We start from the raw sequence: 54,737 nt of genomic DNA, 5'->3' as shown, positions 1-54,737 counted from the left end.
GGACGGCCGGCTATTGCAGCGCGCATGCGCTGAAGGTATGGGCGCTGCCGCCGGAGCTCGGCATCCTCGTCGGCATCGCCGGTGCCTTCGTGCTCTCGCTCATCACGGGCTATATCTCGATCCGCCGCCAGGGCATCTACTTCTCGATGATCACGCTGGCACTGTCGCAGCTTTTGTACTTCATCTACCTCCAGGCCCCGTTCACCCATGGCGAGGACGGCATCCAGGGCATTCCGCAAGGGCACATGTTCGGCGTGTTCGATCTGTCCAAGCCGACCGTGCTCTACTACGTCGTGCTGGTCGGCTTCCTTGCCGGCTTCCTGCTGATCTTCCGCATCATCAACTCACCGTTCGGCGAAGTCCTCAAGGCGATCCGTGAGAACGAGCCGCGGGCGATCTCGCTGGGTTACCGGACCGATCAGTACAAGTTCCTGGCTTTCGTCCTGTCGGGCACGCTCGCGGGCTTTGCCGGATCGCTGAAAGTGTTCGTGGCGCAGAACGCCTCGCTCACCGACGTGCACTGGTCGATGTCGGGCGAAGTCGTGCTGATGACGCTGGTCGGCGGTCTCGGCACCGTGTTCGGCCCCGTGGTCGGCGCCTTCGTGATCATCGCCATGCAGCAATATCTGGCGGGGTTTGGCCAATGGGTGACTGTGATCCAGGGCTCGATCTTCGTGATCTGCGTGCTCACGTTCCGCCGCGGGGTCATCGGCGAAATCGCGCATTACTTCCGGCGTTCGCTCTAAACAATTGATATCGCAACAATTTATCTGGTGCGTGAAAGCGGTGGATGACCCGGCTCCGCGGGCGTGAGATGACACGCACGCGGATCGAAAATGGTCTATGACAGTTTTGTGACGGCCGGTTCGGCCGGGCCATTTCCAACCGGTAGTCTCTTCCCATGATGCGATGGTTTCGCGCTTTCCTGCCCAAGGAAGAACGCTTCTTCGACCTGTTCGACCGCCACGCCCAGACCGTGATCCACGGCTCGATCGCGCTCCAGAGCATGCTCAACGGGGGCGAGGAGACGCCGGTCTTTTGCCAGCGCGTCAACCAGTTCGAGAACGATGCCGACAACATCACCCGTGAGGTGCTGACGGCGGTGCGCCGCACCTTCATCACTCCGTTCGATCGCGGCGACATCAAGAACCTGATCACCTCGATGGACGATGCCATCGACCAGATGCAGCAGACCGCCAAGGCCGTGATGCTGTTCGAAGTCCGTACCTTCGAGCCACCGATGCGCGAGATCGGCGGGCTCTTGATCGAATGCGCCAATCTGGTCGGCCGCGCGCTGCCGTTGATGCAGCAGATCGGCAAGAACGTGGCGATGCTGACCGCAATCACGGAAGAGCTGGGCAAGCTCGAAGGCCGGGTCGACGATCTCCACGACATCGGGATGAAGGAGCTGTTCCTCAAGCACCGCGACGGGAGCGCGATGGACTTCATCGTCGGTGTCGAGATCTACGACCACCTCGAGAAGGTGGCCGACCGTTTCGACGACGTCGCGAACGAGATCAACAGCATCGTCATCGAGCAAGTTTAGGCAGGGCGCCGTGGATGCTGCGTTGGGTCTTCCCCTCCTGGTCGGACTGATCGCCGTCGCGCTGCTGTTCGATTTCCTGAACGGCCTGCACGACGCCGCCAATTCGATCGCGACCATCGTCTCGACCCGCGTGCTGCGGCCGCAATTCGCGGTGTTCTGGGCCGCGTTCTTCAATTTCGTCGCCTTCATGGTGTTCGGTCTGCACGTTGCCCAAACCATCGGCACCGGCATCATCGATCCCGCGATCGTCGATGCCCAGGTGATCTTCGCGGCCCTCGTCGGCGCCATCGTCTGGAACCTCGTGACCTGGGGGCTCGGCATCCCGTCCTCGTCGTCGCATGCATTGATCGGTGGCCTGTTCGGCGGTGGCGTGGCCAAGGCGGGGATCTCCGCGGCGGTCTGGAGCGGATTATCCAAAACGGTGATCGCCATCGTGCTGTCTCCACTCGTCGGCTTCCTGCTCGCGATGGTGCTGGTCGCGATCGTCTCCTGGGCCTCGGTCCGGTCCACCCCTTTCGCTGTGGACCGCGCTTTCCGCATCCTGCAATTCGCCTCCGCCTCGCTCTATTCGCTCGGCCATGGCGGCAACGACGCGCAGAAGACCATGGGCATCATCGCCGTGCTGCTCTACTCGCAGGGCCATCTCGGCAGCGAATTCTCGGTGCCGTTCTGGGTGGTGCTGTCCTGCCAGGCCGCGATGGCGATGGGCACGCTGATGGGCGGCTGGCGCATCGTCCGCACCATGGGATTGCGAATTACAAAGCTGACGCCAATGCAGGGTTTTTGCGCCGAGACCGGCGGCGCCGCCACCCTGTTCATGGCGACCTACCTCGGGGTTCCGGTGTCGACCACCCACACCATCACCGGCGCCATCGTCGGCGTCGGCGCCGCCCGCCGTCTCTCGGCGGTGCGCTGGAACGTCGCCAGCTCGATCGTCTACGCCTGGGTGATCACCATGCCGGCCTCGGCCATCGTCGCTGCGCTGACCTGGTGGGCGGTCAAGATTTTCCTCAAGTAACGAGTTTCAGCCCGACAATGCCGGCGACGATCAGTCCGATGCTGGCTAGGCGAAACGCGGTGGCGGGCTCGCCGAACAGGATGATCCCGAGCGTCGCCGTGCCCACCGCACCGATCCCGGTCCACACCGCGTAGGCGGTTCCAATCGGCAGTGATTTGAGGGCCAACCCAAGCAGCAGGATGCTGCCGGCCATCGCGGCGAGGGTCAGGACGGAAGGGATCAGCCTGGTAAAGCCCTCGGTGTATTTGAGCCCGATCGCCCAGCCTACCTCCAGAAGGCCAGCGACGAACAGGATGCTCCAGGCCATGACGACCCTCCATATCAAGGCAGGGTCGTCCCCGCGGCTGATGTGCTGAAAGAGGGGAAAGGTCGTCCTTCCCCAGGTCGATATGGGGCTGGCCGGAAGGCTCTGCAATCACCACATGAGGCTTGATCGGGCCGATTTTCCCTGTCAAACGCTCCCGCAATGTCCGACATCGCCACACCTGCCGAATCGACGGCCCGTTCCCCGCTTGCCGCTGAAGTGTCGCGGCGGCGCACCTTTGCGATCATCTCGCATCCGGACGCCGGCAAGACCACGCTGACCGAGAAGCTGCTGCTGTTCGGCGGCGCCATCAATCTCGCCGGCCAGGTCAAGGCCAAGGGCGAGCGGCGCAACACGCGTTCGGACTGGATGAAGATCGAGCGCGAGCGCGGCATCTCGGTTGTGACCTCGGTCATGACCTTCGAATTCGAAGGCCTGGTGTTCAACCTGCTGGACACGCCGGGCCACGAGGACTTTTCGGAAGATACCTACCGCACGCTGACGGCGGTCGATTCCGCCGTGATGGTGATCGACGCCGCCAAGGGCATCGAGGCACGCACCCGGAAGCTGTTCGAGGTCTGCCGCCTGCGCGACATTCCGATCATCACCTTCATCAACAAGATGGACCGCGAGAGCCGTGACGTGTTCGAGCTGCTCGACGAGATCGAGAAGACGCTTGCGCTCGACACCACGCCGATGACCTGGCCGGTTGGCCGCGGCCGCGACTTCCTCGGCACCTATGACGTCGTCAATGGCGGCGTGCGCCTGCTCGAAGGCGGTGGCGCCAAGACCGGCGCGGCGCAGCAGATCGAGATCGCCGAGCTTGGCAAGCTCAACGCCAATCTCGACGTCTCCGCGGTGAAGGACGAGCTCGAGCTCGTGACCGAGGCATCAAAACCGTTCGAGCTCGCCGCGTTTCGCGAGGGCCATCTGACGCCGGTTTATTTCGGCAGCGCGCTGCGCAATTTCGGCGTCGGCGACCTGCTGGAAGGCCTCGGCAAGTTCGCGCCCGAGCCGCGCGCGCAGGACAGCGACCAGCGCAGGGTCGAGGCGACCGATCCGCGCATGAGTGCTTTCGTGTTCAAGATCCAGGCCAATATGGATCCGAACCATCGCGACCGCATCGCGTTTGCGCGCCTCTGCTCCGGCAAGCTCAGCCGGGGCATGAAGGCCAAGCTGGTGCGCACCGGGAAGAGCATGCCGTTGTCGAGCCCGCAATTCTTCTTCGCGCAGGACCGCTCGGTCGCGGACGAGGCCTATGCCGGCGACGTCGTCGGCATTCCCAACCACGGCACGCTGCGCATCGGCGACACCTTGACCGAGGGCGAGGATTTCAACTTCGTCGGCGTGCCGAGCTTTGCGCCGGAAATCGTCCGCCGCGTGCGTCTCACCGACGCGATGAAGGCGAAGAAGCTGAAGGAAGCGCTTCAGCAGATGTCGGAAGAGGGCGTGGTGCAGGTGTTTCGCCCGCGCGACGGCGCGCCCGCGCTGGTCGGCGTGGTCGGTGCGCTCCAGCTCGACGTGCTGAAGGCGCGGCTGGAGGCGGAATATTCACTGCCCGTCGAATTCGAGGTCAGCGAGTTCCAGCTTGCGCGCTGGGTCTCATCGGATGACCGCAAGAAGCTCGATACCTTCATCGCCGCCAACACCTCCAGCATCGCCGACGATGTCGACGGCGACCCCGTGTATCTGGCGCGGAACGAGTTCTATCTGGGCTACACCAGGGAACGCGCCGAGGGCATCGAGTTCACCAACGTCAAGGACGTCAAGAAGAGGGGGTAGGGCGCCCCCGTCCCGCGGCCGAACGCGAGCATGTGAACGAAAGCGGGCTTGACGCCCTCTTGGGCGATGCCACGTTTCAGCCATGTGGCGCGGCATCCTCGTTTTTCTCCTGCTGGCAATATCGACGGTTGCGGCCGATGCGCAGCGTCGCCAGATCAACCCGATCCCGTTTGCGCACGAGCCGTGCAGTGTGCTCGACAATCGTCCCTGCACGCCGTCCTATTGCAGTCCGCTCGAACCCGGCCCCTGCATTCCCGAGATCGACTATCCCTACGGGCAGAACCTCCAGCTCACGATCGAAAGTGTGCCGCAGGACTCCGACCGCGCCAAATACCGCAAGCCCGATCACGACCTCGATACGATCGGCGATCTCTTCGCCGAGCTGCGCACCTGCTGGTCGCCGCCATCGGACAATGCGCGCGCGGGCATGCAGATGGCCGTGCGTTTCAGCTTCAACAAGGCGGGCCGCCTGATCGGCCCGCCGCGGCTGACCTTTGCGACTGCGGGCGTCCCCGCGGGTATCCGCACGACCTATCTGAATGCCATCAACGCGTCGCTGAACGCCTGCCTGCCGCTGAAATTCACCAGCAATCTCGGGGGCGCTCTGGCCGGACGGCCAATCGCGATCCGCTACGTCGACAACCGCAATCTCGCCAACTGATTTGCCAACGAGACCAGCCCGGCGGCGTTGGCCTCTATGGGAGGTCTAACGCCTCGCGTACAGCCGCAGTTGATCGGCCGTCTCTCGTTCGCGAGCCGCCGTACTCAGTTCAGCAGCTTCCATTTGTCCAATTTGAGCACGATGGTGGCCTCGAGGTCTTCGATCCTATTGAATTCCTCATAAGTGACCCCGTTGAGATCCGATGGCAGTCTCAGCGGTTTCTTCAGCAGGATGGCGACGCGCTCGAAGGCGCGGAATTTGGCGAACAGCAACCCCATCTCGAAGATGACATTCTCACGTGCGCGTGCCCCGTAAGGCTCGTTGGCTCTGGCCAAGCGTCCTTCGTCGTCGGGCGTGGCGAGGATGAAGCCTGCCCTGCATGTTCGGATCAACTCTTCCAGGCCCGACAAGATCGTCGTTGCGTTCTTGTCTTCCCGCAACAGCACCTTGGGGGTGACCTTGTTCTGCCGCAAGATCGACTCCAGCGCCTTTCGGCTAGTGTCGTCCCGTCCGTGCACGATGAAGACGTTGCGCTCGAGCTGAAGCTCCGGGTGCGGCGTGTGCAAAGCCAACGCCAGAATATCGGTGTAGGCCTCCAGGACGCGCAGATCGTCGGGAGAGAACACCTTGCCCGTAACGTTGTTATGAAAGCAGGCGACGCCAAATGGGCTGCGGCCCTGTCCTAATTTGATTGGAAAGCAGACCATGTTCTGGATGGGACTGTCGCCGGAGAATTCCCCGCCGAGAGCGCGCGAAAAGACCGTCGGCGTACCCGTGCGGAAGCAATTTCCGGCGATGGTTCCGAAGTAACCCAGCGTGGCCGGAAAGCTGGCCCGCGCTTGAGGATCCAGCAGTTGCTTGTCGAACAGGAAGTCGCCCTCGTTGAAGAGCACCAGCCTGTTCATCTTGGGGTGGTCGATCAGGACCGATCCCGCATCGGCCGCCGGGCTGATCGCGATCGCGGTTTGCAAAAACTCGACAATGATCGCTTCCTGCGAACGGCCGTGGGAAGCGCGAAGGAAATCCAATATTCTGGCGTCAAAACTGATTTTGCCGGTCATAACTAACCGTCCAATCCATCTGCAATGTTTCGATCATATTCCGTCGGGGGCCGAATTCAACAAGAAGTTGTCTTGGGCGAATTTGACCCGTAGCTTCGACCCATTCAATGCAGGATGCCCCGGGGGCCGCGTGAACCGATGGACGCCAGGATCAGCTATTTCCTATTTCTGCTCACGCTCCATTCGGCGCTGTTGGTCACAAGCACGATCGCAGGCTCGAAACTGTTCGCGTTGCCTTTCGGCCTGGACGCCAGTGCGACGGTCTTCAGCTATCTTCTGACGTTCATCATTCTCGATACGATCGCCGAATTGTTCGGCAAGGAGTATTCCAGGCGGGTCATCAATCTCGGCCTGCTTAGCATGGCCCTGTCGGCCGCCTATTTCGAGTTTGCCGCGTATCTGCCGGCGGCGGCAGGCTGGCACCACCAGCAGGATTTCGAGGCGGTCGTTAGCTCTTCCGTTCGCATCTGGATCGGCGGCTGGCTGGCTTACATGATCAGTCAGCACTTCGACCTGTCGTTCTTTCTCCTGTTGCGCGAGACGACATTCGGCAGGAAGTCCGTGGTGCTGTCTGCCTGGCTCAGCCTGATGTTGGCCCAGCTGTTGGACACCGCCATCTTCGTGTCGGTCGCGTTCTATGGTACCGGCGTTGTCCTGCCGACAATCGTCGGTCAGTATCTGATCAAGCTCATTTTCTCGACCGTTGCCGCGCCTCTGGTGAAGCTGAGCATCTCGTTTGGACGAGGCTGGATCGATGCGCGCAGCGGAAAGGTGGCCGAGCAGGACTAGGGCCGTCCTCTTGCCGGGATGGCGGCGCTCCGCGTGATGCATTGCGCTTCTCGGGGCGAAGATGCTACCTGAAGACGTGCGGCTTTGCGAAAGAGGGACGTCGTGGGTTTGCTGGTGATGATCCTGGGGCTGGCGCTGTTTTTCGCAGCCCATCTTTTCACGACGAAACGAGACGCGCGCGCGGAGGCGATCGCGAGGCTGGGCGAGGGTACCTACAAGATCGTCTATTCGCTCGCCTCGCTCGCGGGGCTCGCGTTGATCATCTGGGGTTTTGCGCATTACCGTGCGACCGGCTGGATCGACGTCTGGTACCCGCCGAAGGCGCTGAAGCACATCACGCTCGCGCTGATGCTGCCCGCGGTCATCCTGGTGGTCGCGTCCTATCTGCGTGGCCGCATCTACGCGACGCTGAAGCATCCGATGCTGGCCGGTATCAAGCTGTGGGCTGCGGCGCATCTTTTGGCCAATGGCGATCTCGGCTCCATCATCCTGTTCGGCTCGTTCCTGGCCTGGGCAGTGTATGATCGCATTACGCTGAAGCGTCGCACCGATGGCGGCGGGCCGCCGATCCCGGTGGGCGGCGTCAGCAACGATCTGATCGCGGTTGCGGTCGGAATCGTCGCTTATCTGGCGCTCGCCTTTGCATTCCATCCGGTCGTGATCGGCGTTCCCGTAGTGGGGGTCTAGCCGGTCAGCACAAGACGGAACCCTGATGCCCGTGCGCGGAAGGTAACAAGAGCAACAAGCTTTAAGGCGTTCCGATGAACTGGTCGCAATCTCAGATCCCGCCGATGCGGCTCGAGGCGCGCTTTGGCGATCGGGTGGTGCCCGCCTTTAGCGACCGGCCGGCGAGCTTGTGGGCGATGATTGCCGACGCGTGCGCCGGCAATGCCGACGGCGAAGCCTTGATCTGCGGGGATGTCCGCCTGAGCTGGCGGCAGGCTGCGGAGCAGGCCGCGCGGATCGCGGCAGGCTTTCGCAAGCTAGGCCTGCGGCGTGGCGATCGCGTCGCGATCCTGCTCGGCAACCGGATCGAATTTCCGCTGCTGCTGTTTGCCGCCGCGCATGAGGGGCTGGTCACGGTGCTGCTCGGCACGCGCCAGCAGAAGCCGGAAATCGCCTATGTTCTGAGCGACTGCGGCGCCAAGATCCTGATCCATGAAGCGGGGCTGGCCGAGCGTTTGCCTGATGCGCGCGACATTCCAGACGTGATCCACCACATCGCGATCGATGCCGACCCGCAGCGGTCGCGTTTCGCGATGCTCGCAGACAACGCGCCGGCGCCGGCGCCGGTCGATGTCGGCGAGGAAGAAACCGCGATGATCCTCTACACCTCGGGCACGACGGGCAAGCCGAAGGGCGCGATGCTGGCTCATTGCAACATCGTGCACTCCTCGATGGTCTTCGTGTCCTGCCTGCAATTGACGGCGGCGGACCGCTCGATCGCGGCTGTGCCGCTCGGCCATGTCACCGGCGTCGTCGCCAACATCACGACGATGATTCGCTGCGGCGGCGCGCTGATCATCATGCCGGAGTTCAAGGCCGCCGATTATCTCAAGCTCGCCGCCCGCGAGCGCGTCACCTACACGGTAATGGTGCCGGCGATGTACAATCTCTGCCTGCTCCAGCCCGATTTCGACGGCTACGATCTGTCGAGCTGGCGCATCGGCGGCTTCGGCGGCGCGCCGATGCCGGTCGCAACCATCGAGAAGCTCAAGGCGACAATTCCCGGCCTGCAGCTGATGAACTGCTACGGCGCGACCGAGACGACGTCGCCGTCGACGATCATGCCGGGCGAGTTGACGGCAAGCCATATCGACAGCGTCGGCCTGCCGTGTCCGGGTGCGCGTATCGTGGCGATGGGGGCGGACGGGCGCGAGCTGCCGCATGGCGAGATCGGCGAGCTCTGGATCCAGAGCGCATCCGTCATCAAGGGCTACTGGAACAATGCGACGGCGACGTCAGAGAGCTTCACCAGCGGATTCTGGCATTCCGGCGATCTCGGCTCGGTCGATGGGGAGGGGTTTGTCCGCGTCTTCGACCGGCAGAAGGACATGATCAATCGCGGCGGCCTGAAGATCTATTCGGCCGAGGTCGAATCCGTGCTGGCCGGCCACCCCGCGGTGGTGGAGAGCGCTATCATCGCCAAATCATGCCCCGTTCTCGGCGAGCGCGTCCACGCCGTGGTGGTGACGCGCGCGCCCGTGGCGGGCGAGGTCCTGCGCGCCTGGTGCGCCGAGCGGCTGTCGGACTACAAGGTCCCTGAAACCATGGTGATCACGGCCGAGCCGCTGCCGCGCAATGCCAATGGCAAGGTGCTGAAGCGGCAGTTGCGGGAACTCCTAGGAGCCTGAGCCGGGCCGGCGGGCATTCCTGGGCGTTCCCGGGTGGTTAACGCCTTGATCGGGCTCGCTTTGCCTTGCCACCGCCATATCGATAGGGTATCGCCGCCGCGACGCGGGGACGGGTTTTTGACGCGGACGATCTGGCGCGCATTCCTGACCGGGTATGGGGTTATCTTAAGTGTCTGAATTATTTGACGAAGTCGACGAGGAAGTACGTCGCGAACAGCTCAAGAAGCTGTGGGACAAGTATTCGATCTATTTCATCGCGCTGATGGTGCTGATCGTGGCCGCCGTCGGCGGTTGGCGCGGCTACCAGTATCTGGAGGCCAAGAAGGCCGCCGAGGCCGGCGCGGCGTTCGAGAAGGCTGTCGAGCTGTCCGAGCAGGACAAGCACGCGGAGGCCGAGGCGGCCTTCACCGAGCTCGCCACCAAGGCTCCGTCGGGCTATCGCACCCTGGCGCGACTGCGTGCGGCGGCCGAGGCGGCGGCCCGCGATCCCAAGGCGGCCGCCAAGCTGTATGACGACATTGCCGACGACCGCGGCGTGGGCGGCGAGTGGCAGGATCTGGCGAAGATCCGAGCGGCCGGCCTCCTGCTCGACAGCGCCGGCTATGCCGACATGCAGCAGCGGCTGGAAGCTTCCGCCGCACCCAAATCGACCTTCCGTCACAGCGCCCGCGAGATGCTGGCGCTGTCGGCGTGGCGCAACAACGACATGACTGCGGCCCGCAAATGGCTCGACGCGATCGCCGAGGACGGCGAAACGCCGCCGGGCTTGCGCTCACGCGCCGAGGCGCTGCAAGCCCTGCTGCCGCCCGTCGCCAAAAGCTGACCACGCGCCGACGGCCCCGAGAGCTGAGACGAGATAAATCGATATGCGCCGCACGCCCCGCTTGATCGCAGCCGCCGTCCTGATCGCCTTCACGGGCGTCCTGGGCGGTTGCTCGAGCTTCGATCCGACCGACATGCTCGATTTCCTCGATACCAAGAAGAAGCTGCCCGGCGACCGCAAGCCGGTGTTTCCGGAGGGCGTACCGGGGCTCGAGCAGGGCGTCCCGAAGGATTTGTACAAGGGCGCGCAGCAACAGTCCGATCCGAACGTGCCCGCCGTTGCGGCCTTGCCCGCGGAGCCTGCGCCCGAGCCGGCCAAGCCGGCGAAGGGTGCCAAGGCGAAAAAGACCAGGCAGCCGGCCGCCGCCGCAGTCGCACCGGCCGAAGCGCCGGCTGGCGAAGTCGATGGCGAGGCTCAGCCGGAGGCCGCGCCGCCCGCGGCCGCTCCGCCGCCCAAGCAGAAGATCGTGCGCAAGCGCACCACCGCGCCGCCGCCCGATCAGCCCGTCCAGCAGGCGCAACCGAGCCAGACCACCCAGCAGCAATCGCAGGGCGCCTTCCCGGCGCCGCTGCCGAGCGGCAGCTTCTCGCGCTGAAGCATGATCCGGAAAAGTGCGAAGCGTTTTCCGAAAAGATCATGCTTAAACAACAACCTAAAGCGCGGTGAGGATGCATTCCAGCCTCATCGCGCTTTAATCGTTTCATTTCATTGACAGGCGCGGCCCCGGCAGCGCACGAATGACCAATGTCCTTCACAATCGCCATCATCGGCCGGCCCAATGTCGGCAAATCGACGCTGTTCAACCGCCTGGTTGGACAGAAGCTCGCGCTCGTCGATGACCTGCCGGGCGTCACCCGCGACCGTCGCGAGGGCGAGGCGAGGCTCGGCGATCTGGAATTCACGATCATCGATACCGCCGGCCTCGACGAGGGCGCCAAGGGCTCGCTGACCGCGCGCATGCAGGAGCAGACGGAGGCCGCGATCGCACAGGCCGACGCGCTGTTCTTCGTGATCGATGCCCGCATCGGCCTCACGCCGACGGATCGCGCCTTCGCCGATTTCGCCCGCAAGGCCAACAAGCCGGTGCTGCTGGTCGCCAACAAGAGCGAGGGCAAGCACGGCGATGCCGGTGCGATGGAGGCCTTCGCGCTCGGCCTCGGCGATCCCATCCAGATCTCGGCGGAGCACGGCGAGGGCATGGGCGAGCTTTACGATGCGCTAGCCAAGCTGATGCCGGAGCCCGTCGACGAAGAGGAAGACGACGAGGACGACGCGCCGCTCTCGGAGGAAGAGGCCGCGACGCGCCCGATCCGGGTCGCCATCGTCGGGCGGCCCAATGCCGGCAAGTCGACACTGATCAACCATCTGCTCGGCGAGGAGCGCCTGCTGACAAGCCCGGAGGCCGGCACCACGCGCGATTCCATCGCGGTCGAGATCAACTGGAAGGGCCGCGAGTTTCGCGTGTTCGATACCGCGGGCCTGCGCCGGCGCTCGCGCATCGAGGAGAAGCTGGAAAAGCTCTCGGTCGCCGATGCGCTCCGCGCGGTGCGCTTTGCCGAAGTCGTCGTGATGACGATGGATGCGCAGAACCGCTTCGAGGAGCAGGATTTGCGCATCGCCGACCTGATCGAGCGCGAAGGCCGCGCGATGGTGCTCGCCGTCAACAAATGGGATCTGATGGAGAGCAAGGGGGGCGGCGCCATCTCCGGCCTTCGTCGTGATGCCGACCATCTGCTGCCGCAGGTCAAGGGCGTGCCGATCATCGCCATCTCCGGCTTGATGGGCGAGGGCATCGATCGCCTGATGCAGGCGATCCAGGACGCCTACGCGCTCTGGAACAGGCGCGTATCGACCGCGGCCTTGAACCGCTGGTTCGAGGAGGCGGTCCAGGCCAATCCTCCGCCGGCGGTGTCCGGTCGGCGGCTCAAGCTCAACTACATCACCCAGACGAAGGCGCGTCCGCCGAGCTTCGTGCTGTTCTGCTCGCGCGCGGACGCGGTGCCGCAGTCATATTTGCGCTATCTCACCAATTCGCTGCGTGAGGCCTTCGAGCTGCCGGGCACGCCGGTGCGCATCACCTTGCGCGAGAAGGCCAATCCGTTCGCCCACAAGCGCAAGCGGCCGTCGTGAGCGGCGACGCCGGCGGGGCGATGGCGCAAAGCGCAGCGCCGGTCCGGCGCGGCGCGGTCGCTTTCATCTTCGTGACCATCCTGCTCGACATGCTCGCGCTCGGCGTGATCATGCCGATCCTGCCGAAGCTGATCGAGAGCTTCGTCGACAACGACACCGCGCACGCGGCCCGCATCTTCGGCCTGTTCGGCACTGCCTGGGCGCTGATGCAGTTCGTGTTCTCGCCGGTGCTCGGCGCCCTGTCGGATCGCTTCGGACGGCGGCCGGTGGTGCTGCTGTCGAATTTCGGGCTCGCGGCCGACTATGTTCTGATGGCGCTGGCGCCCTCGCTGGTCTGGCTGTTCATCGGCCGCGTGATCTCCGGCATCACCTCGGCCAGCATCTCGACCGCCTTTGCCTATATCGCCGATATCACGCCGCCGGAACGGCGTGCTGCAGTCTTCGGCAGGATTGGAGCTGCCTTCGGCGCCGGCTTCATTCTGGGCCCGGCGCTCGGCGGCCTGCTCGGCGATATCGATCCGCGCCTGCCGTTCTGGGCCTCGGCTGCCCTGAGCTTTGCCAATGCGCTGTACGGGCTCTTCGTCCTGCCGGAATCGCTGGCGCTTGAGAAGCGTGCGCCGTTCCGCTGGGCGAGCGCCAATCCGATCGGAGCGCTGCACCTGCTCCGTTCCAACGCGGCGCTGGCCGCGTTGTCGGTCGTCAATTTCATCGCCCAGGTCGCGCATGTCGTGCTGCCGTCGACTTTCGTGCTCTATGCGACCTATCGCTATGGCTGGGATTCCAAGACGGTCGGCCTGACGCTGGCCATGGTCGGCATCTGCGCCATGGTGGTGCAGGGGCTCGCAATCGGCCCGATCGTGCGTGTGCTCGGGGAGCGGAACGCGCTGGTGCTCGGCCTGTGTTGTGGCGCGATCGGCTTCGTCATCTTCGGCGCGGCGCCGACCGGACCGCTGTTCTGGATCGGCATTCCCGTGATGTCGCTGTGGGGCATCTCGGGCGCCGCCATGCAGTCGCTGATGACGCGGCTGGTTGCGCCCGATCAGCAGGGCCAATTGCAGGGGGCCACCGCGAGCGTGCAGAGCGTGTCGCAGCTCGTCGGCCCGTTCCTGTTCACGCTGACGTTTTCGTATTTCATCGGCACCAGCGCGCCGTGGCATCTGCCCGGCGCGCCGTTCCTGCTCGCGGCGCTGTTGATGGCGGCGTGCGTTGCGATTGCGATGCGAACGCTGGCGACCACGAAGACGGTTGCTTAGGGTGGGCAAAGGCGCTCTTGCGCCGAGCCCACCATCTCTCTACGACCTGAAGAAATGGTGGGCACGCTTCGCGTTGCCCACCATCCGGCAGCTATGCCCTTACTTCTTCACCAGCGGGCACTCGCTGTCCTTGAGCGGCTTGGCCGCATCTTCCGCCGGAATGGTCGCGAGCAGCTTGTAATAGTCCCACGGTCCCTTCGATTCTTCCGGCTTCTTCACCTCGAAAAGAAAGGCAGGAATGATACGGCGGCCGTCCTCGCGCAGCGGGCCCTTGCCGAACAGCGGATCGTCGGTCGGAAGCTCCTTCATCTTGGCGACGACCTTGGCACCGTCGTGCGGATTGCCGCCGAGGGCGTCCATCGCCTTCAGAAGATGCAGCACGGAGGCGTAATTGCCGGCCTGCGTCATCGAGGGCATCGCCTTGTTGGCGACCTTGGCCTGGAAGCGCTTCGAGAAGGCGCGCGTGCCCTCGTTGAGGTCCCAGTAGAAGGATTCGGTGAAGGTGAGGCCGTGCGCGGTCTTCAGGCCGAGCGAGTGGACGTCGTTGATGAACAGCAACAGCGCGGCGAGCTTCTGGCCGCCCTCGACGATGCCGAACTCGGCCGCCTGCTTGATCGAGTTGGTGGTGTCGCCGCCGGCATTGGCAAGACCGATGATCTTCGCCTTCGAGTTCTGCGCCTGGAGCAGGAAGGAGGAGAAGTCCGACGTGTTGAGCGGATGCTTGACGCCACCGAGCACCTTGCCGCCATTCGCTGTGACGACCGCACTGGTGTCACGCTCGAGCGCGGCGCCGAAGGCGTAGTCGGCGGTCAGGAAGAACCAGCTGTCGCCGCCGGCCTTGGTCAGCGCCTTGCCGGTGCCGTTGGCGAGCATGTAGGTGTCGTAGGTGTAGGAGATGGTGTTGGCGTTGCAGGCCTTGCCGGTGAGGTCGGCGCTGGCGCCGCCGTTGTTGAGCAGGACCGCGTTCTTCTCCTTGACGACGTTGCTGACGGCGAGCGCCACGCCGGAATTCGGCGTATCGGCGATCACGTCGACCTTCTGGGTGTCGATCCACTGCCGGGCGATGTTGACGCCGACGTCAGGCTTGTTCTGGTGGTCGCCGCTGATGACCTCGATCTTCCAGCCCTTGGCGCGGAGACCGGAGTCCTCCACCGCCATGTTGATGGCCGCCACGGCGCCGGGGCCGCCGATGTCGGCGTAGAGACTGGACATGTCGTTGAGCACGCCGATCGTGACGGTCTTGTCCTGGGCGTAGGCGGATGTGGCAAAACCGAAAGCGGCGCAGGCCAGAAAGGCCGCGGAGCGGCGTGAGAACGTCGTCGTCATGAAAGAATTCCTCCATTGTCAAATATGCGGACGGCTCTCTTGCGAAGCCCTGTTCCGGCTGATGGCTCTACCGTGTCCGACGGTCGTCGGCAATGCGCCTAAAGCCGGATGACGCTGCGTCCTGGCGTCATCCGTCGGTTAACTTTTGGGCAAAATGCGTTGAGACGCTATTTGAGCGCGTCGGATGTGAGTTTGAATTTCTGGATCCGCTTTCCGGTGTCGACCTCGGCGGTATAGACGTTACCCTTGGCGTCGATCGCCATGGCATGAACCCAGTGAAATTGCCCGGCATTGCGGCCGTTGTGGCCGAAGCTGCCGACCACGCTGCCGTCGTCGCGCCGGATGACCCTGATCTCGTTGTTCTCGCCATCTGCGCTGAGCAGCCAGGTCTGCTTCGGATCGGGCCAGATCGCGATGTCCCACACCGCGCCGTTGCCGAGCGTGTTCTTCTCGAAGAAGAACTCCTTCACGAAGGTGCCGTCCTTCCTGAACACCTGGATGCGGTTGTTGATGCGGTCGCAGACGTAGACGAGACCGTCATTGGCGAGCTTCACGCAGTGGACCGGATTGCCGAACTGCTGCGCAACCGGGGCCTTGGGATCGTAAGGCGCCTGCTTGGCGTCATCGGGCTTGTTGCCGTAGGCGCCCCAGTGCCGCTTGTAGGCGAGCGTGGTTGCGTCGAACACGATGACGCGGCGGTTGCCGTAGCCGTCGGCGACGTAGATTTCGTTGGCGTCCTTGTCGATCGCGGTTTCGGCGGGCTTGCCGAGCTGGGTCGTGTCGTTGCTGCCGAGGCTCGGCGCGATCTTGCCGATCTGGGCGACGAACTTGCCGTCGAGCGTGAACTTCAGGATGGCGTTGTCATTGTCGGCGTTGCCGCCGACCCAGACGAAGCCGCGTTCGTCGACCTCGATGCCGTGCTCGCGGCCGACCCATTCATAGCCTTGGCCCGGACCGCCCCATGAGCGCAGCAGGTTCCCGTCGGCATCGAATTCGAGCACGGGCGGCGCCGACACGCAGCACTTCGAGCGCGGCGGGTTGAGGCTCGCGCCTTTCTCGTCGTCAGTGAGCGAGCGCGGGCGATGGATCACCCAGATATGGCCCTGCCAGTCGACGGTGATGCCGCCGACCTGGCCGAGGATCCAGTTGTTCGGCAGCTGTTTTGGCCAGGAGGCATCGACCGCGAATGTCGGCACGTCGCCGGCGGTCGCCACCTGCGGAAGCACAAGCGCGACGGCCGCGATCAGGATGGAGAAGGCGTGAGAGACATTTGCGAGCGCACGCGTAAAGCCTGCGCGATTCCGCCACGGCGCCATGGCGACCTCCCTTTTTTGGCTTGCGGCTTGCTGCCGCTTGAGCGCGGGCAGTCAATCGCGGGGAGGCCTTCAAGTCAATCAGGCCGGCGAGCGGAAGCTCATCAGGCTGCGCGTCTTGTAGTCGTAGAACTTGCCGGTCTCGGTCCAGCCGGGGGTGCACATCGGCACGATGAATTCGGCGACCTGCTCGGCTGTGTCGAGTGTCGCCGGATCCTCGCCCGGCATCAGGGTCGCGCGCATGCGGGTGCGGACCGGGCCCGGGTTGAACAGGTTGACGCGCAGCTTCGTGTTCGCGGTCTCCTGCGCCCAGGCGCGGGCCAGCGTTTCCAGCGCGGCCTTCGAGGCGGCGTACGGGCTGACATAGGCCGTCGCCTTGTTGGCGGCGCCGGAGGTGATGAACACGGCGCGGCCGGCGTCGGACTGCTTGAGCAGCGGCTCCATGCAGCGGATCAGCTGGAAGTTCGCGGAAACGTTGACCGCCATCACGTCGGTGAAGGCCTTCAGCTCGATATGGCCGATCGGCGAGGAGGGGCCGAGCACGCCGGCATTGCCGACGAGGATGTCGAGCTTGCCGTAGCGCTCGTGCAGGCCGGCGCCGAGCCGCGCGATGCCGTCGGAATCGGTGAGGTTGAGCGGCACCAGCGTGGTGCTGCCGCCGTCCTTCCGGATCTCGTCGTCGAGTTCCTCGAGCCCGCCCTGCGTGCGCGCGACCGCAACGATATGCGCGCCGGACTTTGCCAGGGCCTTGGCGGTGGCAAAACCGATGCCGCGCGAGGCGCCGGTGACGAGAGCGATGCGGTCAGCGAGGGGCTTTGTCATGGCGGGGTTTTACAGGCGTGGATGGCCGGGACAAGCCCGGCCACGACGGAATTTTGCCATGGGCTTCAGCTACCGCCGCCCTACTGAATGTTATTGCTGAATGTTATTGCTATTGGGTCCGTTTCCCGAGCTATCGGGCGTCACCTTCATGCCCGGCCTGTAAGCGAAGACGATGAAGCCGACCAACAGCCCTCCGCAGAGAATGGCGATGGTCAGCTGCATCGTCGCGGCCTTGCGTCAGCTCGCCTCCGCCAGCAGCGACAATTGCCGCGGCTGCTGCTCGGTCTGGGTCTGGTCGGTGAGGTGGGTCGGATACGCCCCGGTGAAGCAGTGATCCGAGAATTTCGGATTGGCGGGGTCGCGGCCGGGCTCGCCCATGGCGCGGTACATGCCGTCGATCGACAGGAAGGCCAGCGAGTCGGCGCCGATGATCTCGCGCATTTCCTCCAGCGAGTGCGTCGCTGCAAGAAGACCGCCGCGATCGGGCAGGTCGATGCCGTAATAGTCGGGATAGAGGATCGGAGGCGAGGCGAGGCGGAAATGCACTTCCTTGGCGCCGGCATCGCGCATCATGCGCACGATCTTCTTCGAGGTCGTGCCGCGCACCAGCGAATCGTCGATCAGGATGATGCGCTTGCCTTCGATCGCGGCGCGGTTGGCCGAGTGCTTCATGCGCACGCCCGATTCGCGGATCGCCTGCGTCGGCTGGATGAAGGTGCGGCCGACATAATGGTTGCGGATGATGCCGAGTTCGAACGGCACGCCGGAATGCTGGCTGTAGCCGACCGCGGCGGGCACGCCGGAATCCGGCACCGGGACCACGACGTCGACCGGCACATGGCTCTCGATGGCGAGCTGCGCGCCGAAGGCCTTGCGCACCTCGTAGACCGAGCGGCCGTGGACGATGGAATCTGGTCGGGAGAAGTAGATGTATTCGAAGATGCAGGGCCGCGGCGCGATCGGCGGGAATGGCTTGTGGATGTCCTGGCCGTTCTCGTCGAACACGATGACTTCGCCGGCCTCGATGTCGCGGATGAAGCGCGCGCCGATGATGTCGAGCGCGCAGGTCTCCGAGGTCAGGATCGGGCAGCCGTCGAGCTCGCCGAGCACCAGGGGGCGGATGCCGCGCGGATCGCGCGCGCCGACCAGCTTCTTGTTGGTCAGCGAGACCAGCGCATAGGCGCCCTCGATCTCGCGCAGCGCGTCGATATAGCGCTCGATGAAGCGGCTGCGCCTGGAGCGCGCGACCAGATGCAGGATCACCTCGGTGTCGGTGGTCGACTGCATCATCGCGCCGTTCCTCACCAGCTCGCGGCGCAGCGTCAGGCCGTTGGTGAGGTTCCCGTTGTGGGCGACTGCAAGGCCGCCAGCATTCAGCTCGGCGAACAGCGGCTGCACGTTGCGCAGGATGGTGGCGCCGGTGGTGGAGTAGCGGACATGGCCGACCGCCATGTTGCCGGGCAGGCGGTCGATCACCTCGCGGCGGGAGAAGGTGTCGCCGACGAGGCCGAGGCGGCGTTCGGAATGAAAGCGGCTGCCGTCATAGGAGACGATGCCGGCGGCTTCCTGACCGCGATGCTGAAGGGCATGGAGGCCAAGCGCCGTGATGGCGGCGGCGTCGGGGTGGCCGTAGATGCCGAATACGCCGCACTCTTCGCGCAGCGTATCCCCTTCCAGATCATCCTGCAGCTCTAGCGCGGCCGGGCCGTGGTCACGTTGGGCGTCCTGGTCAGGGTGTCGCATCTCGTCCACGCCTCTCTTTGGGCCTAAATCAACGCGCTGCAGGTTTCTCGATCAGCTTTTTCAGGCTGTCACGAGCCGGTTTGCTGTATCCGTCGCCACTGCCCGAAGGCTGCTGCTCGGTATCAGCTTGATCATCATCTGGTTTGTTTTTCTTGAATCTCTTCAAGATGGTGTTCTCGGGGTCGTCAGGCAAGAGGGCCATCAGCCAATCGCCGGTTCCCTGCAGCACCACGCGGGATTTCGCCCCGGTGACCCAGTCCGGGCGCTGCTTGTCCGGCACCAGCCAGGTGAAGAACAGAAAGGCGACCACGACGATCAAAAGCCCGCGAGCCAGCCCGAACAGGAAGCCGAGGGTGCGGTCGAGCGCGCCGATGCGCGAATCGAGGATCATGTCGGAGATCCGGACCGTGATCACGGAGACCACGACCAGGGTGCCAACGAACACGCCGGCGACGACGACGACGCTCGCGACGGTATCGTTGTTGAAATAGGTCTTTGCAGTCGGCAGCAGCTTCGAGAACGAATAAAGGGTTACGATTGCCGCCGTGCCCCAGGCCGCGATCGACAGGATTTCGCGCATGAAGCCGCGGACCATGGCGAGCAGGCCCGAAATCAGCATCACACCGAGCAGGATCAGGTCGAGGAGTGTTACAGGCATCGGCTGGTCTGGTCCGCTCGTACGTCGAAGGTGCTCAGCGAATCGGTGCTTGGCCGCCGCCCTAAGTGAGGGCCAGACGACGTTCCCGGCAAGGCCGCAACCACGCAATCCCATGCTGCTTTTGTGACGGCTGTATAGCTGTGGGGGCGGGGGACGTCACCTCCACCTAACCCTCTCCACGGCGGAATCTTGCCGGTGTGGCATTTTTCTCTGCCGGTGCGCTCTGCTCGCCCCGGCGGGAGCCGCGGGCGGCGATTTCGGCGACCAATGTCGTCAGGCTGTTGATCGCGTTCAGCGACAGTCCGGCATCGCCGCCGGCTTCGCCCCGGGCCGATTCGGGCAGCACGGCGCGCTGGAAGCCGAGTTTTGCCGCTTCCTTGAGCCGGGCAGGGGTCTGCGCCACCGGGCGCACCACGCCGGACAGCGAGATTTCGCCGAAATAGACCGCATCGCTGGGTAACTGCGCGTTAACCAGGGACGACACCAGCGCCGCCGCGGCGGCAAGGTCAGCCGCCGGCTCGTGGATGCGCAGGCCGCCCGCGACGTTCAGATAGACGTCGTGGCCGGACAGCTTGACCCCGCAATGGGCCTCCAGCACCGCCAGCACCATCGACAGCCGGCTCGGATCCCAGCCGACCACGGCCCGGCGCGGGGTGCCGAGCGAGGTGGGAGCCACCAGCGCCTGCAATTCGACCAGGACGGGCCTTGTGCCCTCGATGCCCGCGAAGACTGCGGTACCGGGCGTGCCGAGATCGCGCTCGGACAGGAACAGCTCCGAAGGGTTGGTGACCTCTCGAAGCCCGAGGCCCGTCATCTCGAACACGCCGATCTCGTCGGTCGGCCCGAAACGATTCTTCACGGCCCGCAGGATGCGGAATTGCTGCGAGCCTTCGCCCTCGAACGACAGCACGGCATCGACCATGTGCTCGACCACGCGAGGGCCAGCGATCTGGCCGTCCTTGGTGACATGGCCGACCAGGATGATGGCAGCACCCGTCTTCTTGGCGAAACGGATCAGCGCCTGCGCCGAGGCGCGCACCTGCGTCACCGTGCCGGGCGCCGATTCCACCGTGTCGGTCCACATCGTCTGGATCGAATCGATCACGATCAGCCGGGGCACCGCGCCTTCCGACAGCGTCGAGACGATGTCCTCGACCGACGTCTCCGCTGCGAGCTGCACCGGCGCATCCGACAACCCGAGCCGCTCGGCGCGCAGCCGAACCTGCGCGACCGCCTCTTCGCCGGAAATGTAGACGACGCGATGCCCGGCGCGCGCGAGCAGGCTGGTGGCCTGCGTCAGCAGCGTCGACTTGCCGATGCCGGGATCGCCGCCGACGAGTAGCACGGAGCCGCGGACGAAGCCGCCGCCGGTGACGCGGTCGAGCTCGGTCATGCCCGAGGACAGGCGAGGAGCGTCCTGGGTTTTTCCCGACAGGCTCTCCAGCGCGAATGTCCGTCCCTTGCGCTTGGAGCGGATTGAGACCGGGACGCTTCCGGTCGTGTCCTCCTCGGCCAGCGTATTCCACTCGCCGCAGGACTCGCACTTGCCCTGCCAGCGGTTATAGGCCGCGCCGCAGTTCTGGCAGACGAAGGAAAGCGTGTTCTTGGCCATGGGGACCGCGAGCCTTGGGGACAGCGAGTCGAGGGTTTCAGGTTTGCTGATAGCACGGAATGACGGGCCGAGAGAGCGAGCCGGGCCGCAGCCCGAATATCGCAATTCAGCTCGCCCGATACACCCTTTGTTAGCTCTAAGCCGCCGCAACCGGCCGGACTTTGCCAAATCTTAGCGGACGCGGGTCCAGTTTCGGAACCAATACGGGATGGCGAAGCGAATGACGGGACTCTTGCGGATATTGCTCGCTGTGGGCATGGCCTGCGGCATTCTTGTGCCGCCTGATGGCGCTGTTGCGGCCGATGCCAAGCGTCTCAACATCGTCTTCGTGAACCCGGGCAAGACCGGTGAAGTTTATTGGGACATGGTCGCGCAGACCATGCAGGCCGCCGGCCGCAAGCTCGACGCGCATGTCGAGGTGCTGAACAGCGAGCGCAATTACCGCACCATGCAGGAGCTCGGGCTCGGCGTGGTCGCACGTGGCGACAAGCCCGACTTTCTCATTCTCTCGAACGAGGAATCCGCCGCCGTCCCGATCCTGGAGGCGGCCGAGGCCGCCGGGGTCAGGACGCTGCTGCTCTCCAACACGCTGATCGGTGACGACGCGGCGCGTCTTGGACCGCCGCGCCAAAAGCTCAGGACCTGGCTCGGCGACATCACGACTGATCTCCAGACCGCGGGCGCGCGGATGGCCAATGCCCTGATCGGCGCGGCGCGCGCCGAGAAATGGCAGAGCCCGGACGGCAAGATCCACATTCTCGGCATCGGCGGGGACGAGATCACGCCGGCCTCGATCGCCCGCAATGCCGGTCTCCAGCTTGCGGTAGCGGCCGCACCCGACGTGGTGGTGGACCGGATGCTGTTCGCCAACTGGACGCAGTCGGAGGCCGAGCAGGTCACCACGAATTACCTGAGCTGGGCCGCGCGCAAGCAGATCCGGCCTGCCGGCATCTGGGCCGGAAACGATCCGATGGCGCTCGGCGCGCTCCGTGCGGTCACTGCTGCCGGCCTCACGCCCGGCGGGGACATCCAATTGGTCGGCCTCAACTGGTCGGAGGACGCGCTGCGCGAGATCAAGGCAGGCCGTCTGCTGCTGACCGATGGCGGGCACTTCCTGCTCGGCGGCTGGTCGATCGTCCTGCTGCGCGATTATGCCGACGGCTGCGATTTTGCGGCAACATCGCCTCGCGTCGAGGTCAAGACGTCTGCGATCACGCGCGACAACCTCGCGGCGGTCGGCGACCTGATCAAGACGCGCGCCTTCGACCGGATCGATTTCACGCGTTTCAGGGCAAGGGCAGGCCGCTGCGGTCAGTACGACTTCTCCATCGATGCGCTCATCTCGTCGCTGACGCCTCTGGAAGGCACGGCTGACTGATGCAAAACCGTGATGACATGACCGATCGGGATGGCAAGCAGGCGGCGCGGCCCCGCTTGCGCTCGGTCGTCCGCGCGATGATCTGGGCCACGGTACCCGTGCTGCTGCTGGTGCAATTGCTCGCCTCCGCCGGCGTCGAAGCTTCGAGCTTCTGGTCGCAGATCAGGCAGCTCGACGCCCGCATCGCCCGCGTCGCCGAGAGCCGGGCCGAACTGATCGCCGAACCGCTCTGGAAGATGCGTTACGACCAGGTCACGGGCGTGCTCAACGAGATCATGCACGACGAGACCATCGCCGCGGCGGCCGTCTACGACGATACCGGTACGGCGATTGCCCGCGTGGTGGCGCGTCCGGCAGGGCAGGCGGTCGCGGAGGTCTCGCGTCCGATCAACTACAGCAACGGCAATATGTCGGTTCAGGCCGGCCGCATCGCGATCGCCTATTCGTACGCGACGCTCTATTCGGACACGGGCAGCCGGCTGGCGCTGCTGCTGGTCGTCGGCCTGCTCGCAACATTCGCGACCCTGATCGCAATGCGGATCTCCGCCAACATCTTCATCGGCAAGCCGCTGGCGGCGATGATGTCGGCGATCCAGCGCAGCAAGCAGGACGGCCGCGCCTATCCGGCGGAGGTCAGATCCTCCAACGAGTTCGGTCAGCTCGCACATGCCTTCAACGCCATGCAGCACACGACGTCGGGCGCGCTCGACCGGCTCGGGCACATGGCCGCGCACGATCCGCTCACGGGGCTGCCCAATCGCCGCTCCCTGTCCGAGCACCTGATGACCCTGAGCAACGATGCCGGCTCGCCGGACTCCCTGATCGCGTTCTGCTTCATCGATCTGGACGACTTCAAGGGCATCAACGACACCTTCGGCCATGATGCCGGCGACAAGTTCCTGGTGCATATCTCCGAACGCCTTCGTGATGCGGTCGAGCCGCAAGACTGGGTGGCCCGGCTCGGCGGCGATGAATTCGTCGTCATCCGTCCCGAGGTCAGCAATGAAGCGACCGCACAGAGGTTTGCGCGCCAATTGCTGGATGCGATTTCCGAGCCGATCCGGCTCCACGACAAGCAGGTCGTGCCGCGCGCCAGCATCGGCCTTGCCGTGCGCCGTGCCGGCGATCCCGAGCTTTCGCACCTGCCGGCGCTCGCCGACATCGCGCTCTACCATGCCAAGAGCAAGGCGCCCGGCACGGTCGCCGTGCTCGACGAAACGCTCCAGCGCGACTATCGCCGCCGCCGGGATCTCGAACTCGCCATCCCGACGGGCTTCGCCGAGGGGCAGTTCGAGGTCTGGTATCAGAGCCAGGTCGATCTCGTAAGCCACGACGTCGTCGGCCTGGAAGCGCTGATCCGTTGGCGCCATCCGGAACATGGAGTGATCGGCCCCGGCGAATTCTTGCCGCTGATCGAGCGCAGTGGCAACAATGCGCAGCTGACACGCTACGTGCTGACCGATGCCTGCCGCGCGCTGAAGCGGCTGGCCGCCGCCGGCAGGCCGCAGATGCGGATCGCGATCAACCTGCCGCCGTCCGAGCTCGCCGACCATTCGCTTGCCGCCGAGCTGCGCGCGACCTGCGCGCGCTTCGATGTTGCGGCATCATTGCTGGAGCTCGAGATCACCGAGGGATCTCTGATCAACAACATCGCCAGCGCGTCCGAGACGCTGCACCGCCTGCGGCGCCTGGGGGCGACCATCGCGCTCGACGATTTCGGCACGGGCTACAGCTCGCTCGCCCATCTCAGGCGGTTTCCGCTCGACAAGGTCAAGATCGACAAGGCGTTCATCAGCGAGATACCTGACAGCGCCGAAGACAAGGCGATCGTTGGCGTCATCGCGTCGCTCGCCGGCACGCTGGGGCTCACCCTGGTGGCCGAAGGCATCGAGCGCGCCGAGCAGGCCGAGGCCATGCGCGAGATGGGTGTGATGCTCGGGCAGGGTTTTCTCTATCATCGGCCGCAGCCGCTGGAAGCCGTGCTGGAATGGCTCAAGGAACAGCCGGCACGCGAGAGCCGCGTCCTCGCGGATAGCCCGCCGATCGCGCCCGAATTTGCCGCCTGAGCGCAGCGCGGCTACGGCTGCGCCGCGTTCCAGAGCATGGAGAGACCAGCCGCGATCATGATCGCGTCCATCACCAGGCGGAAGATTTCGGGCTTGAGCTGCAGGACGAAACGCTTGGCAATGAAGGCGCCGGCCATCAATGAAGATCCCGCGACCAGGCCTTTGAGGAACACGTCGCCGGTCAGCGCGCCGAAGCGTTCGAAGGTCACGGATTTCGCGAAGTAGAGGCCGAGCGAAGAAGCCGCCTCGGTGGCGAGGAAGGCGCCCCTGGACAGGCCATAGAACAAGAACAGCGGGACGCTGAGCGGGCCGGTCGAGACGACGATGCCGGTGAGATATCCGATGACGGCCCCGCCGATCGCCAGGTGCCAGAGGTTGGCCTTGAGATCGTGCCGGGCCAGCCAGTGCCGCACCGGCACCATCGCGATCAGGAAGACGCCGATGGCGAGATCGACGGCGTGTGCGGGCAGCGCTAGCAGCGTGCGCGCGCCGAGCACTGCAGCCGGAATTCCCGTGACCGAATAGGCCGCGCAGGCGCGCCAGTCGACTTCGCGCCACCAGGCCAAGATCCGCGAAAAATTCGCCATCACAGCGGCCACTGCCATGATCGGGACGGCCTCCTTCGGCCCATAGGCATAGACCAGCACCGGCATCAGCATGATCGACGATCCCGTGCCGACGATGCCGGAGATGGTACCGGCGATGAGGCCGACGCTGAGGACGAAGAGAAAGGCCAAGGCGGTCTCCACGAATCGGGAGAGTTTAGCCGCGGACCGTCACGGCGGCGATCCGTCCCAGGCCATGGAACCTATTGCACTCCGCATCGGCATGCCGGTCTGGGCGCCGGGCTTGAGACACTTCAATGCAGCGGCCTCGCAGCTTATCCCGAGTGCGCGTTGCAGCGAGGCGCCCTCATGCAGCATGGCTGCAAACGCGCCGGCAAAAGTGTCGCCGGCGCCGGTGGTGTCAACGGGTGTGATGCGCGGAGCAGGTGCTCTGATGCGGACACCGTCGGCGGTGACTGCCAGCGCGCCTTGCGCACCCGCAGTGACGATGCAGGTGAGGTCGCCGGTTCTCGCGAGATCCGCGGCTGCGGCCCCGTAGTCCGACGCGACGAGGCCGATTGCTGCCGCGGCGTCGAGCGCCTCGTGCTCGTTGACGAGAAGATAGTCGGTCACGGTGAGAAGCTCCGTGACCATCTGCCCCGTCATCTTCTCCGGGACGGGTGCGAGGTTCCAGACGACGGTGCCGGAGGCCGACGTCATCCGGCGCGCGGCCTCGAGCGCCTCCGCAAACGGCACTTCCATCTGAAGCACCAGCACGGTGTCCGGGCCAAAGAGCGAGCCGGGCAGGTCAAGGGCGCCCGCGGCCAAGTTGGCTCCGCTCGCCACCGTGATCGCATTCTCGCTGGCCTGATCGACCGTGATGAAGGCGCAGCCGGTCGGCTCATCCGATCTGATGACGAGACTGGTATCGACACAGTTTGCCGCGAGGTTGTCGATCGCGCGGTCGCCAAATCCGTCCTGGCCGACGCGGCCTGCCATCTGGACCTGTCCTGCTCCTGCGATCCGTGCCGCGGCCACGGCCTGGTTGGCGCCCTTGCCGCCGAAATGCGTCTGGTAGGACGGCGCCAGCACGGTGCGGCCGGGGCCGGGAATGACCGGAACCTGCGCGACCAAATCGATGTTGAGTGACCCGAACACCAGGATCATGGCAGGCGGGACCGCCAACCTTGCTCGTCCATGACACGAAGCTTTTCAACGCGGCGGCGGAAATCCTCGTCGGTGGAGAATTCGGCGGAGAGATAAGACGAGACGAGATCCACGGCGAGCCAGGCTCCGACGATCTGCGCGCCGATGCACATGACGTTGACGTCGTCGTGCTCGACGCTTTGATGGGCCGAATGAACGTCGTGGCAGACCGCGGCGCGAATGCCCCTCATCTTGTTGGCGGCGATTGAGGCGCCGACGCCGGTGCCGCATACCATGATGCCGCGTGCGGCTTCGCCCGAGGTCACCTTCTGCGCAACGGCGCGTGCGATGTCGGGGAAGTCCACCGGCTTGTCGTCATGGGAGCCGACGTCGATAACGTCGTGGCCGAGCTTGCGGATATGGTCGATGACGGTCTGCTTGAGCGGCCAGCCGGCGTGGTCGGATCCGATGACGAGACGCATGTGATGTCCTTTTCGATTGTCCTGTGGCCGTGACGACCGTGGATGGTCGTCACGGCCCGGTGCGGTTCAACCACGCATATCGGGCGGCAGCTCGACCCCGTGGAACTTCTTGTAGATGGCGTTCAGCTTGCCGTTCTTGACGTTCTGGTCGACCCAGGCATTCAATTTTTCCAGCAGCTTTGGTTCTCCCTTTTTCACGCCGATAGCTAGATCGAAGGTCGTGATCGGAATCTTGGCTTCGAATATGCGCTCCGGATTTTTCTTGCCGATCTGGGCGATGATCGGCAGCGAGGTGCCGATGCAATCGATCTGACCGGAGACGGCCGCGGTCACGTCAGTGGCGTCGTCCTCATATCGCGCGATGTTGAATTCCTTGTCCTTCATGTTCGTCAGGGTAGTGTCCTGGGTCGTGCCACGCGTGACGCCGACCGTCTTGCCCTTCAGATCAGGCCAATCCTTCACATTCATCGACTTCAGGCAACCGACATCGGATTCGAGCGTCGCATAACGCTTAGAGAAATCGATCACCTTGGCGCGGTCGGGGGTGACGGACAGCGTCGAGATGATGACGTCTGCTTTTCCGGTCATGACGTTGGGGATGCGGGTCGCGCCAGTCGTCTGGATGAATTCGAGCTCCAGACCCCAATCCTTGGCGAGCAATTGTGCGACCTCGACGTCGGAGCCGGTCGGCTTCATGTTGGCGTCCATCATGCCATCAGGCGGAATCGCAAGATCCGTCGAGACCCGGATCTTCTTCGCCTTCATGATGTCGTCGAGCAGATCGGCCGACGCGGGCGTGGCCGCAATCATGATGAGGCCGCACAACGCGGCGGCGGTGCCCAGCAAGGTCTTGTTTGTCATCTTGGTCTTCCTCTCCCTGTTATGATTTTAGGTTTCCCGTCCCCACGAATTGCGTGAGTTCGGGCGTGGTCGGCGACGTCAGGATCGAGGCAGGTCCGGTCTCGTGGACCCTGCCGCGATGCATGAAGACAATCCGGTCGGCGATGCCCTTGGCAAAACCCATCTCGTGGGTGACCATCACCATGGTCATGCCGTCGGCCGCGAGCTGCTCGATCACCTTCAGCACCTCGCCTGTGAGCTCGGGATCGAGCGCCGAGGTGACCTCGTCGAACAGCATGACTTTCGGCTGCATCGCCAGCGAGCGGGCGATTGCGGCGCGCTGCTGCTGTCCGCCCGACAGCTGCTCGGGATAGGCGTGCAGCTTCTCTTCGAGCCCGACCTGCGCCAGCACCTTTCGCGCCAGGTCCTTGGCCTGCGACGTCGCCATGCCCTTCACCGTGCAGGGCGCGAGCGTGATGTTCTGCTCGATCGTGAGATGCGGAAACAGATTGTAGCTCTGGAAGACGATGCCGACGTCCTGGCGCAGCGCGCGCAAGTTCACGTCGGGACGGTCGACCCGATGTCCGCAGACGACGATCTCGCCGGCATCGACCTTCTCGAAGCGGTCGATGCAGCGCAGCGCCGTGCTCTTGCCGGAGCCGGAGCGGCCGATCAGGGCGATCACCTCGCCGCGTGCGACGGCAAAGGAGACGCCGTCGAGCACCCGGAGCGGGCCAAAGCTCTTCTGCACGTCGCGGAGCGACACGATCGGTTCGGCGGAGGGAGCGTTTTGCTGCATGTCAGGCTGGCGCGAGGTTGGACCGGCCACGCCCCATCCGCCGTTCCAGCTTCTGGCTGAACAGTGACAGGGGATAGCACATGGCGAAATAGACGACGGCGATGATGGCGTAGATGGCGAACGGCTCGAACAGCGAGTTGTTGACGATCTGGCCCGAGCGCATCAGCTCGACGAAGCCGACGACGGAGGCGAGCGAGGTGTTCTTGATGATCTGGACCATGAAGCCGACGGTCGGCGGCGTCGCGATGCGGATCGCCTGAGGCAGGATCACCTTCATCATGCGCTGAGTCCGGCTCAGCGCCAGGCCGTCGGCGGCCTCCCATTGCGGCTTCGGCACCGACTCGATGCAGCCGCGCCAGATCTCGCCGAGATAGGCGGCGACGTAGAGCGTCAGCGAAGCACCGGCGGCCGCAAGCGGCGAGACCTTGAGGCCGATCGCGGCAAGGCCGAAATAGCCGAGGAACAGGATGACGAGCAGCGGCGTGCCCTGGACGAGCTGGACATAGACGGCGCTGCCGATCCGCACCGATTTGAGTGGCGAGATCCGCGCGAGCGCGATCACGAAGCCGACGATGCCGCCGCCGATCAGCGCGATCACGGACAGCCCTATAGTCCACAGCGCGCCCTGGCCGAGGAACATCAGATGGTTGATGTTGAGATGTCCGCCCATGGTCATCTCACAGTGGCGTGCCGAGCCGGCGCCGGCGCGGAAACAGCACGAGGCCGAGGCCCCAGAAGCCCGCGCGCATCACCAGCGACAGGATGACGTAGAGCACGGCGACGATGATGTAGGTCTCGAACGCCCGATAGGTGTCCGACTGGATGTAGTTTGCGACCGCGGTGAGTTCCTCGGCCGAGATCTGCGAACAGACGGAGGAAGCCAGCATCAACAGCACGAACTGGCTGGTGAGCGCGGGATAGACCTTCTCGATCGCCGGCAGCAGGATGATGTGCCAGTAGATCTGCAGGCGCGACAGCGCCAGCCCTTCGGCGGCCTCGATCTGCCCGCGCGGGATCGCCTCGAAACCGGCACGCATGATCTCGGCGGTGTAGGCCCCGACATTGATCGTAAGCGCGGCCACCGCCACGGTGAAGGCCGAGAGTTTCAGCCCCAGACTGGCGAGGCCGAAATAGACCAGGAAGATCTGCACGAGCAGTGGCGTGTTGCGGATCGCCTCGACATAGATTTTGCAGGCTCCCGCGATCAGCGGGCTTCGCGAGCCGCGGCCGATGGCTGCGAGCGTGCCGATCAGGGCGCCGAGCACAGTCGCGAAGCACGCCAACTCCAGCGTCAGCACGGCGCCGCCGAGAAGGCTCGGCCAACGCTCCAGCACTGCGGGAAAGTCGAGTTGGATGCTCATCGTAACAGGGTCAGCCGGTCGTCTGGTTGGTCATGCGGTCGTAGACGCGGAACAGCGCCTGGTTGCCGTTGGCGCCTTCGCCATGTGCGCGGGCGTCGACATACTGGCTGGTGACGAGCGCGGTGCCGGGCAGGGGCACGCTCAGCGATTGCGCATGCTCCTGCACCAGGCGGAGGTCCTTCAGCATGAGGTCGATGCGGAAGCCGGCCGCCGCGTCGCCGGCGATCATGGCGGGGCCGAGCTTGTCCAGCATCCAGGAGGCGGCGGAACCGCCGAGCAGCATCCGGCGCAGCAGATCGAGATCCACGCCCGAGGCGCGCCCGAGCGCAAGTGCCTCGCAGATCGCCTGGATGTTGATGCCGCAGATGAGCTGATTGCAGAGTTTCACGGTCTGGCCAGCGCCGCTGGCGCCGGCATGGGTGATGGTCGTGCCCATCGCGCGGAAGAACGGCTCGGCCTTGGCGAAGGCGTCCGCCTCGCCGCCGGCCATGATCGACAGCGCGGCGTTCTTTGCGCCCAGTGGTCCGCCCGAGACCGGCGCGTCGATGAAGCTGACCCCGGCCTTTTGCAGGTCGGCATGGATGCGGCGGACGGCGACCGGCGAGATCGTGCTCATATCGACGATGAGCTTGCCGGGCGGGGGCGACTCCAGGAGGCCATGCTCGCCGTAAATGGTTGCTTCCACATGGGGCGTGTCCGGCAGCATGGTGATGACGATGTCGGCGCCTTGCGCGGCAACGGCAGGGCTGTTGGCGCGAGCCGCGCCTTCCTTGACGATCTCGGTCAGAGCCGCCTCGTTGAGGTCGAACGCGCGCACCGCGTGCCCGGCCTTGAGGAGGTTGCGCACCATCTCCAGGCCCATCGTGCCGATGCCGATGAAGCCGACGTTGCCCTTGTCGTTCCGTCCCATGTTGTCAGTCCGCTTCTTGGTTCGCCCGCGATCAGCGCGAGGCGCTGGTCTTGTCGCTGGTCTTGTCGATGTCGCCGACGACGGCCCGCCTGCGGTATTCGTCGCCGATGGCAAAATGCTTGCGCAGCGTTGCGTCCGCCCGCTCCGGATCGCGCGCGATGATGGCGTCGAAGATGCGCCGGTGGTCGTCGATCAGATAGGTCTTCATCGACGGGAAGGCCTGCACCAGCTCACGGCGACTACGATGCGAATGCGTCAGCAGGCCCGCCATCGAGCTATGCAGCACGGTAAGCGTCTCCGAATGCGATGCCACGACGATGGCGCGATGGAATTCGAAGTCGGCCATGCCGCCGGCATCAGCCTCGTCGATCGTCTCGCCGATCTTTGCGAGCGTCCGCTGGAGGCGCTCGAAATCGGCGATGTTGGCGCGTTCGCAGGCGAGGCGGATCGCCTGACATTCGATCGCGACGCGCGCCTGCATGACGTCGTCGAGCATGTCGGCCTGCTGGGCCAGCGCGAAGGTGAAGAAGTCGTTCAGGACCGACACATCCGGCCGGGTCACGACGGTGCCGATGCGGTCGCGGATCTCGACGATGCCGAGCACGGTCAGGGCGCGCAGCGCCTCGCGAACGATCGGCCGGCTGACGCCAAGCAGGGTCGCCAGCTCGCGCTCGGAAATCAGGCGGTCGCCGGGCTTGAGCGAGCCCGCAAGCAGGCGCTCCCGCAAGAAGGCGAACACCTTCTCGAACCCTTTTTCGCCGTCGGCGGCCCGCTTCAGCTCCATCCCGGTCTCTTTTGGTCTGATCTTGGTCAGACCAGTATGCTAACCAGAGTGCCCGCGTCAAGGGCTCTGGTTAATCGGCGGTGTCTCGGGCGCCGCCAATCCGCTCCACTTGCCGGCCTGATCCTTCAAATTTGACGCGTATTGATCGGAGCGTTCGCTCAAAGAACTTGAGGTGCGTGATGCCCGACCATGAGTCCTTCTCCGCGCTCGACCGCCATGCGGTACTCGGCGGATCCGACGACGGTTTTCCCTGGTATGCCGGCGCGATGCTCGCGGTCGAAGCGAGCGAGGTCGTGCGGCTGCGCTGTGAGAAGCTCAGCCACGGTGATGAGGCCGCCGGGCAGGAGGCCGTGCTGATGGTCAGCGAGAAGATCGCCGCGGCCTTCGAGGCCGCCGCGAGCCTGCTTGCCGGCGCAACGCCGGGGACCATCGTCCGGCGCTATCGCGAGCATGTGGCTGCGAACGCCGAGCGGCTGTCGGCGAACGAGACGTCCTGACGGAATGGTGCTGCTGACAGCATGTTGGCAGCAGGGACCGGCTACGACCACCTCCTGACAAAACGGAGAGTGGGTCATGCCGATCGAGGCAAGCTGTCATTGCGGTGAAACGGTGTTCGAGGTGGCGGAGGCGCCCTCGGGCGTGACTCGCTGCACCTGTTCGCTTTGCGCCAAGCGCGGCGCGCTTTGGGCCTATTACACGCCGGCGCAGTTTCGGCTGCTGTCGCCGCCGGAGAACGTTGCGACCTATCTCTGGGGCAGCCGCACGGTCAAACATCATTTCTGCGCGAACTGCGGCTGCGGCACCTATTCGGAATCGCCGGACTGGTCGACCGGCAAGCCCGATTTCGACAATCCCAAGGTCGGCGTCAACGCGCGCCTGTTCGACGATTTCGATCTGGAGGCCGTGCCGGTCAACCTGATCGACGGCAAGAATTTGTGGTGAGCAGTATAGGTTCGTACAATCTATCTCAGCATGATCCACGCCGGCGCGTGATCGCTCGCGCCGTCCTCGCCGCGGACCTCCTTGTCGACGCCCGCTTTGGCCAGGCGTGAGACGAGGACGGGGCTAACCAGGAGGTGATCGAGCCGCAAGCCCGCATCGCGCGGCCAGCGGTTCCGCTTGTAGTCCCAGAAGGTGTAGATGCGCTTGTCCGGATGCAGCTCACGGATCGCGTCGCACCAGCCCTGTGAGACGAGCGAGGCAAAGGCCGCGCGGCTCTTCGGCTGGATCAGGGCATCCTTGTCCCACGATCGTGTCGGATAGATGTCGATCTTCGTCGGCGCGACGTTGTAATCGCCGGCGAGCACCACCGGCAGATCCTGCTTGATGAAGGTCCTGGCGTGGCGCTTGAGACGCGCGAACCAGTCGAGCTTGTAATCGAATTTCGGTCCCGGTTGCGGATTGCCGTTTGGCAGGTAGATGCTGGTGAAGATGATTCCGCGCACCGCAGCTTCGATGTAACGGGCTTCGTGATCATCAGGCTTTCCCGGCAAGCGATCGCGCGTGAGAACCGGCTCGGCATTGCGGGCGAGAATGGCGACGCCGTTCCACGTCTTCTGTCCACACCACACTGCGCCGTAACCGGCCTTTTCGATGGCGGCCGCCGGAAATTCGCCATCACTTGCCTTCAACTCCTGAAGCGCGACGACGTCAGGCTTCGCCGTTCGCATCCACGCCAACAGATTGGGCAGGCGGCGATTGACGTTGTTGATGTTGAATGTCGCGATCTTCATGTAGAGCTACCGGCTCCTGCCTTCCGTCACCGGAGATACAATGTCCAGATTGAGCTTTGTCGCCATCGTCGTCACCGCTGCCTTCTCCGCAGCGGCTTCGGCACAATCGGCCGATCCGCGCGGCGCATGCAAGGCGGACTATGATAAATTCTGCGCCGGCCTCGCACCCGGAGGCGGGATCGTCGCCTGCCTCAATGGCAAACGCGACCAGCTCAGCGCGACCTGCAAGGCGGCCCTGGACAGCAGGAAAAAGAAGTAAGCGGCGAACAGCTCAGCTCAGCTCAGCTCAGCAGCGGCGGCGGCGGGCTCGCCGGCTGCTCGATCGGCGGCGTGGCGGGCGTCTGCTCGGCCACCGGCGCCGGACGTCCCAGCGGCTCGACCGCGTTGCCGCCCTTGTAGATACGGGCGTAGCGATGGCCGAGGCTGGTCAGCACCTCATAGCCGATCGTGCCGAAATGATGGGCGAGCTCGTCGACGGTGATGCCTTCGCCGAGCAGTGTCACCATGTGGCCGCGCCGCGCCGCGTTCGGGGGCAAATCGGTGATGTCGATCGCGATCAAGTCCATGGAGACGCGGCCCGCGACCGGGCAGCGTTTGCCGGCGACGATGACCTCGGCGCCGCGAGTGCCGTCATTGGAGCTGGCGGCGCGGAAATAGCCGTCGGCATAGCCGACCGCGATGATCGCGAGCTTGGTCGGCCGCCGCGCGGTCCAGGTGCCGCCATAGCCGACGCTCTCACCGCGCTCGACATTGCGGATCTGCACGATGCGTGCCTTCAGATCGACCACCGGCTGCATCGGATTGTCGGCCTCCGGCGTCGGATTGACGCCGTAGAGCGCTGCGCCCGGCCGCACCAGATCGAACTGGAAGGGCGCGCCGAGGAAGATTCCGGAGGAATTGGCGAGCGCCGCGGGCACGCCGGAGAATTCGCTGGCGATGCTGCGGAAGGCTGCGAGCTGCTTGGCATTGACGGGGCTGTTGAGCTGCTCGGCCGAGACCAGATGGCTCATCACCAGCGTGATGCCGTGATCGCCGGCATTGATGCGGGGGATGATGGCCTGCGCTTCCGCCAGCGTCAGCCCGAGCCGGTTCATGCCCGTATCGATGTGGATGGCGGCGCCGCCGGTCCAGCCGGTGCGGCGGCAGAACACGTCCCATTCGGCGAGCTCGTTGAGATCGCCGATCACGGGGCGGCAATTGATCTGGGCGTAGTGCTCGCCGGTGTTCTGGAAATAGCCGCCGAGCACGTAGATCGCCGGCTCGGGGACCGCGGCGCGCACCTTGCGCGCTTCCTCGATGGTCGCGACGAAAAAGGTCTTGCAGCCGGCCTTGTTCAGTGCGCGCGCGACCTGCTCGGCGCCGCAGCCATAGGCGTCGGCCTTGATCACCGCCGAGCATTCGGCCGGGACCGCCGTCTTCTCGAGCTTGCGCCAGTTGGCGATGATGGCGTCGAGATCGACGGTGAGCACGCCGCCGAAGCCAGCGAGTGCGGCTGCCTGATTGGCCTCCGCCGAGAGAAGGCCGGATTGAGGGATCATTTTCGGGTCGGACGCCATTGTCATGGCGCCGTTTTACGCAAGAGGCCGGTCCGGTTCAAGGAACTCAGTACTCGCTGCGATCCGGAATCTGGCCGTCATGCGCGAGGTCGCCGAAGCGCGTGACCGATGCGTCGAAGTGCAGCTCGACGGTGCCGGTCGGGCCATGGCGCTGCTTGCCGATGATGACTTCGGCGCGCCCCGCCGTGCGTTCCATGTCGGACTGCCATTTGGCGTGTTCCTCGGTGCCGGGGCGCGGCTCCTTCATGGCGAGGTAATATTCCTCGCGGAACACGAACAGCACGACGTCGGCGTCCTGCTCGATCGAGCCGGATTCGCGCAAGTCCGAGAGCTGTGGCCGTTTGTCCTCGCGCGATTCCACCTGACGCGAGAGCTGCGACAGCGCAATCACGGGGACGTTGAGCTCCTTCGCCAGCGCCTTCAGACTGGTCGTGATTTCCGTGATTTCCTGAACGCGGCTGTCGCTGGCGCGCTTGCCCGAGCCGGACAGAAGCTGGATGTAGTCGATCACGAGGAGATCGAGGCCCTTCTGGCGCTTCAGCCGGCGCGCACGCGCCATCAGCTGCGCGATCGACAGGCCGCCGGTTGCGTCCACATAGAACGGCAGCGACTGCAGCTCGATCGAGACCTGGCGGATCTTCTCGAAATCGGCCTCCGAGATGCCGCCGCGGCGGATGTGGGAGGAGGGGATGCCGGTGCGCTCGGCCACGATACGCGTGGCGAGCTGGTCGGCCGACATTTCGCAGGAGAAGAAGCCGATGACGCCGCCGTTGGCGGCCTTCATGGTGCCGTCGGCCTGTAGTTCCGGAACGTAGGCCTGCGCGACGTTGTAGGCGATGTTGGTCGCCAGCGACGTCTTGCCCATGCCGGGACGTCCCGCGACGATGATGAGGTCGGAGTGCTGCAAGCCGCCCATCTTGGTGTCGAGATCGCGCAGGCCCGTGGAGATGCCCGACAGCTTTCCGTCGCGCTGGAACGCCTTGGCAGCGAGATCGACCGCGACTGTCAGCGCCTGCGAGAATTTCTGGAAGCCGCCGTCGTAGCGGCCGGATTCCGCGAGCTCGTAGAGGCGGCGTTCGGCGTCCTCGATCTGCGCCCGCGGCGCAAAGTCGACCGGGGCGTCATAGGCGACATTGACCATGTCCTCGCCGATGCCGATCAGGTCGCGGCGCAATGCCAGATCGTAGATGGTGCGCCCATAATCCTGCGCATTGATGATGGTGGTCGCTTCGGCCGCGAGCCGCGCCAGATATTGCCCGATGGTCATGCCGCCGACATCGGTGTCGGCGGGCAGGAACGTCTTCAATGTCACCGGCGTGGCGATCTTGCCCATCCGGATCAGGCTGCCGGCGGTCTCGTAGATGGTCTGGTGCAAGGGCTCGAAATAATGCTTCGGCTCCAGGAAATCGGAGACGCGGTAGAAGGCGTCGTTGTTGACCAGGATCGCGCCCAGAAGGCTCTGTTCCGCCTCGATATTATGCGGCGCGCTCCGATAAGCGGGAGTTCCGGCTTCGGGCGCGAGTTTGAGAACGTTCGAATCAGTCAGGGCCATGGTCGAGCGATAGCAATTTTCTGGGGCGGATGCGGGGCCGGGATAAAGCGCCGCCTCGGCCCAAAGCGGAAGCGAAAGCTGGCTGCTATCAACCGATCATTAAAATGGTGGATGATTGGTCGCCGCAGCCCGCGCCGCGCTTGACGGGTTTTCGCGGAACTCGGGGCGCGGCCTGGAAGCGGCCGCAGCGGCGCCACGGAAAACTCCGGATGAAGTGAACCTAATGGATTGGCGGGCAGACGTATCGAGATGCGCGCGAAATGACGCACGCTGGGAGCTTTCGGCTCGGCTTCAGACCAGCAGGAGGTAGACCAGCGCAACCACGGCCGCCCCGACGCCGGTCACGATCAGGGCGTAATCGGTGCGGAGGTCGTCCTGCACGTCGAATGAGGTTTGGGTCTCTTTGCTCATGGCGACGGTCTAAGCCAGGCCCGACGAGACTTATGTGAAGCAGATCACATCTCCCCGGATTCTTTCGGGGGTAGTGCCGGAACAGGCAGGCGGGCAGGGACTTATCCCGTGATCCGCCAACGGGGAGACGAGGCAGGCGATGCGGCCAGAACGGCAGCCCCAGAATTGGCGGAGCGAGGCAGGCAGCCGGCTTTGGCTGTCGGGCCTGATCGCGGCCATGGAGCACGCCGAACGTCCCGAAATCCGGCGCCAGCCGGTCGCACCCGAGGTCATCGTGGAATTGCGCGCGCAACTGGCGTTAACAGCCTCTTTCCGCCTCTCCCAGATATCGACCCTGCGCCACTAGGCCATCATTCATCTGCGACCTTTCGTCTGAGCAGCCTCATGTGCGCCATGGCGTCGCGGGTGGAGCAGAAATCAGTTCAACATCGGGGCACTGGCGAGCCGTCATTGCGGTCTGCTATTGCGCTGTGATCACAGCCGATATTCCAAAAGCGCTTAATCACATCCTTGCGTGTGGAGCCTGCTTCCATTCGCGGCTCAATCCGCTAAAAGGTGACCCGCCGCCGCGCCTTCTGCCGGCTGGACCTCTCGGAATTCAGTGGAGATGATGGGAATGTCGAGCCGAGCGCTCAGCCTCGCGACGGTGTTGCTTCTGATCGGCTTCGGTGCGACCGATGCCGCTCTTGCACAGGCGACGAACCTCGAGGCCGGCAAAAGCCCGTCCCAGATTTTTGCGCAGACCTGCACTGCCTGCCACAAGAGCCCGCGCGGACTTCTGAAGTCCGTGGCGCCGGGTTCGCTGCCGGGATTCCTGCGCCAGCACTACACCACGAGCTCGGACATGGCGGGCGTCCTCGCCTCCTACCTCGTCTCCAACGGTGCCACCGACACCCGCTACCAGGCCAAGGACGGCGGCAAGGACGGCAAGGACAAGAAGGACGGCGCCAAGGAGAAGGAAGCGAGCACCAATCCTGAGCATCATGGCCGTCGCCAACGCTCCCAGGAGGCCGCCAAGCCGGAAGGCGAGGCTGCTGTCGCCCCGGCGGCCGAGGGCGCGCGCCAGAAGCGTGCTGCGCGACCGAGCGAGGAGGGTGCCAAGGAAGCTGCAAAACCCGAGGGGCAAGCCACGCCGGAGGGCCGCAAGGCCAAGCGTCTCAGCAAGCGCGGCAAGCCCGAGACCGAAGAGGCGCCGAAGGCCGATGCCGCCACGCCGGCCACCGACGACAAGAAGGCCGACGACAAGAAGAACGAGTCCAAGCCCGAGACCGTCAAGCCCGAGACCGCCAAGGTCGAGCCCGGTCGCGATGAGGCCAAGCCCGACAGCGGCAAGGCATCGGAGAAACCCGCCGAGTCGAAGCCGGAGAGCGCCAAGGTCGAGCCGCGTGGCACTGATACGCCGGCGCTGCGGCCCGATCCGGTGCCGCAGGTGACGCCGGCGCCGCCGGCAGCGGCCACTGCCGAACCCAAGCCTGCCGAACCCAAGCCCGCTGAGCTCAAGCCGGCGGAAGAGGCGGCTCCCAAGCCGGCCGCGCCCGCCGCCAGCTCCGAACCGGCAGCCAAGCCGCCGGAGCCGGCGCCGCCCGCGACTGCTGCGGCCCCGCCGCCGGCGTCATCTTCCGGACCGCCGGCGCCGCCGATCTCGCGGTAGGCCGCACCCCATTTTTATTCGACAAACGGAAGCCGCGCTCATCGCGGCCTCCGCATCATCTTGACCATGACTAGAGCACTGCTCTAGAGTAATGCTCCAGGAGGCGCCGATGACGGCGAGCGTGCGCGACGATCTGCTGGCGGCGGGGCTTTTCGTCTTCGACCGCGTCGGCTTCGAGGCTGCCACGGTGGCTGCGATCCGCGCCCGGGCGCGCGCCTCCAACGGCAGCTTCTTCCACGTCTTCGGCTCGAAGAAGGAGCTTGCCGGTGCGCTGTTCCTGGACGTGCTGCGGCAGTATCACGCCGCGATGCTGGCCGCGCTCGATCCTCTGCCTGACGCCGGGCAGGGCATCGATGGCCTGATCCGGGCGCATCTCGACTGGGTCGTCACCAGCCGGCGCCAGGCGCGCTATCTGTTCGATATCTCGCGCAGCGAATGGGGCGAGGACGTTCGCGACGCCCAGCGCGCGCAGAATGCGCGCCTTGCCGAAGGCATCGAGCGCTGGCGCGGGCCGCTGGTGGGGCGCGGAGAGCTTTTGCCGATGACGCCGGCGATGTTCGTCAGCCAGCTCATCGGTCCGGCGCAGATTTTTTGCCGCGCCTTCCTGTCGGGACGCGACCGCACCGATCCGCGCGCCGAGGCCGAGACGTTGATCGCCTGCGCCAGCCGTGCGCTGCGGCCACTCGATCGTATCAACACGCCGTGAGGAGAGGCCCATGCCAGCCGAAGCAGATCCCGAATTCGCGGCGGTAGCCGAGCGCATCCACGCCAATGTCGGCCGGCAGGGCTTTATGAACCTGGTCGGCGCCGAGCTGTCCGAATTGTCGCGCGGCACCTGCACGATCGCGGTCGAACGCCGGCCGGAGCTGCTGCAGCAGCACGGCTTCTTCCATGGCGGCGTCACCGCCTTCCTGGTCGACAACGCGACCACGATCGCGGCGGCCACTTCGCGCGGCCAGCCGGCACTGACGGCGGAATACAAGCTCAATCTGCTCTCGCCTGCGGTCGGCGAGAAGCTGATCTGCCGGGCAAGGGTGATCAAGCCGGGCCGTCAGGTCGCGGTGGTCGCCGCCGACGTGTACTGCGTCAGCGGCGGTGTCGAGAAGCACACGGCCACTGCGCTTGCCTCGATCGCGATGCTGAGCGAGGAGGCCGCCGCCAAAACGATCAGCCCGGCCGCCTGAGGCGGCCGGGCTGATCCATTTTCCGTCGTCATTGCCGGGCTTGACCCCAATCCATCTTCTTGAGCAAGGCTCTTTTGATGGATGCGCGGGTCAAGCCAGCGCATGAGGCGTATTTACTTCTCGGTCTCTGCCGCCGGAGCCGGCTCGACGTCGTCGTGCTCGGCTTCCGGATCGAAGAACTCGCCTGCGGCGGCGATCGCTTCGGCAGCCGCGTCGCGGTCTTCGTTGCGGGTCGAGATGTCCTCGCCGCGGTTGATGCGCTCGGCCTCGTCCTGGCTGCGCGCCACGGTGACACTGATCTCGACCTCGACCTCGGGGTGGACCGCAACCGTGATGGTGTGCTTGCCGATGGTCTTGATCGGCGCGTCGAGCTGAACCTGCGGGCGGGACAGCGAAACGCCGTCGGCTTCGAACGCCACGACGATGTCACGCACGTTGACCGAGCCGAACAGCTGGCCGGCTTCCGAGGCCTGCCGGATCACGATGATGTTCTTGCCCTGGATCTTCTCGGCGACCTTGGACGCCTCGCCCTTGGACTGGAGGTTGCGAGCCTCGAGCTCGGCCTTCATGCCGTCGTACCTGGCACGGTTGTCGGCGGTGGCGCGCAGGGCCTTGCCGCGCTTGAGCAGGAAATTGCGGGCATAACCGTCGCGAACCTTCACGACTTCGCCCATCTGACCGAGCTTGTTGACGCGTTCCAGCAAAATGACTTCCATATTCGTTCTCCTTTGAAGTGTTGAGTGAGTTGGATTTTCGGACTTGAACTCAGGGGGTCGGCAGCGGCGGTGGCTGGCGCATACGCAGGAAGCGCTCGCGGAAGCCGAACACGGCATCCGCAAGGCCGAGGATGACCATTGCAATGACGGGCCAGCCGAAAAAGACGACGACGGCGTAGGTCGAGCCGAGCCAGAAGGTGCGGCTTTTCAGTGCCAGCGTCAGCGTATGCAGCACGGCAAAGCCGGTCAGCGCATACCCCATCATCAGCGCCGCCGTGGTGATCTGCGCGACGATCGCGAGCAGTCCGCCGGTGAAGCAGAGGGCGATCGCGATGCAGAGCGCGACGAGCGTCATCGGCGGCAGCTCCGCCGTCATCAGGTCCGGCCAGGGACGTCGCAGCCGCCCCGACGTCGCGGTCACCTTGGCGCTGAGCCAGAGATTGAGTGTCAGCGTCATCATCGCGACGATGGTGGCCGCGGCCGGTGCGATATTTACCAGCGCGTCGACGAACTGGCCGGCTTCGCCGGAGGCCTGCGGGTCGGCGGTACGGAGGAGGCGCATCAGGCCACGTCGCAGCGCGCCGGTGATGGTCTCGGCGTCGGTACCGAGCGTGAGCAGGGCGGCGATCGTGGTCAGCGTGGCGAAGCCCGCAATCCAAAGCAGGATGCGGCCAACCGGATACCACTCGAGCTCGGGTTCGGCCGGCGGCGCGGCGTCGGCGGCGGGCGCTGCGCCCGGCACCAGCCGGCTGAGCAGGACGAGATGGCCGAGCCACCAGGCCGGCAGTGCGACGGTGACGGCGAAGGCGATGCAGTAGGGCAGTCCGAACAGGGCGCCGAGACCGAGCGCGGCAGCGATGCCGCCGAGCGTCGCGCAAAGCGGTCCCCAGCCGATCGAGGCGACCATCAGCGGCAGCGGTGCGAGATAGAACAGGACGAGCGAGACCAGCGCGCCCGAAATGATCGAGGCGAACATCAGGGCCGACGCAGCGCCGGCGATCAGGGCTATCAGTCCAAAGGCCATCATCAGCTGTCCCGCTCCCTTCGAGCGGTTAGAGGCGTCTTGCCCCAACCATCGGCGACCGGACGACCCGGAAGCCTTATGAAACTCAAGCATGATCCGGAAAAGTGTGCAGCGGTTTTCCGGAAAGATCATGCTCAAACGACAACCCAAAGCGCGATGATGATTCATCGCGTTTTGGAGTGCGGCCGGCGGCGATGTCGTCGCCGGCCGAGTTCGTCTTAGCGAATGACGTAGGGCAGCAGGCCCAGGAAGCGCGCGCGCTTGATGGCGCGGGCGAGCTCACGCTGCTTCTTCGCGGACACCGCGGTGATGCGGCTCGGCACGATCTTGCCGCGCTCGGAGACGTAACGCATCAACAGCTTGGAGTCCTTGTAGTCGATCTTCGGAGCGTTCGCACCCGTGAAAGGGCAGCTCTTGCGACGACGGAAAAACGGACGGCGTGCACCAGCTTCAGCCATTGATCTTACTCCGCATCCGGCGTTGAGGTTTCAGCTTCGTCGCGCGGACGGCGCGGACCGCGGTCACCGCGGAAGCCACCACCGTCGCGATCGCCGCCACGGAAACCGCCTTCGCGGTCGCCACGGAAGCCACCGCCTTCGCGATCACCCCGGAAGCCGCCGCCACGGTCGTCACGCTCGCGGTCGCGGTCGGCCTTGCGCATCATCGCGGACGGGCCTTCCTCGAGTTCTTCGACGCGGACGCTGAGATAGCGGATCACATCCTCGCTGATGCGCTCCTGGCGCTCGATCTCGGCGATCGCGGCGGACGGCGCGTCGATGTTGAGCAGCACGAAGTGCGCCTTGCGGTTCTTGTTCATGCGGTAGGTGAGGGAGCGCACGCCCCAGTTCTCGGTCTTGGTGACCTTGCCGCCGAGACCCTCGACGATGCCGGTCATCTGCGCAGTCAGCTCTTCGACCTGCTGCGTGCTCGCGTCCTGACGCGCGAGAAAAACATGCTCATAGAGAGCCATGGTGGTCCTTTCCTCATGTTGGCGCATCGCCCGGCGTCAAGCCCTTAAGAGGCCTTCGGAAAGGACTCTGGGATTAAGCTCAGAAGGCGGAAACACGGGACGACGGGCCGACTGGCCCTGCCACACCAAAATCACGAATGATTTGCTGAGACCGTCCGTTCAGCTCCCGGCCGGGGTCTGCGGATGCGCGCCTTATACGGATTTTGGCCGACTTGGCAAGGATGCAGGCGGCTATTCGCCCGGACGGTTCCCGTCCAACGGCATTGGGCCGGTCCTTTCATACCACAATCCAGCTTGATCTATTTGTTTGTATGTCATACAAATAAACGAGCAAGAGGGCTCCATGGCGGAAAAGTCGGTTCATGAGCCGTTTGAGGCGGCTGGCGACCCCAAGCATACCGCGCGCGCCACGCGCTCGGCAGGCCGCAAGATGCGGTCGCTGCTGCTGGATGCCGCGAGCCCGATGTTCCGGGAGCGGGGGCTGTCGGGCACCGCGATCACCGACATCGCGGCCGCTGCAGACGCCTTCCCGAGCCAGATCACCTATTACTTCCGCACCAAGGAGGCGCTGTTCGTCGAATGCGCCTGCCGCGAGCTGCTGTATCTGGCGCGAAAGACGGAGCAGGCGGCGCTGAAGGCGCGCACGCCACGGGAATACACCCATGCGCTGGCCGAGACCGTAACGGCGAGCGATTCTGTCGCTTTCTTCGCCGAAGCCCTGACATTGACACGGCGGCGCCAGGATATCGCACCGCTGGTCGAGCGCACCATCGAGCGTCTGCACAGCGAGGGCGCGCGGGCCTATGCCAGTCAGGTGGAGCGGCACGGCTGGCGCTCCCTGCGTGCGCCCGACGAAAGCTCCCGGCGGTTCTGGGCCGTCGCCATCGGCATCATCCTCGAGGGTTACGCCATGGGCCGTTCGCCCGAGGAGCTCTGTGCCGAGATGCTCCGCGTGCTCGGCGAGCAGGCGAAATCCGTCGGCGACGCCGCGCGCCTGCGCCTCGTCGACGCGCACACTGCATCAAGCAATTCGAACGAGGAGGGTAGGCCATGACCGCGCTTCGCATGCGTGCCCGTGATTTCCTGACCGACGATCAGCTCGCCGACGTGCGCCAGCGCGTGACGTGGAAAGGTGTCGCACTGATCGCCCACGCATGGGCATTGATCATCGGTGCGATCGCACTGGTCGCGTGGTGGCCAAATCCGGTCACCTATGTTCTCGCCGTCGCCATCATCGGCTCGCGCCAGCTTGGGCTCGCGATCCTGATGCATGACGGTGCGCATGGTTGCCTGTCCGCCGACGAGAAGACCAATCTGGCCCTGAGCCAGTGGTTTTGCGCCTATCCACTCTTCGCGGAGACGCGAAGCTACCGGCGCTATCACCTTCAGCATCATGCGCGCACCCAGCAGGAGGACGATCCTGATCTCGTGCTGTCGGCGCCGTTTCCGATCACGAAGCTGAGCTACCGCCGCAAGTTCATTCGGGACATCACCGGGCAGACCGGCTACCAGCAGCGCAAGGCGCAACTGCTCAATGCGCTCGGTCCGAAGGACTGGTCGTGGCGGCAGCGCGCGGCGCATTTCCGGGAGCAGCTCGGGCCGCAATGCCTCGTCAATGCGGCGATGTTCGCAGCGCTTGCGGCGGCCGGTGTGTGGTGGGCCTATCCGCTGCTATGGCTGGTGCCGCTGCTCACATGGATGATGGTCATCACCCGCATCCGCAACATTGCCGAGCACGCCGTCGTCCCCGACAGCAGCGATCCCCTGCGCAACACCCGCACCACTTACGCCAATTTTCTCGAGCGCCTGTTCATCGCGCCGTATTACGTGAACTATCACCTCGAGCATCATCTCTTGTTCTACGTGCCCTGCTACAATCTGCCGAAGGTGCATCGCCTGCTGAGCGCGAGCCGGCACGCCGGCCGCATGGAGGTGCAGCCGGGCTATGCGGCCGTGCTGCGGCTTGCGACGGCGAAGCCGAACCGCGACGACCGGCCGGGTCAACTGGTGAACAGCGCACGCCGCGCGCAGGCCGGGTCGGAGGTCGATGCCAACCAGACCGCCGGCGGATTTTAAGGGGGCGCGTTCCCGGTTGAATGCCGGTCGAAGTTCCCATCTTGGCTTGACAGTCCGACCCCGGACAGTGTCTACGGCCCCCTTTGGAGCATGATCCGGAACCATGGCCTAAGGCCGTGCGTAATCGGCTGCCGGTTCTCGCAGAGATCACGCCCGACAAGCAGGGAGCGCCGATGACGGCTGCATTCACATTTCCAGGGCAGGGTTCCCAGGCGGTTGGCATGGGCAAGGCTCTCGCCGACTCATTTCCGGTGGCGCGCGCCGTGTTCGACGAGGTCGATGCCGCGCTTGGGGAGAGGCTGACGGCGACCATCTGGGAAGGCCCGGCCGAAACCCTTCAGCTCACCGAAAACGCCCAGCCGGCCCTGATGGCGGTGTCTGTTGCCACATTGCGTGTGCTTGAGGCTGAAGCCGGTTTTTCCGTGGGGCGGGACGCGACCTTCGTCGCTGGCCACTCGCTCGGTGAATACTCGGCCCTGGCTGCGGCCGGCAGCCTGACGATTTCCGACACCGCGCGGCTGCTTCGCACTCGCGGTCTCGCAATGCAAAAAGCGGTGCCGGTCGGCGCCGGCGCGATGGCCGCTCTGCTCGGCCTCGACTACGAGGCCGCCATGGAGGTCGCGCACGAGGCGGCGCAGGGGCAGGTCTGCCAGGCCGCCAACGACAATGGCGGCGGGCAGGTGGTCGTCTCCGGCGACAAGGCCGCGGTCGATCGCGCCGTCGAGATCGCCAAGACCAAGGGTGCCAAGCGCGCGATGTTGCTGCCGGTGTCCGCGCCGTTCCATTGCAAGCTGATGCAGCCGGCTGCGGACGCGATGGCCGAGGCGCTGGCCAAGGTTACGATCAGGGCGCCGGTGGCGCCGCTGGTGTCGAACGTGCTGGCGCGCGCGATTACCGATCCCGACGAGATCCGCCGCCGTCTGGTCGAGCAGGTCACCGGCACTGTGCGCTGGCGCGAGTCGGTCGCCTACATGGCGGGGCAGGGCGTCACCCGTTTCTTCGAGATCGGCGCCGGCAAGGTGCTGACGGGACTCGTCAAGCGCATTGCGGACGGTGCCGTCGGGGTTGCGGTCGGCGGGCCGAACGACATTGCCGCCGCCAGGGATGCATTGGCCGCTGCGAAGCAGGGCTAACGCGCGATGGTTCGTCATCGCGCTTCAGTTCTTTAAGTTTGCGCACGATCTTTCCGGACAACTTCTGCACGCTTTTCCGGATCGTGCTTTGAAGGAGTTATCGATGTTCGATCTGACTGGCAAAAAGGCGCTCGTCACCGGCGCAACTGGCGGCATCGGCGGCGCGATCGCGCAGGCGCTGCACGCGCAGGGCGCCACCGTAGCGATTTCGGGCACGCGGAAGGAAGTGCTGGATGAGCTTGCCGGCAAGCTCGGCGAGCGTAGCCATGTGCTGCCCTGCAATCTCTCCAAGGCGGACGAGGTCGAGGCGCTGGTGCCCGCCGCGGAAGCTGCGATGGGACAGGTCGACATCCTCATCGCCAATGCCGGCATCACCCGCGACAACCTCTTCGTGCAGCTCCGTGACGAGGACTGGGATGAGGTCATCAACGTCAATCTGACTGCGACCTTCCGCCTCGCGCGCGCCGCGACCAAACTGATGATGCGCAAGCGCTTCGGCCGCATCATCGCCATCACCTCGGTGGTCGGCGTCACCGGCAATCCCGGGCAAGGTAATTATACGGCCTCGAAGGCGGGCCTGATCGGGATGATGAAGACGCTGGGTGCCGAGTACGCCAAGCGCGGCGTCACCGCGAACTGCATCGCGCCCGGCTTCATCAAGACGCCGATGACCGATGCGCTCAACGACAAGCAGCGCGAAATGATTCTGACCAAGGTTCCGGCTGCCCGCCTGGGGACGCCTGAGGACATTGCGGCGGCCGCCGTCTACCTGAGTTCGAACGAAGCTGCCTACGTCACCGGCCAAACCATCCATGTCAACGGCGGCATGGCCATGATCTGACCCATGATCTGACGCCTCGCTCCGCGCCGCCCCTCGGGGCGGGCCGGATGCGGCAAACGGCCGTTTCCGGAGCGAAATGAGGCTTGTAGTCAAGGCAATTGAAGTATGATAACCGGACCTTCAACGGATGGGCAAAGAACGCCATTGCAGGTTTTTGAAACCCTGTATATTGGCGATGCTGAGCCTTGGCCGTCGTTCGCCGGGCCCTGCATCGGTTAGGATGGGGCCAAATCAAAGTTCGTAAGCGAAGGCAGTCAAACGACCACGACGGCTCGTATCGTCCCGGGGGGTCGGGTCTACAGGGAACAACACGAGGTTAAGCAATGAGTGACATTGGCGAGCGGGTTAAGAAGATCGTGGTCGAACACCTTGGTGTTGAACCCGAGAAGGTTGTCGACGCTGCGAGCTTCATCGACGACCTCGGCGCCGACAGTCTGGACACCGTCGAACTGGTGATGGCGTTCGAAGAAGAATTCGGTTGCGAGATTCCGGACGACGCCGCGGAGACGATTCTCACCGTCGGCGACGCGACGAAGTTTCTCGAGAAGAACGCGAAGAGCTAAGGCTCTTCAATTTCGCGGGGACAACATTGAAACCGGACGGGCCGCTTCCCAGCGGTCAGCCGGTTTCTTGTTATTGGCCGCGAATCTTTCGATACGGAGTTTTCAGATATGAGGCGGGTTGTCGTCACGGGTCTCGGCATGGTGTCGCCACTCGGCTGTGGCGTCGAACCGACCTGGAAACGCATCCTCAACGGCGAAAGCGGTGCGCGCAGGATCGAGAGCTTCGACGTCTCCGATCTGCAGACCAAGATCGCCTGCACGGTCGTGCGTGGTGACGGAACGAACGACACCTTCAATCCCGACAAGTGGATGGAGCCGAAGGACCAGCGCAAGGTCGACGACTTCATCATCTTCGGCATGGCTGCGGCCGGCCAGGCGCTCGACGATGCCAACTGGCATCCCGAGACCGAAGAGGACAAGTGCGCCACCGGCACCATGATCGGGTCCGGCATCGGCGGCCTCAACGGCATTGCCGACACCGCGATCCTCCTGAAGGAGCGCGGACCGCGCCGGGTCTCACCGTTCTTCATCCCGGGCCGCCTGATCAATCTCGCTTCCGGCTACGTCTCGATCGCGCACGGGCTGAAGGGGCCGAACCATTCGGTGGTTACGGCCTGCTCGACCGGCGCACATGCCGTCGGCGATGCCGCCCGGCTGATCGCGCTCGGCGATGCCGACGTGATGGTCGCCGGCGGCGCTGAATCGCCGATCGGCCGCATCGGCATTGCCGGCTTCAACGCCGCGCGTGCGCTCTCCACCGGCTTCAACGACACGCCCGAGAAGGCCTCGCGTCCTTACGACAAGGACCGTGACGGCTTCGTGATGGGCGAGGGCGCCGGCGTCCTCGTCCTGGAAGAACTCGAGCACGCCCGGCGCCGCGGCGCGAAGATCTATGCGGAGGTGGTCGGCTACGGCCTCTCGGGCGATGCCTATCACATCACCTCGCCGGCACCCGATGGCGATGGCGGCTTCCGCAGCATGGCCGCCGCGCTCAAGCGCGCCGGCATCACGGCGTCCGATCTCGACTACATCAACGCCCACGGCACCTCGACACCGCTCGGTGACGAGATCGAACTCGGGGCTGTCGAACGTCTGCTCGGCAATGCAGCATCCAAGGTCGCGATGTCCTCGACCAAGTCGTCGACCGGACATCTGCTCGGTGCAGCCGGCGCGATCGAGGCGATCTTCGCCGTTCTGGCGATTCGCGATAATGTCGTGCCGCCGACCATCAACCTGGAAAATCCGTCGGTCGAAACTGCGATCGATCTCGTGCCGCGCACGGCGAAGAAGCGTGAAGTCAACATCGCGTTGTCGAATTCTTTCGGTTTTGGCGGTACCAACGCGTCGGTGATCGTCCGGCGTCTGGACCATTAGTTTGTTGTTGCGACGAATCCACCGTTTTGCCGCATTCGGCGATAGTCATGGAAGTGGGCGCGTGCATCTGGCTCGGCAAGCGATCGTCGGGCCGCGATTGAACCGGCAGGATTCAGGTTGCATCGATGAGTGAAAGGCCGCCCATTTCGCCGCGGAGTCCGCGGGCAGCGCTCGAGCCCGAGCAGGTCCCGCCGCCGCCGAAGCGATCGGACCGCGCGCGCAATCCTTTCGTGATCGTCGGCAACGCCATCATCACCCTGCTGCTGATCGCGATGATCGGCGCCGGCGGCGTCTATTATTACGGCCGGCAGGTGCTCGAGGCGCCAGGGCCGCTGAAGGACGACAAGATCGTCAACATTCCGCAGCGTGCGGGCAAGCGCGACATCGCCGAGACGCTGAACCGGGAAGGCGTGACCGACGTCAATCCGTGGGTGTTCATCGCCAGCGTTGCTGCGTTGAAGGCGAGTTCGGATCTCAAGCCCGGCGAGTACTCGTTCCAGAAGAACGCATCCTTGCGCGACGTCATCGCCACCATCGTCGAGGGCAAGGTGGTGCAGCATGCCGTCACGATCCCGGAGGGCCTGACCTCCGAGCAGATCGTGGCGCGGCTGTCCGACAACGACATCTTCACCGGCAGCGTGCGTGAGCTGCCGCGCGAGGGCACGCTGTTGCCGGAAACCTACAAGTTCCCGCGCGGGACCCCGCGTGACCAGGTGGTCCAGCGCATGCAGCAGGCGCACAAGCGCGTGCTGTCCGAGATCTGGGAGCGCCGCAGCCAGGACATCCCGGTCAAAACTCCTGAGCAACTGGTGACGCTGGCCTCGATCGTCGAGAAGGAAACCGGCAAGCCGGACGAGCGCAGCCGCGTCGCCGCGGTGTTCGTCAACCGCCTGAAGCAGAGGATCAAGCTGCAGTCCGATCCCACGATCATCTATGGCCTCGTCGGCGGCAAGGGCACGCTCGGCCGTCCGATCAAGCGCAGCGAGATCACGCAGCCTTCGCCCTACAACACCTATGTGATCGAGGGACTGCCGCCGGGGCCGATCTCCAATCCCGGCCGCGCCTCGCTCGAGGCCGCCGCCAACCCGGCCCGCACCCGCGACCTCTATTTCGTCGCCGACGGCACCGGCGGGCATGCCTTCACCGAGACCTACGACGCGCACCAGAAGAACGTCGCCAAGCTCCGCGCGATGGAGAAGCAGATCCAGAACGACACGGTCGAGCCGGCCGAGGACGCGCCGCCGCCGGCCGCCGCCGCGCCCAGCGCCGCCGACACGCCGACCGCGACCACGCCGGCTCGGCCCAGCCAGCAGAAGAAGCCGCCTGCGGCGCGCCCCGCGCCCGCCCGGCAGGGCGCGGTGCAGACCTCGCCCCCGGTGGTCCAGCGCTAACCCGGCGCAGACCTGTCAACCGCAGACCTGCCTGCGGGACTTTGCGGATTCCACTTTCCTGCAAAATAGTCTTAAGATTCGCGTGCCTTGATGGGCCCGCGAATCCCGTGTTTCTGGAGAAATTGACCTGATGGCGTTGTCGTCCATGACGGGCTTTGCCCGAAGCCACGGCGCTAGCGGGCCGTATACGTTCGAATGGGAATTGAAGTCGGTCAACGCCAAGGGCTTTGACTTGCGCGTGCGGCTGCCGCAGGGGTTCGACGAGCTCGAGGCTCATGCCAAGAAGCGCGCCGCCGAGCTGTTGTCGCGCGGCACCGTCTACGCCAATCTGACCGTCAAGCGCGCCAATGCCGCGGCGTCCGTCCGTGTCAACGAGGATGTCCTCAACGCCGTCCTGAAGGCCGCAGCCGTGATCGCCGGCAAGGTCGACGCGGTCGCGCCGAGCGTCGACGGACTTTTGGCCATCAAGGGTGTCATTGAGGTCGCCGAGCCCGAGGGCGACGAGGAGGAGGACAAGGCCGCGCGCACTGCTGCAGCCGACGCCTTCGACCAGGCACTCGCCGATCTCGTCGAGATGCGCAAGCGCGAGGGCACCTCGCTCGGGCAGATCCTGACGCTGCGGGTGGACGAGGTCGAGCAGCTGGCGAAGAAGGCCGAGGCTGCGCCCGGCCGCAAGCCCGAGGCGATCAAGGCCAGGCTCGCCGAACAGATCGCCAGCCTCCTCGACACCTCCGACCGTTTCGATTCCGACCGCCTGATGCAGGAGGCGATCCTGATCGCGACCAGGGCCGACATCCGCGAGGAGCTCGACCGCATCGCCTCGCATATCGCGCAGGCACGCGAGCTGATCGGCAAGGGCGGCCCGATCGGCCGCAAGCTCGACTTCCTGGCGCAGGAGTTTCACCGCGAGGTCAACACCTGCTGCTCGAAGTCTAACGACATCGAGCTGACCAATACGGGGCTCGCCATGAAGAACGTGGTCGAGCAATTCCGCGAGCAGGTCCAGAATCTGGAGTGATCGATGACGACGGGCGGTCACGGAACTGACGGTGTCGAGCGGCGCGGATTGATGTTCGTGCTGTCTTCGCCCTCGGGCGCGGGCAAGACGACGCTGTCGCGTCTGCTGATCGAGCGGATGCCCGGCCTGCGAATGTCGGTGTCTGCCACCACGCGGCCGATGCGGCCCGGCGAGGTCGACGGCCGCGACTATCTGTTCGTCGACAAGCCCCGCTTCGATGCGATGGTGAAGGGCGACGAGCTGCTGGAATGGGCGACCGTGTTCGACAACAGCTACGGCACGCCGCGCGCGCCGGTCGAGGCGGCGCTGTCGGCGGGGCAGGACGTGCTGTTCGACATCGACTGGCAGGGCACGCAGCAATTGCGCGAGAAGGCGCGCGCCGACGTCGTCAGCGTCTTCATCCTGCCGCCCTCGGCGGCCGATCTCGAGAAGCGGCTGCACTCGCGCGCGCAGGATTCCGACGAGGTGATCCGCAAGCGCATGAGCCGCGCCAGCCACGAGATGAGCCACTGGGCCGAGTACGACTACATCGTCATCAACCACAACGTCGATGACGCCTTTTCCGAGGTGCAATCCATCCTGAAGGCCGAGCGCCTCAAGCGCGAGCGGCGGACTGGCCTCGTGGGTTTCGTGCGCGGTCTGCAAGGCCAGCTTCAAGGCTAGGCTGCGACAGGCGCGGCCCGTCCTGCGCCAGCCGTTCCAGCATCGCCGTGATCACGTCGACGTCGACGGCGTCATCAATTGCCTCAGCCTCATCGCGATCGGCCGGCTCTTCGTCATGAGCCTCGTTGGCCGCGAGCCGGGGCGCAGACGCCTCGATCTCGAACTCTCCGCTGAACACATCGGCCTCGTCGAGTTCTGCGGCCGCGTTGCGGGCCAGCGGCTCACGCGCGTCGATCACTTCGATCTCACGATCAATCGCGGCCAGCTGCAAGGGTTTGGGCTCCAAGGGTTTGGGCTGCAAGGCTTCGGGCGCCAAGGCTTTGAGCTGCGAGAGTGGGGGGCGTACAGCATCGAAATCGATCGGGCGCGGCTGCTGCGCGCGCGGTGCGATGTCGGTTGCGTTGAGCCAGGGCGCACGGCCGTCGCCGTGATCGTGCGGTTCAAAATTGTCCCAGTTGACGCGGCGATGGTCGGCGGCCTGGACGCGGATGCGTCCGCGGGCGGCGAAGCGGTAGACGATGCTGGCGAGGATGCCGGCAAGCGCCAGGGCGCCGCCGATCACGAGCAGCAGCATCTGGAGCGAGCCGGCCGGCTTGTCGGCGGTGCTGTCTGCCGCGGCCAGAGCCATCGGAGCAGGGGATTTCGACGGCTTTGCACTCGGCTGTGCCGTCGTCGTGACAGGAGCGGGCGCCGGCTGCGGTGCGGGCGACGTGGACGCATCGGGCCAACGCGTCGCAACGGCAGGCTGCTGCGCGCTGTCGTCGGCGGCGGGGCTCGCAGCTTGTTGCGTCGGCGCCGCCGGTGCGGGCACCTTCGGCGCTGCGGGGCTCTGCGGCGTCAGATATTCGGCGCGGGCATCCTGCACCGAGTGCGGCTGCGGCGCTGCTGAATCGGCTGTCGGCGCGTCGGGCGCAGCCTGCGCGGTCTGTACGGTTTTTGCATTGTCCTTGCCGCCTTCGGCACGCAGATACCAGCATTGCCGCTTGGTGGCGCGCTCGAGGCGATAATGCCAGTGCTGGCCCTGCGGCGCAGCGCCCTTTGGCGAGGCAAGGCAGTCGCTCGCGGCATTTGCCGTGCTCGTTGCCGTGGGCGCAGTCTGCGACACGGCGGCCAGCGGCGCACCTGCAATGATGCTGCCCGCAAGCGCGGATATGAACTTTGCGGTGCGGTTGCCCATCCTGGTCTCCCGGTTACGCATGACGCAACTCTTAACCAGCCCTTTCTCGTCAAAGACTTGGGTGGCAATGAGCCGCAAATCCGGAGAGGATGTGGCCTGAATTGGGCCTGCGCGCCGTTCGTTCCGCCCCGCAGCCAGGCTTTTTTGCTGTTATTGCTTGGTCGAGGTCCAGGTTCCGCCGCAGCCGTCGGAGCGTCGGAAGGTGCCGGAACCGCTGCGCGCTCCGAGGCGGCCGGCGCCCGTGAATGTCACACCCTCGCCTTGGCCGAACGTGCTGACCGATCCGCTTGGGCTGACGGTGCCGGTGACGCCCTGGCCGATGACCTTGCCCGAGGAGACCACGACCGCGCCGGACGTGGTGCCGCCGCAGCCGACGCTGACGACCATCCAGGCGCCGTCAAAACCGCCACCGCCGCCACCCCCACCGCCGCTTCGCCGCGACGACGCGCGTGGCTCCTCGGCCGGCTTGCTGCGTCGCGCCGAAGGCGCCGGTTCGGCCGAACGGTCAGAGCGCGAGCCGGACAGCGACTTCTCGTCATTGCCGATCGAGCCGCCGGCGCTGCCGGACTGCGCGAGCGCGGACGATGAGGCGGAGGCGGTGAGCAGGAAGGCGAAAGCGAACGTCCGGGTGGCGGCATTGGGCATGAGCAAAAATCCAAAATGAAAATCGTATCAGCGGCCGGAGCCGTCGGCGCAGACGGATCCGATAATGCGGCAAGCTTTGCCAGCCTTTCCGCATTCGTCAAGCGCGGCGTCCCTGGCGCGCTGGACGCTGTCGCGCTGGACCAGCGACCAGGACTTGTCCGATATCGCGAAGGCGCCGCAGCTCTTGCCGTAAAAGGAAAGCTCGATCGGACATTTGGCGTCGGCGCAATTGCCGCGCGCGTCCGCCACCGCCGCGCGCCGCGAGGCGTGATTCCACGATATCCCCCATTTGCTGTCGTCGGGCCCGTAGACGATCGAGCCCCACGGCTTCAGATCCTCCATCTTGCGCATCCGCAGCAGCAGGCCTTCGGTCGGCTCACCCGTGGGCGCCATGGAAATCCGCTGCTGGAGTTTCGTGATCGCGCGGGTGAGTCCGTCGGCCGTGTCCGGGTCGAAATTGAGCTCGTAGAGCCGCTCGCTGAGCTCGCTCAGCAGGGCGGCATCACGCAAGGGGACGCGGTCGGGGTCGGCGCGCAGCCGCTCTGCCGGAAGCGGATCGGGCTGCATTGCGGCCACCTGCGGCGGTGCGGTTTGCGTCGGGGCCACGAAATAGAAGGTGCCGTCGATCGGCGAGGACGACACCCAGGGCTGCTGCGCGCCTGACGTGGCGCGCTTCACGGCGAGGCCGACCTGGTTGAAGGTCTGGAAGACGTCGAGACCGGCGGTCCGGACCGTCGCGGCCAGCGCCTTGGTGTAGGGGCTGTGGCCGTCGCTGCCGTCCTGCGCGACGTTGCCGGGCTGCGTCGCATAGGAGATCAGCGTGCCCTCGGGCGCGCGCATCTGCGCTAGGCCGCCATCTGACGACCGCAGGCCGCGTGAACCAAAGGGGTTGTTGCGGCAGGCGTCGAGGATCACGAGGTTGAGGCGCGTGCCCGATCCCTGCATCTGGCGCAGCACGAGGTTGACGTCGGTCATCTGGAAATCGACGTCGGCCTCGCGCGTGGGATTGGCACCGACCGGCACGAGATAGTTCGAGCCCGCGACCTGCACGCCGTGGCCGGCATAATAGAACAGCGCGACATCGGCACCTTGCACCTGCCGCCCGAAGCTCTGCACCGCGAGGTCCATCGCGCCCTTGTCGAGATCGTGCTGGGCGCGGCCACCGACCAGCGCGAAGCCGAGCAGTCCAAGCGTCTCCGCCATCAGGCTCGCGTCCCTGGACGGGTTGTCCAGCGGCGTGATGTTCTTGTAGGCGGAGTTGCCGACGACCAGCGCGACTCGCTTCTCGGCCGATGCCGCTGCAACCGTGGCAACGAACAGGGCCGCGGCCAGCATCGTCACCGTCAGGACGCGATTGAAAAAGCTCGCGCGCATCAAAATTCCCCAAAGCCAAATTCTTCAGAGTAATCGCGTCAATCTACCAGCTCGAGGCGCGGGCGAAAAGCGGTGCGACGTCCTATACGGGGAGGGCCTGGGCGTATCAGCAGGGCTATGGCAGATGACAGCGGGAGGTTTCCGAAAGAGCTCGGCCTGCATGGTTCGAGACGCCCGCT

57 protein-coding genes (1 of these 57 running past the window's edge) are annotated in these 54,737 nt (G+C 65.1%); 30 read left to right on the top strand and 27 right to left on the bottom strand.

Annotated features, from left to right (window positions below):
* The 3 genes from NR187_RS33825 to NR187_RS33815 form a co-directional block, all read left to right on the top strand.
* Positions 1-746 carry the 3' portion of a branched-chain amino acid ABC transporter permease gene (locus NR187_RS33825; RefSeq protein WP_211387301.1) on the top strand. The gene continues 223 nt to the left of window position 1, outside the view, so the window shows 746 of its 969 coding nt (coding positions 224-969); its start codon lies off the left edge, out of view; it ends in the stop codon at positions 744-746.
* 155 nt (positions 747-901) lie between these two features.
* The gene (locus NR187_RS33820) at positions 902-1,546 is read left to right on the top strand and encodes a DUF47 domain-containing protein (protein ID WP_256809351.1); all 645 of its coding nucleotides are present in this window, start codon (positions 902-904) and stop codon (positions 1,544-1,546) included.
* A 10-nt stretch (positions 1,547-1,556) separates the two neighbouring features.
* The gene (locus NR187_RS33815; protein WP_211387299.1) at positions 1,557-2,564 is read left to right on the top strand and encodes an inorganic phosphate transporter; all 1,008 of its coding nucleotides are present in this window, start codon (positions 1,557-1,559) and stop codon (positions 2,562-2,564) included.
* Here the strand turns inward: NR187_RS33815 and sugE are convergent.
* Entirely contained in the window at positions 2,557-2,871 is a 315-nt protein-coding gene (gene sugE / locus NR187_RS33810; protein ID WP_211387298.1) for a quaternary ammonium compound efflux SMR transporter SugE, read from the bottom strand. The two genes, NR187_RS33815 and sugE, sit on opposite strands and share 8 nt — an antisense overlap.
* 159 nt (positions 2,872-3,030) lie before the next feature.
* Here sugE and NR187_RS33805 point away from each other — a divergent pair, with 159 nt between their 5' ends.
* Together NR187_RS33805 and NR187_RS33800 are read left to right on the top strand one after the other, a co-directional pair.
* Positions 3,031-4,650: a peptide chain release factor 3 gene (locus tag NR187_RS33805; RefSeq protein ID WP_256809349.1), complete on the top strand. Its 1,620-nt coding sequence runs from the start codon at positions 3,031-3,033 to the stop codon at positions 4,648-4,650.
* Between the two features lie 82 nt (positions 4,651-4,732).
* Positions 4,733-5,311, top strand: coding sequence for a hypothetical protein (locus NR187_RS33800; RefSeq protein WP_211387296.1), 579 nt, complete (start codon positions 4,733-4,735; stop codon positions 5,309-5,311).
* Positions 5,312-5,415: 104 nt separating this feature from the next.
* Here the strand turns inward: NR187_RS33800 and NR187_RS33795 are convergent, their stop codons facing one another.
* Positions 5,416-6,372 carry a TIR domain-containing protein gene (locus NR187_RS33795; RefSeq protein WP_211387295.1) on the bottom strand — a complete coding sequence of 319 codons (957 nt, stop codon included), beginning with the start codon at positions 6,370-6,372 and terminating at the stop codon, positions 5,416-5,418.
* Positions 6,373-6,510: 138 nt separating this feature from the next.
* On the opposite strand from NR187_RS33795, the gene NR187_RS33790 reads away from it, so the two are divergent.
* The 7 genes from NR187_RS33790 (at position 6,511) to NR187_RS33760 (ending at position 13,721) form a co-directional block, all read left to right on the top strand.
* Positions 6,511-7,161, top strand: coding sequence for a queuosine precursor transporter (locus tag NR187_RS33790; RefSeq protein ID WP_256809345.1), 651 nt, complete (start codon positions 6,511-6,513; stop codon positions 7,159-7,161).
* 102 nt (positions 7,162-7,263) lie between these two features.
* A complete protein-coding gene (locus NR187_RS33785; protein WP_211385393.1) occupies positions 7,264-7,848 on the top strand; it encodes an NnrU family protein in 585 nt (194 codons plus the stop codon).
* Between the two features lie 74 nt (positions 7,849-7,922).
* The gene (locus NR187_RS33780; protein ID WP_256809344.1) at positions 7,923-9,515 is read left to right on the top strand and encodes a class I adenylate-forming enzyme family protein; all 1,593 of its coding nucleotides are present in this window, start codon (positions 7,923-7,925) and stop codon (positions 9,513-9,515) included.
* Positions 9,516-9,684: 169 nt separating this feature from the next.
* Complete coding sequence (locus tag NR187_RS33775; protein ID WP_256809343.1) at positions 9,685-10,338, top strand: tetratricopeptide repeat protein; 654 nt, start codon at positions 9,685-9,687, stop codon at positions 10,336-10,338.
* A gap of 43 nt (positions 10,339-10,381) precedes the next feature.
* Positions 10,382-10,933 carry a hypothetical protein gene (locus NR187_RS33770; protein WP_256809342.1) on the top strand — a complete coding sequence of 184 codons (552 nt, stop codon included), beginning with the start codon at positions 10,382-10,384 and terminating at the stop codon, positions 10,931-10,933.
* Positions 10,934-11,082: 149 nt separating this feature from the next.
* The gene (gene der / locus NR187_RS33765) at positions 11,083-12,468 is read left to right on the top strand and encodes a ribosome biogenesis GTPase Der (protein ID WP_211385397.1); all 1,386 of its coding nucleotides are present in this window, start codon (positions 11,083-11,085) and stop codon (positions 12,466-12,468) included.
* Entirely contained in the window at positions 12,465-13,721 is a 1,257-nt protein-coding gene (locus NR187_RS33760) for a TCR/Tet family MFS transporter (RefSeq protein ID WP_256809341.1), read from the top strand. Before der ends, NR187_RS33760 begins: the two co-directional genes overlap by 4 nt.
* Before the next feature lie 99 nt (positions 13,722-13,820).
* Here the strand turns inward: NR187_RS33760 and NR187_RS33755 are convergent, their stop codons facing one another.
* The 6 genes from NR187_RS33755 to radA form a co-directional block, all read right to left on the bottom strand.
* A complete protein-coding gene (locus NR187_RS33755; protein ID WP_211385399.1) occupies positions 13,821-15,047 on the bottom strand; it encodes an ABC transporter substrate-binding protein in 1,227 nt (408 codons plus the stop codon).
* Positions 15,048-15,214: 167 nt separating this feature from the next.
* Positions 15,215-16,363 carry a hypothetical protein gene (locus tag NR187_RS33750; RefSeq protein ID WP_256809340.1) on the bottom strand — a complete coding sequence of 383 codons (1,149 nt, stop codon included), beginning with the start codon at positions 16,361-16,363 and terminating at the stop codon, positions 15,215-15,217.
* A 78-nt stretch (positions 16,364-16,441) separates the two neighbouring features.
* On the bottom strand, positions 16,442-17,182 hold the full coding sequence (locus NR187_RS33745; RefSeq protein WP_211385401.1) for an SDR family NAD(P)-dependent oxidoreductase: 741 nt from the start codon (positions 17,180-17,182) through the stop codon (positions 16,442-16,444).
* Between the two features lie 237 nt (positions 17,183-17,419).
* On the bottom strand, positions 17,420-18,925 hold the full coding sequence (gene purF, locus NR187_RS33740; protein ID WP_211385402.1) for an amidophosphoribosyltransferase: 1,506 nt from the start codon (positions 18,923-18,925) through the stop codon (positions 17,420-17,422).
* 28 nt (positions 18,926-18,953) lie between these two features.
* On the bottom strand, positions 18,954-19,583 hold the full coding sequence (locus NR187_RS33735; protein ID WP_211385797.1) for a CvpA family protein: 630 nt from the start codon (positions 19,581-19,583) through the stop codon (positions 18,954-18,956).
* A gap of 166 nt (positions 19,584-19,749) precedes the next feature.
* Positions 19,750-21,195, bottom strand: a complete 1,446-nt coding sequence (gene radA / locus NR187_RS33730; RefSeq protein WP_211385403.1) for a DNA repair protein RadA — start codon at positions 21,193-21,195, stop codon at positions 19,750-19,752.
* Between the two features lie 220 nt (positions 21,196-21,415).
* Between radA and NR187_RS33725 the strand changes: the two genes are divergently transcribed.
* On the top strand, positions 21,416-22,573 hold the full coding sequence (locus tag NR187_RS33725) for an ABC transporter substrate-binding protein (RefSeq protein WP_249129304.1): 1,158 nt from the start codon (positions 21,416-21,418) through the stop codon (positions 22,571-22,573).
* Positions 22,573-24,639, top strand: a complete 2,067-nt coding sequence (locus tag NR187_RS33720; protein ID WP_211385405.1) for a bifunctional diguanylate cyclase/phosphodiesterase — start codon at positions 22,573-22,575, stop codon at positions 24,637-24,639. Before NR187_RS33725 ends, NR187_RS33720 begins: the two co-directional genes overlap by 1 nt.
* A gap of 11 nt (positions 24,640-24,650) precedes the next feature.
* Here the strand turns inward: NR187_RS33720 and NR187_RS33715 are convergent, their stop codons facing one another.
* From NR187_RS33715 to NR187_RS33675, 9 genes are all read right to left on the bottom strand, one after another.
* Positions 24,651-25,376: a sulfite exporter TauE/SafE family protein gene (locus NR187_RS33715; RefSeq protein WP_211385406.1), complete on the bottom strand. Its 726-nt coding sequence runs from the start codon at positions 25,374-25,376 to the stop codon at positions 24,651-24,653.
* Between the two features lie 39 nt (positions 25,377-25,415).
* Positions 25,416-26,369: a ribokinase gene (locus NR187_RS33710; RefSeq protein WP_306235830.1), complete on the bottom strand. Its 954-nt coding sequence runs from the start codon at positions 26,367-26,369 to the stop codon at positions 25,416-25,418.
* On the bottom strand, positions 26,348-26,812 hold the full coding sequence (gene rpiB, locus NR187_RS33705) for a ribose 5-phosphate isomerase B (RefSeq protein WP_211385407.1): 465 nt from the start codon (positions 26,810-26,812) through the stop codon (positions 26,348-26,350). The genes NR187_RS33710 and rpiB overlap by 22 nt, the downstream gene beginning before the upstream one ends.
* A gap of 66 nt (positions 26,813-26,878) precedes the next feature.
* The gene (locus NR187_RS33700) at positions 26,879-27,673 is read right to left on the bottom strand and encodes a transporter substrate-binding domain-containing protein (protein WP_211385408.1); all 795 of its coding nucleotides are present in this window, start codon (positions 27,671-27,673) and stop codon (positions 26,879-26,881) included.
* A 19-nt stretch (positions 27,674-27,692) separates the two neighbouring features.
* Positions 27,693-28,451: an amino acid ABC transporter ATP-binding protein gene (locus NR187_RS33695; protein WP_211385409.1), complete on the bottom strand. Its 759-nt coding sequence runs from the start codon at positions 28,449-28,451 to the stop codon at positions 27,693-27,695.
* Between the two features lies 1 nt (position 28,452).
* Entirely contained in the window at positions 28,453-29,121 is a 669-nt protein-coding gene (locus NR187_RS33690) for an amino acid ABC transporter permease (protein ID WP_211385410.1), read from the bottom strand.
* A gap of 7 nt (positions 29,122-29,128) precedes the next feature.
* Positions 29,129-29,812 (bottom strand): amino acid ABC transporter permease, encoded by a 684-nt coding sequence (locus tag NR187_RS33685; RefSeq protein WP_211385411.1) that lies wholly within the window; start codon positions 29,810-29,812, stop codon positions 29,129-29,131.
* Between the two features lie 10 nt (positions 29,813-29,822).
* Positions 29,823-30,722: an NAD(P)-dependent oxidoreductase gene (locus NR187_RS33680; RefSeq protein ID WP_211385412.1), complete on the bottom strand. Its 900-nt coding sequence runs from the start codon at positions 30,720-30,722 to the stop codon at positions 29,823-29,825.
* A gap of 31 nt (positions 30,723-30,753) precedes the next feature.
* The gene (locus NR187_RS33675) at positions 30,754-31,506 is read right to left on the bottom strand and encodes a FadR/GntR family transcriptional regulator (protein WP_256809336.1); all 753 of its coding nucleotides are present in this window, start codon (positions 31,504-31,506) and stop codon (positions 30,754-30,756) included.
* 179 nt (positions 31,507-31,685) lie between these two features.
* Here NR187_RS33675 and NR187_RS33670 point away from each other — a divergent pair, with 179 nt between their 5' ends.
* Positions 31,686-32,003, top strand: coding sequence for a hypothetical protein (locus tag NR187_RS33670; protein WP_256809335.1), 318 nt, complete (start codon positions 31,686-31,688; stop codon positions 32,001-32,003).
* A gap of 76 nt (positions 32,004-32,079) precedes the next feature.
* Positions 32,080-32,448, top strand: a complete 369-nt coding sequence (locus NR187_RS33665) for a GFA family protein (protein WP_211385415.1) — start codon at positions 32,080-32,082, stop codon at positions 32,446-32,448.
* A 20-nt stretch (positions 32,449-32,468) separates the two neighbouring features.
* Here the strand turns inward: NR187_RS33665 and NR187_RS33660 are convergent, their stop codons facing one another.
* Complete coding sequence (locus tag NR187_RS33660; RefSeq protein ID WP_256809334.1) at positions 32,469-33,239, bottom strand: exodeoxyribonuclease III; 771 nt, start codon at positions 33,237-33,239, stop codon at positions 32,469-32,471.
* Between the two features lie 40 nt (positions 33,240-33,279).
* Between NR187_RS33660 and NR187_RS33655 the strand changes: the two genes are divergently transcribed.
* Positions 33,280-33,498: a hypothetical protein gene (locus NR187_RS33655; protein ID WP_211385417.1), complete on the top strand. Its 219-nt coding sequence runs from the start codon at positions 33,280-33,282 to the stop codon at positions 33,496-33,498.
* 22 nt (positions 33,499-33,520) lie between these two features.
* Here the strand turns inward: NR187_RS33655 and alr are convergent, their stop codons facing one another.
* Both alr and NR187_RS33645 read right to left on the bottom strand, forming a co-directional pair.
* Complete coding sequence (alr, locus tag NR187_RS33650; protein ID WP_256809369.1) at positions 33,521-34,795, bottom strand: alanine racemase; 1,275 nt, start codon at positions 34,793-34,795, stop codon at positions 33,521-33,523.
* Positions 34,796-34,841: 46 nt separating this feature from the next.
* Positions 34,842-36,347, bottom strand: a complete 1,506-nt coding sequence (locus NR187_RS33645) for a replicative DNA helicase (protein ID WP_211385418.1) — start codon at positions 36,345-36,347, stop codon at positions 34,842-34,844.
* 550 nt (positions 36,348-36,897) lie between these two features.
* On the opposite strand from NR187_RS33645, the gene NR187_RS33640 reads away from it, so the two are divergent.
* From NR187_RS33640 to NR187_RS33625, 4 genes are all read left to right on the top strand, one after another.
* On the top strand, positions 36,898-37,104 hold the full coding sequence (locus tag NR187_RS33640; protein ID WP_256809333.1) for a transcriptional regulator: 207 nt from the start codon (positions 36,898-36,900) through the stop codon (positions 37,102-37,104).
* Positions 37,105-37,374: 270 nt separating this feature from the next.
* A complete protein-coding gene (locus tag NR187_RS33635) occupies positions 37,375-38,409 on the top strand; it encodes a hypothetical protein (RefSeq protein ID WP_256809332.1) in 1,035 nt (344 codons plus the stop codon).
* A 109-nt stretch (positions 38,410-38,518) separates the two neighbouring features.
* The gene (locus tag NR187_RS33630) at positions 38,519-39,115 is read left to right on the top strand and encodes a TetR/AcrR family transcriptional regulator (protein ID WP_211385421.1); all 597 of its coding nucleotides are present in this window, start codon (positions 38,519-38,521) and stop codon (positions 39,113-39,115) included.
* Between the two features lie 10 nt (positions 39,116-39,125).
* A complete protein-coding gene (locus NR187_RS33625; RefSeq protein ID WP_211385422.1) occupies positions 39,126-39,593 on the top strand; it encodes a PaaI family thioesterase in 468 nt (155 codons plus the stop codon).
* A 113-nt stretch (positions 39,594-39,706) separates the two neighbouring features.
* On the opposite strand, the gene rplI is transcribed toward NR187_RS33625, so the two are convergent.
* From rplI to rpsF, 4 genes are all read right to left on the bottom strand, one after another.
* Positions 39,707-40,309 carry a 50S ribosomal protein L9 gene (gene rplI / locus NR187_RS33620; protein WP_211385423.1) on the bottom strand — a complete coding sequence of 201 codons (603 nt, stop codon included), beginning with the start codon at positions 40,307-40,309 and terminating at the stop codon, positions 39,707-39,709.
* Positions 40,310-40,358: 49 nt separating this feature from the next.
* Complete coding sequence (locus NR187_RS33615; protein ID WP_211385424.1) at positions 40,359-41,336, bottom strand: DUF2232 domain-containing protein; 978 nt, start codon at positions 41,334-41,336, stop codon at positions 40,359-40,361.
* A gap of 215 nt (positions 41,337-41,551) precedes the next feature.
* Positions 41,552-41,791: a 30S ribosomal protein S18 gene (gene rpsR / locus NR187_RS33610; RefSeq protein WP_007592020.1), complete on the bottom strand. Its 240-nt coding sequence runs from the start codon at positions 41,789-41,791 to the stop codon at positions 41,552-41,554.
* 5 nt (positions 41,792-41,796) lie between these two features.
* A complete protein-coding gene (rpsF, locus tag NR187_RS33605) occupies positions 41,797-42,303 on the bottom strand; it encodes a 30S ribosomal protein S6 (protein WP_211385425.1) in 507 nt (168 codons plus the stop codon).
* A 343-nt stretch (positions 42,304-42,646) separates the two neighbouring features.
* Here rpsF and NR187_RS33600 point away from each other — a divergent pair, with 343 nt between their 5' ends.
* From NR187_RS33600 to gmk, 9 genes are all read left to right on the top strand, one after another.
* Entirely contained in the window at positions 42,647-43,357 is a 711-nt protein-coding gene (locus NR187_RS33600; protein ID WP_256809331.1) for a TetR/AcrR family transcriptional regulator C-terminal domain-containing protein, read from the top strand.
* Entirely contained in the window at positions 43,354-44,379 is a 1,026-nt protein-coding gene (locus NR187_RS33595) for a fatty acid desaturase family protein (protein ID WP_256809330.1), read from the top strand. Before NR187_RS33600 ends, NR187_RS33595 begins: the two co-directional genes overlap by 4 nt.
* Positions 44,380-44,552: 173 nt before the next feature.
* Positions 44,553-45,512 (top strand): ACP S-malonyltransferase, encoded by a 960-nt coding sequence (fabD, locus tag NR187_RS33590; protein ID WP_256809329.1) that lies wholly within the window; start codon positions 44,553-44,555, stop codon positions 45,510-45,512.
* A gap of 103 nt (positions 45,513-45,615) precedes the next feature.
* Positions 45,616-46,353 (top strand): 3-oxoacyl-[acyl-carrier-protein] reductase, encoded by a 738-nt coding sequence (gene fabG, locus NR187_RS33585; protein WP_256809327.1) that lies wholly within the window; start codon positions 45,616-45,618, stop codon positions 46,351-46,353.
* A gap of 323 nt (positions 46,354-46,676) precedes the next feature.
* Positions 46,677-46,916, top strand: coding sequence for an acyl carrier protein (locus tag NR187_RS33580; RefSeq protein WP_008130699.1), 240 nt, complete (start codon positions 46,677-46,679; stop codon positions 46,914-46,916).
* A 108-nt stretch (positions 46,917-47,024) separates the two neighbouring features.
* A complete protein-coding gene (fabF, locus tag NR187_RS33575; protein WP_256809308.1) occupies positions 47,025-48,290 on the top strand; it encodes a beta-ketoacyl-ACP synthase II in 1,266 nt (421 codons plus the stop codon).
* A gap of 125 nt (positions 48,291-48,415) precedes the next feature.
* Positions 48,416-49,681, top strand: coding sequence for an endolytic transglycosylase MltG (gene mltG / locus NR187_RS33570; RefSeq protein WP_211385431.1), 1,266 nt, complete (start codon positions 48,416-48,418; stop codon positions 49,679-49,681).
* A 130-nt stretch (positions 49,682-49,811) separates the two neighbouring features.
* On the top strand, positions 49,812-50,699 hold the full coding sequence (locus NR187_RS33565; protein WP_256809306.1) for a YicC/YloC family endoribonuclease: 888 nt from the start codon (positions 49,812-49,814) through the stop codon (positions 50,697-50,699).
* A gap of 3 nt (positions 50,700-50,702) precedes the next feature.
* Complete coding sequence (gmk, locus tag NR187_RS33560; protein WP_211385433.1) at positions 50,703-51,362, top strand: guanylate kinase; 660 nt, start codon at positions 50,703-50,705, stop codon at positions 51,360-51,362.
* Here gmk and NR187_RS33555 read toward each other — a convergent pair.
* The 3 genes from NR187_RS33555 to NR187_RS33545 all read right to left on the bottom strand — a co-directional run bounded on the left by NR187_RS33555 (position 51,295) and on the right by NR187_RS33545 (position 54,558).
* Entirely contained in the window at positions 51,295-52,560 is a 1,266-nt protein-coding gene (locus NR187_RS33555) for a hypothetical protein (RefSeq protein ID WP_256809304.1), read from the bottom strand. The genes gmk and NR187_RS33555 overlap by 68 nt on opposite strands.
* Positions 52,561-52,689: 129 nt before the next feature.
* Positions 52,690-53,184 (bottom strand): hypothetical protein, encoded by a 495-nt coding sequence (locus tag NR187_RS33550; RefSeq protein WP_211385434.1) that lies wholly within the window; start codon positions 53,182-53,184, stop codon positions 52,690-52,692.
* 27 nt (positions 53,185-53,211) lie between these two features.
* Positions 53,212-54,558, bottom strand: coding sequence for a caspase family protein (locus NR187_RS33545; protein WP_256809303.1), 1,347 nt, complete (start codon positions 54,556-54,558; stop codon positions 53,212-53,214).
* Between the last annotated feature and the right edge of the window lie 179 nt (positions 54,559-54,737).

This window comes from Bradyrhizobium sp. Bra64 (genome assembly GCF_024519875.1).
GTDB lineage: Bacteria > Pseudomonadota > Alphaproteobacteria > Rhizobiales > Xanthobacteraceae > Bradyrhizobium > Bradyrhizobium japonicum_G.
The sequence above is the reverse complement of the archived record's forward strand: the minus strand, read 5'-3'. Positions and strand labels throughout refer to the sequence as shown.

Excerpts from the sequence above, each read along its gene's own strand:
- NR187_RS33820 (WP_256809351.1), top strand. The coding sequence starts at position 902 with ATGATGCGATGGTTTCGCGCTTTCCTGCCCAAGGAAGAACGCTTCTTC.
- sugE (WP_211387298.1), bottom strand. The coding sequence starts at position 2,871 with ATGGCCTGGAGCATCCTGTTCGTCGCTGGCCTTCTGGAGGTAGGCTGG.
- NR187_RS33805 (WP_256809349.1), top strand. The coding sequence starts at position 3,031 with ATGTCCGACATCGCCACACCTGCCGAATCGACGGCCCGTTCCCCGCTT.
- NR187_RS33800 (WP_211387296.1), top strand. The coding sequence starts at position 4,733 with ATGTGGCGCGGCATCCTCGTTTTTCTCCTGCTGGCAATATCGACGGTT.
- NR187_RS33795 (WP_211387295.1), bottom strand. The coding sequence starts at position 6,372 with ATGACCGGCAAAATCAGTTTTGACGCCAGAATATTGGATTTCCTTCGC.
- NR187_RS33790 (WP_256809345.1), top strand. The coding sequence starts at position 6,511 with ATGGACGCCAGGATCAGCTATTTCCTATTTCTGCTCACGCTCCATTCG.
- NR187_RS33780 (WP_256809344.1), top strand. The coding sequence starts at position 7,923 with ATGAACTGGTCGCAATCTCAGATCCCGCCGATGCGGCTCGAGGCGCGC.
- NR187_RS33770 (WP_256809342.1), top strand. The coding sequence starts at position 10,382 with ATGCGCCGCACGCCCCGCTTGATCGCAGCCGCCGTCCTGATCGCCTTC.
- der (WP_211385397.1), top strand. The coding sequence starts at position 11,083 with ATGTCCTTCACAATCGCCATCATCGGCCGGCCCAATGTCGGCAAATCG.
- NR187_RS33755 (WP_211385399.1), bottom strand. The coding sequence starts at position 15,047 with ATGACGACGACGTTCTCACGCCGCTCCGCGGCCTTTCTGGCCTGCGCC.
- NR187_RS33750 (WP_256809340.1), bottom strand. The coding sequence starts at position 16,363 with ATGGCGCCGTGGCGGAATCGCGCAGGCTTTACGCGTGCGCTCGCAAAT.
- NR187_RS33745 (WP_211385401.1), bottom strand. The coding sequence starts at position 17,182 with ATGACAAAGCCCCTCGCTGACCGCATCGCTCTCGTCACCGGCGCCTCG.
- purF (WP_211385402.1), bottom strand. The coding sequence starts at position 18,925 with ATGCGACACCCTGACCAGGACGCCCAACGTGACCACGGCCCGGCCGCG.
- NR187_RS33735 (WP_211385797.1), bottom strand. The coding sequence starts at position 19,583 with ATGCCTGTAACACTCCTCGACCTGATCCTGCTCGGTGTGATGCTGATT.
- radA (WP_211385403.1), bottom strand. The coding sequence starts at position 21,195 with ATGGCCAAGAACACGCTTTCCTTCGTCTGCCAGAACTGCGGCGCGGCC.
- NR187_RS33725 (WP_249129304.1), top strand. The coding sequence starts at position 21,416 with ATGACGGGACTCTTGCGGATATTGCTCGCTGTGGGCATGGCCTGCGGC.
- NR187_RS33720 (WP_211385405.1), top strand. The coding sequence starts at position 22,573 with ATGCAAAACCGTGATGACATGACCGATCGGGATGGCAAGCAGGCGGCG.
- rpiB (WP_211385407.1), bottom strand. The coding sequence starts at position 26,812 with ATGCGTCTCGTCATCGGATCCGACCACGCCGGCTGGCCGCTCAAGCAG.
- NR187_RS33700 (WP_211385408.1), bottom strand. The coding sequence starts at position 27,673 with ATGACAAACAAGACCTTGCTGGGCACCGCCGCCGCGTTGTGCGGCCTC.
- NR187_RS33695 (WP_211385409.1), bottom strand. The coding sequence starts at position 28,451 with ATGCAGCAAAACGCTCCCTCCGCCGAACCGATCGTGTCGCTCCGCGAC.
- NR187_RS33690 (WP_211385410.1), bottom strand. The coding sequence starts at position 29,121 with ATGGGCGGACATCTCAACATCAACCATCTGATGTTCCTCGGCCAGGGC.
- NR187_RS33685 (WP_211385411.1), bottom strand. The coding sequence starts at position 29,812 with ATGAGCATCCAACTCGACTTTCCCGCAGTGCTGGAGCGTTGGCCGAGC.
- NR187_RS33680 (WP_211385412.1), bottom strand. The coding sequence starts at position 30,722 with ATGGGACGGAACGACAAGGGCAACGTCGGCTTCATCGGCATCGGCACG.
- NR187_RS33675 (WP_256809336.1), bottom strand. The coding sequence starts at position 31,506 with ATGGAGCTGAAGCGGGCCGCCGACGGCGAAAAAGGGTTCGAGAAGGTG.
- NR187_RS33670 (WP_256809335.1), top strand. The coding sequence starts at position 31,686 with ATGCCCGACCATGAGTCCTTCTCCGCGCTCGACCGCCATGCGGTACTC.
- NR187_RS33665 (WP_211385415.1), top strand. The coding sequence starts at position 32,080 with ATGCCGATCGAGGCAAGCTGTCATTGCGGTGAAACGGTGTTCGAGGTG.
- NR187_RS33660 (WP_256809334.1), bottom strand. The coding sequence starts at position 33,239 with ATGAAGATCGCGACATTCAACATCAACAACGTCAATCGCCGCCTGCCC.
- NR187_RS33655 (WP_211385417.1), top strand. The coding sequence starts at position 33,280 with ATGTCCAGATTGAGCTTTGTCGCCATCGTCGTCACCGCTGCCTTCTCC.
- alr (WP_256809369.1), bottom strand. The coding sequence starts at position 34,795 with ATGGCGTCCGACCCGAAAATGATCCCTCAATCCGGCCTTCTCTCGGCG.
- NR187_RS33645 (WP_211385418.1), bottom strand. The coding sequence starts at position 36,347 with ATGGCCCTGACTGATTCGAACGTTCTCAAACTCGCGCCCGAAGCCGGA.
- NR187_RS33640 (WP_256809333.1), top strand. The coding sequence starts at position 36,898 with ATGCGGCCAGAACGGCAGCCCCAGAATTGGCGGAGCGAGGCAGGCAGC.
- NR187_RS33635 (WP_256809332.1), top strand. The coding sequence starts at position 37,375 with ATGTCGAGCCGAGCGCTCAGCCTCGCGACGGTGTTGCTTCTGATCGGC.
- NR187_RS33630 (WP_211385421.1), top strand. The coding sequence starts at position 38,519 with ATGACGGCGAGCGTGCGCGACGATCTGCTGGCGGCGGGGCTTTTCGTC.
- NR187_RS33625 (WP_211385422.1), top strand. The coding sequence starts at position 39,126 with ATGCCAGCCGAAGCAGATCCCGAATTCGCGGCGGTAGCCGAGCGCATC.
- rplI (WP_211385423.1), bottom strand. The coding sequence starts at position 40,309 with ATGGAAGTCATTTTGCTGGAACGCGTCAACAAGCTCGGTCAGATGGGC.
- NR187_RS33615 (WP_211385424.1), bottom strand. The coding sequence starts at position 41,336 with ATGATGGCCTTTGGACTGATAGCCCTGATCGCCGGCGCTGCGTCGGCC.
- rpsR (WP_007592020.1), bottom strand. The coding sequence starts at position 41,791 with ATGGCTGAAGCTGGTGCACGCCGTCCGTTTTTCCGTCGTCGCAAGAGC.
- rpsF (WP_211385425.1), bottom strand. The coding sequence starts at position 42,303 with ATGGCTCTCTATGAGCATGTTTTTCTCGCGCGTCAGGACGCGAGCACG.
- NR187_RS33600 (WP_256809331.1), top strand. The coding sequence starts at position 42,647 with ATGGCGGAAAAGTCGGTTCATGAGCCGTTTGAGGCGGCTGGCGACCCC.
- NR187_RS33595 (WP_256809330.1), top strand. The coding sequence starts at position 43,354 with ATGACCGCGCTTCGCATGCGTGCCCGTGATTTCCTGACCGACGATCAG.
- fabD (WP_256809329.1), top strand. The coding sequence starts at position 44,553 with ATGACGGCTGCATTCACATTTCCAGGGCAGGGTTCCCAGGCGGTTGGC.
- fabG (WP_256809327.1), top strand. The coding sequence starts at position 45,616 with ATGTTCGATCTGACTGGCAAAAAGGCGCTCGTCACCGGCGCAACTGGC.
- NR187_RS33580 (WP_008130699.1), top strand. The coding sequence starts at position 46,677 with ATGAGTGACATTGGCGAGCGGGTTAAGAAGATCGTGGTCGAACACCTT.
- fabF (WP_256809308.1), top strand. The coding sequence starts at position 47,025 with ATGAGGCGGGTTGTCGTCACGGGTCTCGGCATGGTGTCGCCACTCGGC.
- mltG (WP_211385431.1), top strand. The coding sequence starts at position 48,416 with ATGAGTGAAAGGCCGCCCATTTCGCCGCGGAGTCCGCGGGCAGCGCTC.
- NR187_RS33565 (WP_256809306.1), top strand. The coding sequence starts at position 49,812 with ATGGCGTTGTCGTCCATGACGGGCTTTGCCCGAAGCCACGGCGCTAGC.
- gmk (WP_211385433.1), top strand. The coding sequence starts at position 50,703 with ATGACGACGGGCGGTCACGGAACTGACGGTGTCGAGCGGCGCGGATTG.
- NR187_RS33555 (WP_256809304.1), bottom strand. The coding sequence starts at position 52,560 with ATGCGTAACCGGGAGACCAGGATGGGCAACCGCACCGCAAAGTTCATA.
- NR187_RS33550 (WP_211385434.1), bottom strand. The coding sequence starts at position 53,184 with ATGCCCAATGCCGCCACCCGGACGTTCGCTTTCGCCTTCCTGCTCACC.
- NR187_RS33545 (WP_256809303.1), bottom strand. The coding sequence starts at position 54,558 with ATGCGCGCGAGCTTTTTCAATCGCGTCCTGACGGTGACGATGCTGGCC.